The 57,671-nt window shown below is 53.0% G+C and carries 44 protein-coding genes and 1 pseudogene (2 of these 45 cut by a window edge); 29 read left to right on the top strand and 16 right to left on the bottom strand.

The window, feature by feature from the left end; genetic code table 11:
* The 10 genes from msbA to BTM36_RS19445 all read left to right on the top strand — a co-directional run.
* A protein-coding gene (msbA, locus tag BTM36_RS19495; protein WP_077237594.1) for a lipid A export permease/ATP-binding protein MsbA crosses the window boundary here: on the top strand, positions 1-459 show its 3' end. It extends 1,326 nt beyond the left edge of the window; the window shows 459 of its 1,785 coding nt (coding positions 1,327-1,785); the start codon falls outside the window, past its left edge; it ends in the stop codon at positions 457-459.
* A gap of 12 nt (positions 460-471) precedes the next feature.
* Positions 472-1,674 (top strand): glycosyltransferase family 9 protein, encoded by a 1,203-nt coding sequence (locus BTM36_RS19490; RefSeq protein ID WP_254427043.1) that lies wholly within the window; start codon positions 472-474, stop codon positions 1,672-1,674.
* 1 nt (position 1,675) lies between these two features.
* Positions 1,676-2,782, top strand: a complete 1,107-nt coding sequence (locus BTM36_RS19485) for a glycosyltransferase family 9 protein (RefSeq protein ID WP_077237593.1) — start codon at positions 1,676-1,678, stop codon at positions 2,780-2,782.
* A gap of 2 nt (positions 2,783-2,784) precedes the next feature.
* On the top strand, positions 2,785-3,774 hold the full coding sequence (locus BTM36_RS19480; protein ID WP_077237592.1) for a glycosyltransferase family 8 protein: 990 nt from the start codon (positions 2,785-2,787) through the stop codon (positions 3,772-3,774).
* A gap of 69 nt (positions 3,775-3,843) precedes the next feature.
* Complete coding sequence (locus tag BTM36_RS19475) at positions 3,844-4,971, top strand: glycosyltransferase family 9 protein (RefSeq protein ID WP_077237591.1); 1,128 nt, start codon at positions 3,844-3,846, stop codon at positions 4,969-4,971.
* A gap of 333 nt (positions 4,972-5,304) precedes the next feature.
* Positions 5,305-6,591: an O-antigen ligase gene (locus BTM36_RS19470; RefSeq protein WP_168189806.1), complete on the top strand. Its 1,287-nt coding sequence runs from the start codon at positions 5,305-5,307 to the stop codon at positions 6,589-6,591.
* 130 nt (positions 6,592-6,721) lie between these two features.
* Positions 6,722-8,038: a glycosyltransferase family 9 protein gene (locus BTM36_RS19465; protein WP_077237589.1), complete on the top strand. Its 1,317-nt coding sequence runs from the start codon at positions 6,722-6,724 to the stop codon at positions 8,036-8,038.
* Positions 8,039-8,582: 544 nt separating this feature from the next.
* Entirely contained in the window at positions 8,583-10,127 is a 1,545-nt protein-coding gene (locus BTM36_RS19460; RefSeq protein ID WP_077237588.1) for a VPA1262 family N-terminal domain-containing protein, read from the top strand.
* Entirely contained in the window at positions 10,124-10,819 is a 696-nt protein-coding gene (locus BTM36_RS27950) for a hypothetical protein (protein ID WP_139347205.1), read from the top strand. Before BTM36_RS19460 ends, BTM36_RS27950 begins: the two co-directional genes overlap by 4 nt.
* Complete coding sequence (locus BTM36_RS19445) at positions 10,816-12,804, top strand: hypothetical protein (RefSeq protein WP_139347204.1); 1,989 nt, start codon at positions 10,816-10,818, stop codon at positions 12,802-12,804. The genes BTM36_RS27950 and BTM36_RS19445 overlap by 4 nt, the downstream gene beginning before the upstream one ends.
* A 278-nt stretch (positions 12,805-13,082) precedes the next feature.
* Here BTM36_RS19445 and BTM36_RS27945 read toward each other — a convergent pair whose 3' ends face one another.
* The gene (locus BTM36_RS27945) at positions 13,083-13,298 is read right to left on the bottom strand and encodes a hypothetical protein (RefSeq protein ID WP_139347203.1); all 216 of its coding nucleotides are present in this window, start codon (positions 13,296-13,298) and stop codon (positions 13,083-13,085) included.
* Positions 13,299-15,303: 2,005 nt separating this feature from the next.
* On the opposite strand from BTM36_RS27945, the gene BTM36_RS27940 reads away from it, so the two are divergent.
* From BTM36_RS27940 to BTM36_RS19415, 5 genes are all read left to right on the top strand, one after another.
* Positions 15,304-16,131 (top strand): hypothetical protein, encoded by an 828-nt coding sequence (locus BTM36_RS27940; protein WP_217349598.1) that lies wholly within the window; start codon positions 15,304-15,306, stop codon positions 16,129-16,131.
* 63 nt (positions 16,132-16,194) lie between these two features.
* Positions 16,195-17,607: a toll/interleukin-1 receptor domain-containing protein gene (locus BTM36_RS19430; RefSeq protein WP_077237582.1), complete on the top strand. Its 1,413-nt coding sequence runs from the start codon at positions 16,195-16,197 to the stop codon at positions 17,605-17,607.
* Positions 17,604-18,317, top strand: coding sequence for a hypothetical protein (locus tag BTM36_RS19425; RefSeq protein WP_077237581.1), 714 nt, complete (start codon positions 17,604-17,606; stop codon positions 18,315-18,317). Before BTM36_RS19430 ends, BTM36_RS19425 begins: the two co-directional genes overlap by 4 nt.
* On the top strand, positions 18,314-18,895 hold the full coding sequence (locus BTM36_RS19420; protein ID WP_077237580.1) for a 7-cyano-7-deazaguanine synthase: 582 nt from the start codon (positions 18,314-18,316) through the stop codon (positions 18,893-18,895). The genes BTM36_RS19425 and BTM36_RS19420 overlap by 4 nt, the downstream gene beginning before the upstream one ends.
* A 9-nt stretch (positions 18,896-18,904) precedes the next feature.
* Entirely contained in the window at positions 18,905-19,369 is a 465-nt protein-coding gene (locus BTM36_RS19415; protein ID WP_077237579.1) for a TIR domain-containing protein, read from the top strand.
* Between the two features lie 3 nt (positions 19,370-19,372).
* On the opposite strand, the gene BTM36_RS19410 is transcribed toward BTM36_RS19415, so the two are convergent.
* Together BTM36_RS19410 and BTM36_RS19405 are read right to left on the bottom strand one after the other, a co-directional pair.
* On the bottom strand, positions 19,373-20,599 hold the full coding sequence (locus BTM36_RS19410; protein ID WP_077237578.1) for a TRAFs-binding domain-containing protein: 1,227 nt from the start codon (positions 20,597-20,599) through the stop codon (positions 19,373-19,375).
* 91 nt (positions 20,600-20,690) lie between these two features.
* A complete protein-coding gene (locus BTM36_RS19405; protein ID WP_168189804.1) occupies positions 20,691-23,000 on the bottom strand; it encodes a DUF4062 domain-containing protein in 2,310 nt (769 codons plus the stop codon).
* 602 nt (positions 23,001-23,602) lie between these two features.
* Here BTM36_RS19405 and BTM36_RS19400 point away from each other — a divergent pair.
* Together BTM36_RS19400 and BTM36_RS27935 are read left to right on the top strand one after the other, a co-directional pair.
* Positions 23,603-25,156, top strand: coding sequence for an ATP-dependent endonuclease (locus tag BTM36_RS19400; RefSeq protein WP_077237576.1), 1,554 nt, complete (start codon positions 23,603-23,605; stop codon positions 25,154-25,156).
* Positions 25,157-25,158: 2 nt separating this feature from the next.
* Positions 25,159-26,016, top strand: coding sequence for an HNH endonuclease (locus tag BTM36_RS27935; RefSeq protein ID WP_217349597.1), 858 nt, complete (start codon positions 25,159-25,161; stop codon positions 26,014-26,016).
* Positions 26,017-26,596: 580 nt separating this feature from the next.
* Here the strand turns inward: BTM36_RS27935 and BTM36_RS29775 are convergent.
* Both BTM36_RS29775 and BTM36_RS28770 read right to left on the bottom strand, forming a co-directional pair.
* Positions 26,597-26,869 (bottom strand): annotated as a pseudogene (locus BTM36_RS29775) (hypothetical protein); the annotation flags it as partial.
* A gap of 32 nt (positions 26,870-26,901) precedes the next feature.
* Positions 26,902-28,623 (bottom strand): DUF4236 domain-containing protein, encoded by a 1,722-nt coding sequence (locus BTM36_RS28770; protein WP_217349596.1) that lies wholly within the window; start codon positions 28,621-28,623, stop codon positions 26,902-26,904.
* Positions 28,624-28,646: 23 nt separating this feature from the next.
* Between BTM36_RS28770 and BTM36_RS27925 the strand changes: the two genes are divergently transcribed.
* The 6 genes from BTM36_RS27925 (at position 28,647) to BTM36_RS19360 (ending at position 37,804) form a co-directional block, all read left to right on the top strand.
* Entirely contained in the window at positions 28,647-29,105 is a 459-nt protein-coding gene (locus tag BTM36_RS27925; RefSeq protein ID WP_139347200.1) for a hypothetical protein, read from the top strand.
* Between the two features lie 693 nt (positions 29,106-29,798).
* Positions 29,799-30,017, top strand: coding sequence for an AlpA family transcriptional regulator (locus BTM36_RS19385; protein WP_077237573.1), 219 nt, complete (start codon positions 29,799-29,801; stop codon positions 30,015-30,017).
* Positions 30,018-30,100: 83 nt separating this feature from the next.
* Positions 30,101-31,633 (top strand): YfjI family protein, encoded by a 1,533-nt coding sequence (locus tag BTM36_RS19380; RefSeq protein WP_077237572.1) that lies wholly within the window; start codon positions 30,101-30,103, stop codon positions 31,631-31,633.
* Between the two features lie 944 nt (positions 31,634-32,577).
* Entirely contained in the window at positions 32,578-33,699 is a 1,122-nt protein-coding gene (locus BTM36_RS28400) for an inovirus-type Gp2 protein (protein ID WP_083747992.1), read from the top strand.
* A 458-nt stretch (positions 33,700-34,157) separates the two neighbouring features.
* Complete coding sequence (gene gap, locus BTM36_RS19370) at positions 34,158-35,177, top strand: type I glyceraldehyde-3-phosphate dehydrogenase (RefSeq protein ID WP_077237617.1); 1,020 nt, start codon at positions 34,158-34,160, stop codon at positions 35,175-35,177.
* A gap of 818 nt (positions 35,178-35,995) precedes the next feature.
* Entirely contained in the window at positions 35,996-37,804 is a 1,809-nt protein-coding gene (locus BTM36_RS19360; protein WP_077237570.1) for an AIPR family protein, read from the top strand.
* A gap of 568 nt (positions 37,805-38,372) precedes the next feature.
* On the opposite strand, the gene BTM36_RS19355 is transcribed toward BTM36_RS19360, so the two are convergent.
* The 6 genes from BTM36_RS19355 to BTM36_RS28765 form a co-directional block, all read right to left on the bottom strand.
* The gene (locus tag BTM36_RS19355; protein WP_077237569.1) at positions 38,373-39,371 is read right to left on the bottom strand and encodes an NAD(P)-dependent oxidoreductase; all 999 of its coding nucleotides are present in this window, start codon (positions 39,369-39,371) and stop codon (positions 38,373-38,375) included.
* Positions 39,368-39,952, bottom strand: a complete 585-nt coding sequence (locus BTM36_RS19350; protein ID WP_077237568.1) for a TetR/AcrR family transcriptional regulator — start codon at positions 39,950-39,952, stop codon at positions 39,368-39,370. Before BTM36_RS19350 ends, BTM36_RS19355 begins: the two co-directional genes overlap by 4 nt.
* Positions 39,953-40,236: 284 nt before the next feature.
* A complete protein-coding gene (locus BTM36_RS19345) occupies positions 40,237-40,575 on the bottom strand; it encodes a hypothetical protein (RefSeq protein ID WP_077237567.1) in 339 nt (112 codons plus the stop codon).
* Positions 40,576-40,606: 31 nt separating this feature from the next.
* Entirely contained in the window at positions 40,607-40,939 is a 333-nt protein-coding gene (locus tag BTM36_RS19340) for a lysozyme inhibitor LprI family protein (protein WP_077237566.1), read from the bottom strand.
* Between the two features lie 11 nt (positions 40,940-40,950).
* A complete protein-coding gene (locus BTM36_RS19335) occupies positions 40,951-41,265 on the bottom strand; it encodes a hypothetical protein (protein ID WP_077237565.1) in 315 nt (104 codons plus the stop codon).
* 27 nt (positions 41,266-41,292) lie between these two features.
* Positions 41,293-41,628, bottom strand: coding sequence for a hypothetical protein (locus tag BTM36_RS28765; RefSeq protein ID WP_077237564.1), 336 nt, complete (start codon positions 41,626-41,628; stop codon positions 41,293-41,295).
* A 127-nt stretch (positions 41,629-41,755) separates the two neighbouring features.
* On the opposite strand from BTM36_RS28765, the gene BTM36_RS19325 reads away from it, so the two are divergent.
* Complete coding sequence (locus BTM36_RS19325) at positions 41,756-42,103, top strand: helix-turn-helix domain-containing protein (RefSeq protein ID WP_077237563.1); 348 nt, start codon at positions 41,756-41,758, stop codon at positions 42,101-42,103.
* Between the two features lie 2 nt (positions 42,104-42,105).
* Here the strand turns inward: BTM36_RS19325 and BTM36_RS19320 are convergent, their stop codons facing one another.
* The 3 genes from BTM36_RS19320 to BTM36_RS19310 all read right to left on the bottom strand — a co-directional run bounded on the left by BTM36_RS19320 (position 42,106) and on the right by BTM36_RS19310 (position 45,020).
* Positions 42,106-42,960, bottom strand: a complete 855-nt coding sequence (locus BTM36_RS19320; protein ID WP_077237562.1) for a hydrolase or metal-binding protein — start codon at positions 42,958-42,960, stop codon at positions 42,106-42,108.
* Between the two features lie 44 nt (positions 42,961-43,004).
* Positions 43,005-44,012, bottom strand: a complete 1,008-nt coding sequence (locus tag BTM36_RS19315; protein WP_077237561.1) for a YqaJ viral recombinase family protein — start codon at positions 44,010-44,012, stop codon at positions 43,005-43,007.
* Between the two features lie 66 nt (positions 44,013-44,078).
* Entirely contained in the window at positions 44,079-45,020 is a 942-nt protein-coding gene (locus BTM36_RS19310) for a DUF932 domain-containing protein (protein WP_077237560.1), read from the bottom strand.
* A gap of 980 nt (positions 45,021-46,000) precedes the next feature.
* Between BTM36_RS19310 and zorA the strand changes: the two genes are divergently transcribed.
* Genes zorA through BTM36_RS19285 form a run of 4 tightly spaced genes read left to right on the top strand, consistent with a single transcriptional unit; the run spans position 46,001 to position 54,168 of the window.
* A complete protein-coding gene (zorA, locus tag BTM36_RS19300; protein WP_077237558.1) occupies positions 46,001-48,025 on the top strand; it encodes an anti-phage ZorAB system protein ZorA in 2,025 nt (674 codons plus the stop codon).
* A gap of 3 nt (positions 48,026-48,028) precedes the next feature.
* A complete protein-coding gene (locus BTM36_RS19295) occupies positions 48,029-48,739 on the top strand; it encodes a flagellar motor protein MotB (RefSeq protein WP_077237557.1) in 711 nt (236 codons plus the stop codon).
* The gene (locus BTM36_RS19290; protein WP_077237556.1) at positions 48,736-50,385 is read left to right on the top strand and encodes an EH signature domain-containing protein; all 1,650 of its coding nucleotides are present in this window, start codon (positions 48,736-48,738) and stop codon (positions 50,383-50,385) included. The genes BTM36_RS19295 and BTM36_RS19290 overlap by 4 nt, the downstream gene beginning before the upstream one ends.
* A 9-nt stretch (positions 50,386-50,394) precedes the next feature.
* Complete coding sequence (locus BTM36_RS19285; protein ID WP_077237555.1) at positions 50,395-54,168, top strand: SNF2-related protein; 3,774 nt, start codon at positions 50,395-50,397, stop codon at positions 54,166-54,168.
* 782 nt (positions 54,169-54,950) lie between these two features.
* Here BTM36_RS19285 and BTM36_RS19280 read toward each other — a convergent pair.
* Complete coding sequence (locus tag BTM36_RS19280; protein WP_077237554.1) at positions 54,951-55,727, bottom strand: IS3 family transposase; 777 nt, start codon at positions 55,725-55,727, stop codon at positions 54,951-54,953.
* Positions 55,728-55,768: 41 nt separating this feature from the next.
* Positions 55,769-56,083: a transposase gene (locus BTM36_RS19275; protein ID WP_077237553.1), complete on the bottom strand. Its 315-nt coding sequence runs from the start codon at positions 56,081-56,083 to the stop codon at positions 55,769-55,771.
* 512 nt (positions 56,084-56,595) lie between these two features.
* On the opposite strand from BTM36_RS19275, the gene BTM36_RS19270 reads away from it, so the two are divergent.
* Positions 56,596-57,671 carry the 5' portion of a M20 family metallopeptidase gene (locus BTM36_RS19270; RefSeq protein WP_077237552.1) on the top strand. It continues 88 nt past the right edge of the window, so only the first 1,076 of its 1,164 coding nucleotides appear in the window; its start codon is at positions 56,596-56,598; the stop codon falls past the right edge of the window.

Raw genomic sequence — 57,671 nt, 5'->3', positions numbered from 1 at the left:
GCCCGCGTGGAGGCCGCCCTGGAAGCCGCTCACCTGAGCGCGTTGATGAAGGAGTTGCAGGACGGCATCCACACCGTGGTGGGCGACAACGGCTCGCGCCTGTCTGGCGGCCAGCGCCAGCGCCTGGCAATTGCCCGAGCGATCTACAAGAACGCCCCCATCCTGATCCTGGACGAGGCCACCTCCGCGCTGGACACCGAATCCGAGCGCGCCGTCCAGGCTGCGCTGGACTGGCTCATGGAAGGCCGTACCACTTTCGTCATCGCCCATCGCCTGTCGACGGTGGAGCGTGCCGACCGTATCGTAGTGCTGTCGGCCGGCCAGATCGTGGAAGTCGGTTCACACCAGGAACTACTGGCCCGCAATGGCGCCTATGCCAAGCTGTACCACCTGCAGTTCTCCGGCGAGGGTGCCGAGCAGGATGAAGCCAAGCTGCAGCAACTGAAGAAACTGCTCTGACAAAGAAGTCGTATGACCCAACCAGACCAAAACAGCGCAGCGGCCATGCTGCCACAAACCATTCCCGCCGAAATCTTGCAGAAGGCGGACAAGATACTGTTCGTCGCGCACCTGGCGCTGGGAGATTTCACCTACATGCAGGCCTGCTTCAAGGCCTTCGCCGAGGCCTATCCCCACATCAAGATCCACCTGTGGGTCGATGAAGTCCGTCGGACCTGGGACTTCCGCCAATGGAAGCACCTGCAGAAATACGTGGTATTCGACTGGCTGCAGACCTGCCCCATGTTCGACAAGCTCTACACCCGCACCTACAGCCCCCTGGTGCTGCGCGAGACGATGCGTGAGGCGCGTGCAGAGAACTACCCCATCGTTGTGTCCTTCGGCCTGGCGCGCCGGCCGATGTACGCCAAGATGGTGCGCAGGATCAGCCCAAAGGGCTTCGTGGTGGCCATGACCAAGCGCGTGCGCTTCTATGATTTCCGCAAGCACCTGATCTACGGTGCGCTGGACGCTGCCATTCCGGTGTATTCGCAGGACCGCACCTTGCATGTCAGCGATGTCTACGCCAACTGGTTCAAGGGCCTGTTCGGCATCGAGGTACCCAAGGATCAGCGTGTGCCCACCATGGATGTGCCGCAGCAGTGGCAGGACGGCGCCGTGCAGCAGCTGCAGCAGTGGGGTGTCGCACCCAAGGCGGCGCGCTCGCGTCCGCTGGTGTTCCTCAATGCCTTTGCCAAGCCACCCGAGCGCTCCTGGCCAGTGGTCAACGTGACCGACCTGATCAAGCGCATGCAGGCCGACCCCAAGTGGGCCGAGGCCGACTTCATCGTCAACAGCTTGCCCGAGCTGTGGGAGAGTACACAAAGCCAAATCCAGGCCGCAGCGCTGCCGCGGACCCGGCTGTTCAGCGCGCATGACCACTTCTTCCAGTTGCCGGCCATGCTGCAGCAGTCCGACCTGATCATCACGGTGGAAACCTCGATCATGCACCTGGCCAATGCGGTACGCGTGCCGGTGGTGGCGATGATGCGCCAGATCAATCCGGAATGGGCGCCAATCGATGCGGCCAATACCAATATCGTCTATACGCCCGAACACGACGACTGGATCAACAAGATCAGTGTCGATACGGTGATGGAGTTCCTGCAGCTGCCCATGGGAGCGGCGCCTCGCTTCACGTCCCTCCAGTTGCAACGCATGAAGATGGCCGGCTGACATGCAGCTCATTCCCGCATCGCGCCTGGCCAAGGCTGATAAGATCCTCTTCATCGCGCACCTGGCCATTGGTGATTTCACTTACCTGCAGAACTTCTTCCAGGCGTTCTCGCAGGCGCATCCGCATGTGCAGGTGCATATCTGGATAGACGAAGTGCGTCGTACCTCCGATGAGGCCAAGTGGGGCTACCTGAAGAACTACGCCTTGTATGACTGGGCCGAGCAATGTCCCTTCTTCGCCAAGGTCTATCGTCGCACCTATAGTCCGCAGCTGCTGGCCGAGTCGATTGCCGAGGCCCGCTCGGAACACTATCCGCTGGTAGTCTCGCTGGCGACCTTGCGCCCGCCCCAGTATGCACGCCTGGCACGCCAGGTCGGGCCGGATGCATGGGTCGTGGGCATGCGCCGCAAGCCGCGCTGGTACGCACCGTCCGACTGGCTGGCCTATCGCGGGCTGGATGCCTCGTTTGCGCGTTTCTCGCCCTTCGACGGTTATCACATCACGGATGAATATGCGCACTGGTTCAGGCAGCTCAGTGGCCTGGAAGTCAATGGCGAGCAGCGCCTGCCCTTTGTCGATATTCCAGACCAATGGCAGCAATGCGCGCAGTCGCAACTGCTGGAATGGGGCGTGGAAAATCCGACCACCGCCAGCGGCAAGCCGGCACTGGTGTTCATCAACCCCTTTGCCAAGACCAAGAAGCGTTGCTGGCCGGTGGCCCGCGTGGCCGACCTGATCCAGGCCCTGCAAGCGCGGCCGGAGTGGGCACAGACGCGCTTCGTCATCAACGCCACGCCGCAGGAAATCGAGCAGGCCAAGGCGCAGATCGCTGATCGCCTGCCGCCCAATACCTACTGGTTCAGCGCGCAGCAGAGTTTCTTCCAGCTGCCGGCGATCCTGCAGCGATGCGGCCTGATCATCTCGGTGGAAACGGCCGTGATGCACCTAGCCAACGCCGTGCATGTACCGGTGGTGGCGCTGATGCGTCGCAAGAACCCCGAGTGGGCACCCATCGACCGCGCACGCAGCACCGTGGTCATGGCCGCACGTCGTAGCGACTGGGTCGATGCGATTCCGATGGAGCAGGTACTGGAGGTGCTGTCGTGAACATGTCTCACGCGACGTCGCAAGAAGCGATGCCACAAGGCAGCAAGGATGATGTGTTCCACGTCGTGTTCTGCGTAGATGACCGCTATTTCCGCTGCATGGGCGCGACCATCTCCTCGCTGATCGACAACAATCGCCAGCGTCGTTTCGCCTTCCACGTGCTGGCCACCAAGGTCAACGACGACAACCGTCGCCGCTTTGCCAGCCTGGGTGAACAGCCCGGCATCAGCACCCATCTGCATCTGCTGGATGCGTCGCTGTTCGAGCGCTTCGAGCAGTACACCAGGTCGTCCTATTATTCCTCGTCCATCTTTGCACGGCTGGTGATTCCGGACATCCTCAAGTCCGTCACCGACCGCGTGCTCTACCTGGATGCCGACATCCTCTGCGTGGGCAGCATCGATGCGCTGGCGCAGATGGACCTGGGCCAGGACATCGCCGCCGTGGTGCCCGATGCCGAAGCCACCACGCGGCGCCGGGTGGAGGCGCTCAAGCTGAAGCACCCGTGTTACTTCAACTCGGGCATGTTGTACATCAACATTCCGAACTGGATCGCTGCCGGCATCACGCAGCAGACTATCGATGCCATCCTCAAGGATGGTGAGCACTACCGCTTCCCCGACCAGGATGCACTGAACGTGGTGCTGGATGGTCGCGCACGCTTCGTCGATATCCGCTGGAATTACCTCTACGGCCTGGTCGGTGACTTGGAAAACAATCGCCCGGCGCTGGCCATTGCCGAGGGGGCCGCGAGCTTCATCCACTTCGCCGGCTCGGTCAAGCCCTGGGGTGTCTGGAGCGGCCACGATTCGGTGCGCCTGTTCCAGCGTTACCATGCGCTATCGGCCTGGTCGGATCAGCCACTGGACCTGGAGCCGCAGAACTACAAGGAATTGCGCATGCACTCGCGCTTCCAGTGGGCACGTGGCCGCTACCTGGACAGCTTGCGCTGGTACTGGCGTTACCTGCTGGTGCGGCGCGCCCGTCGCTGAGGCCATGGCCCGCATCCACAATGACATTCCCGCAGGCCTGCCCCAAACGGCAGGCGCAGAAAGCTGAACATGGCCGAACAACTGGTACCTGCTGAGTTGCTCCGTAAGGCGGACAAGATCCTTTTCGTCGCCCACCTGGCGCTGGGCGACTTCACCTACATGCAGAACTGCTTCAGAGCGTTCAGGCAGGCATATCCGCATATCCGCATGGACCTGTGGGTCGATGAAGTGCGTCGTACGTCCGATGCCAGCCAGTGGGAGCACTTGAGCAAGTATGCGCTCTACGACTGGGTGAGGGCCTGCGGCATGTTCGGGCGCATCTACGACCAGACCTACAGCCCCAAGGGCTATGCCAGTTCGATCGAGCAGGCGCGCGCCGAGGACTATCCTATCGTGGTGTCCTTCGCCGTGCTGCGACGCCATCTCTATGCCGAGCTGATACGCAAGCTCTCACCGCGCGGTTTCGTGGTGGGCCAGAAGAAGCGCGTGCGCCTGCTCGATATCCGCAAGCACCTGGCCTATCGCAAGCTGGATGCCTTCATACCGGCGTATGTCGCCAAGGGCCAGGACCAGCACATCAGTGCCATCTATGCCGGCTGGTTCGAGAGCCTGTTCGGCCTGCAGATGGCTGCCGGAGAACGCTTCCCCTACATCGACATGCCGTCGCAGTGGTTGCAGCGTGCGCGTGCCGACCTGGAAGCCCAGGGCATCGCGGCCGATGCGCCGCTGGTGTTCCTCAATGCCTTTTCCAAGTCGGAGGAGCGCAGCTGGCCCTTGCAGCGGATGGTGGAGCTGGCTGGCCGCATGCGGGCGCTACCCCAGTGGCAGGATGCGCACTTCATTCTCAACGTGGTACCGGAAAAGCTGGAGCAGGCGCGCGCCGTGATTGCCGCTGACCAGAGCGGCCGCCTGCACCTGTTCAGCGCCCAGGAGAACTTCTTCCAGTTACCGGCGGTCTTGAGCCTGTGCCGCTTGATCATCTCGGTGGAAACCGCCGTGATGCACCTGGCCAATGCCGTGCGGGTGCCGGTCATCGCACTGATGCGCCAGACCAGCCCGGAGTGGACACCGATCGATGCCGCCAGCAGCACCATATTGACTGTGAAGACACGCAAGGGATGGTTGACCGAGATCACCACCGACGAGGTGATCGACCTGCTGCAAAGGACGACGGTATCTACCGTCAGGGAGTTTTGATTTGTATTGAAAACAGATTACGTCAATATCAAGTAATAAGCGGTATTCGTAGATATGACCAAAAATGCCGATACGCATTGCGAAATGCAAGCATGGCTCGAGTCATCGCCGGTATACTTGGTCGGCCCTCAGATTGGCTTTTTCCGCACAAGACAGTATCGGTCAGGCGACGAGGCAAGAAATTGATAGCCGGTTGGCAGCAATGCCAGAACTGGTATGGATGTATCAGGGAAAGAAGATGAAAATTTGGGAAATCGACAGCCAGAGATTGTCGATAAAAGAGGTTTCAGGGGAAATGACGTTCATACCGACTGTCATTTGGGAGACCTGCTAATGGATGAGAAGCCGATGTTGCCAAAGCTCATGCATTGGTTGTTGTTTGTCGCTGCGGCGGTCTTCGTGGTCTTGGGGATGTCCGTTGATCGTGTGGCCGGAATCAGCTACCACCTGCTGTTGTTGCTTGCGGTCGTTGCCATTTTCATGCGCGGACGGCGTTCGCTCGTCAGCTATGGCGCTTCCTGGAAGACGCTTTGGCCTCTCTACCTGGCTGTTTCGGGATTCACAATCTGTCTTCTCCTGAGCCAGACAATGATTGGCAACGGGTCGGTCAAGGATTTCAATATTGCCTTGCGCTTCCAGGGCTTCATGGTCTTGTGCTGGGCGTTTTCCCAGATGCCACAACGATTCTTCCGCTGGTTGGGCACGGCATTCGCGCTGGCCACCCTGGTGGCCACAGTGAAGATCTACTGGCTGACAGGCGGCGGCGTGTCGCGGGAACATGTCAACTTCATGCCCATCCTTGCCTACTCCGAGCTGGCAGCTATTCTTGGGACCTTGGCGGTGTTCAGCATCAAATGGGATACCGAGCTCCCTGAGTCAATGCGAAAGGCCCTGATGGCGCTGAAACTGCTTGCAGGGCTCTGCGGTATCTATTGCATCTACCTTTACCAGTCACGCGGCGCTTGGCTGGCCATACCGATCTTCGTCATTGTCGGGTGTGTTGTGTTTGTTCCTGGTAGAAATCGGCTGTTCAAGATTAGCGCAGCGCTCTTGGTGATGATCGCCATCGCTACTCTATACAGTTCGAGCGAGAACATCAGACAGCGTCTGATGAGTGTCCAGAGCGATCTGGTTTCTTTCGAAAGCAGGTCGGACCTGAACACCTCCGTCGGGACGCGCCTGCAGTTGTGGAACGGTTCGCTGCGACTTTATCGAGAGCATCCATTCATCGGTGTCGGCGTCAATGGCTATTCCAATGCGCTGGGTAAGCTGGCCAAGGAAGGTATCATCAGCCCAGAGGCTGCCTATTATCCACACTCCCATAACGAATTCCTGTTTATCGCAGTCGTTTTCGGCACTTGTGGTGTAGTGGCACTATTGGCCCTGTATCTTGTGCCTGTCGTCTTCTTCTGCTGCTATGGTGCCAGACAATCAGAGACTGCACGGGTGACCGCAATGATGGGCTTGGTGTTGTGCCTCGCTTTCGTTTCCGACGGCTTGGTGGACGTGATGTTCATCTGGCGTGAGTGCAGCCTGTTCTACACGGTCCTGCTGTCATTGCTGATGGCGGCGCTTTTGCGCTGGCGCAAGCCTGCTCCCGAGTATCTCGGCACCTCCTGAAGCGAAGCCGTAACGCAGGGCTTCAATCTGGGGGAGTCTGCCCACTGCCTTGACTTTTCCCCGCGGGAAATCAGTGCTTCTCCGGTGGTACCGATTGCTTGGTCTAATAGAGCAGACATTTTGGTGAAAAATGGGAAAAACGTTTAAGCAGAGCTTGCGCGAATACAATTGGGAAAAGAACTTCCTGATCAGACGCTGGAAATTGCGCATGCGCTTTGCGTTGATGGGCATGGTCAAATGGATCATGCGGCCGAGAAGGAAAAACCCTGACCTGTCAGCGGCCAGGAAAATCCTGATCGTCCGCAATGATCGCATCGGCGACATGATTGCGACGACGGCCTTGATTCGCAACCTGGCCAGGTGCGGTTATGTGGTCTACGTGTCTTCCAGGAAGCCCGCACTGGACATCATCAAGCATCATCCGCATGTCAGCGGTACCTTCGTCTATGACGACAGCAGCATGGGGGCATGGCTGCAGAGCATGCGGGCCGCCCGGCGGGAGAAGTTCGACCTGGCCGTTGATGTACGCTGCAATCGCTTCGTCGACCTGAAGAACCTGCTCTTCTGTTCCTACCTCCGGACACCGATCTTGGCCGGCTTCAACAAGAGCAGCCTGCCCACGTTCAACCGCCCGATTCCCTACTACTCACCCGAAAGTCACGTCACCGTACAGTTGCGCACACTGCTGGAGCAACTGCAGGTGAGGGCAGACGACCTGCACTACGAGCTTTTCGTCAGCGACGAGATCAGGGCAAGGGCAGGTTCTTTCCTGCAGACCCTGCGTCATGGTGGACAGAAGAAGATTGTCGTCTTCAACCCTTTTGGCAGCGTCCCGGCACGGTTCCTGTCTGATGAACAGATCGGCATCGTGTGCCAGCAGCTCGGCAGTCAATACCATGTCGTGCTGATCGGAGAGAAGGACCTTGTCCAACGCCTGAATGCGTTGGAACAGGTGTCGATCTTTGATTCGCAAAGCGTGCTGGATGTCATTCCGCTCATTGAGCAGGCTGATCTCGTGGTCACGGTCGATACCGCCATTGTTCATATCGCGACCTGCTATCAAAAGAACACAATCGCTTTCTACATCAATACGGTTCCCGTCGCGCCGGTCAGCACGGATCTCAAGATCGTGCGCTCCCATGAGATATTCCTGTTGAACAGCAAGCTGCAGGATTTCTACCAGGACAGTCGGTACCTCATCAAGAATGCTCCGGACAGGACGATCCCGGTCAATCATCTTGTCTGGGCGCCCAATAATCCACGTGCACAGCAGATCGTGTTCGACAGCGATCCGATTCGCAACGTGGAGGGGGCATTGTTCCAGGCACAGTTCGCTCGGTCCCTCGCAGCAATCCATGAAGCATGCGAGGACATGGCACAGCAAGCCGACAAGAGCAAGGAGCAGTCCCTGGAGGTGTCGTCAATGAACGGTGGCGCCAGCATGTGAAAACACCGGGCATGCGATTGGCGGCACAAGTCAGCTGTTCTCCGCCGCAGAGGCGGTTCATGTCGCGCCTCGGTCTGCAGGGCGGTGTGACCTACATCAGGATGATGTCGTATGAACCTAAAATTTTAGAAATTACCTTTTTAATCAATAGATTAGGTAATCAAAAATCAGATTTTTCGGTTTCAGCTACCCACCGAGCTACCCGGTTGCCAAGTGGCACTCAATGATACCTTGGCGCAAGTGCTTCAGCTATTCTTTCGCAAGAATTGTTGCCATACATTTCAGCTTATCCATGCGTAAGGCTAAGTGATGATGCCCATGATGGCGCAACGGTGAGAAAACCCATCTAGTACCATTAAAAATAGTCTTTGTCTTGAAGAACCCTTCCAGGGCCGAATCTATGCGTCATCAACGCACCAGTATTGGTTAGGAGTGATTGGTTCATGGGCCCGGTTGACAGCGAATGTGTTGCCGTCTATGCGTCGCTCGCTCTTAGTGGTTTTGCACTTTATACTGGATCGTAAACTCGGGGGAAATAATAAAGATGCAAGTCACGTCGATTGTCGAGAGCGACTATCAGCATGCGGTAGTCCAGGTCATCTGCCTGCTATACGAGGAGAAGTACCATCTGGTTTTTGCATCGGCCGAACTATGGCCAACCGAACTTCCCCCACCTGCTCACGAACAAGGGCTCACGGAGCCTGCGAAACGCCTCGGAGGTAAGGGGCGCATCTTTTATTCACGATATGTATTGAGCGCACAGGAGGCGCTGGCCTGGTACGAGCGTTGCAGGCAAGGAAAATTCGAGCTTCTGGAGGCCCAGGCAAGCTATCCAACCGCGCACGAGCCGTACCTTGAGGAGCCTTCGTGGCCGCAACTAGTGGTTGGGACAAAATTCCCTGTCTCAGGTGACGTGCCGTCCTCGGTACGTGCACATCACCTCTATCCCGAACGGGTGCCTCCTTTGATTCAAAGGTTGTTCGAACTACATCCGGAGCTTCGTGACTGGGCTTCAGACCGTATTCTCACGAGCTTTGAACGTTACCCCGAGTTGGCTGGCTCAGTTCACTTGCTTGCACCGAATCCAGTGTTTCGCAGTCTCCACGTGCGACTGCACGTCGCTGAAGACGGTAGTGAAAATACTGCTATTGAGATCACTCCCAGGGCGGGCATGACTTCCGAAGGACTACAGGTTACGGTCATAGAGCATCGTCCGACAGGCATTAGTGCCTATACGACCATAGCCTTCACAGCAACTCCTTACGTGCTTGTTAAGCATGTTGGTGCTGTCGAGGAGGTCGAGTTGTACATTAACTGCCCTCGCCGCGGCCTTTTGGAGTGGCAAGCTCCTTCCAGCTACATACGGCAGGCAACTATAGGGCTAAGCATCGTAAGTGCGCGTAAGAGAGTTCAAGTTCCACAGCCTTCTGGCGCGCACCCTGAAGAGTACGAGGTTCCGCTTTCTGAGGTGGCATCGACGAGCACACATCGTGAATCAGGCGGCCCTACGGTATTGCCTGCCGTATTGCGGAAACGAGAGTTCGAGAGAAAACGTTTAGACGAGGCAGAAAGATTAGGGCAGAAGTGGTTTCACCGCTCAAGAACCGAGGCCACTGAGTTTGTTCGCGCTCTCGTCGGGATAGCGCGCGAGCGAGTTTGGATTGTGGATCCCTACTTCGCGACTCCCGAGCTGTTTAGCTTTGCGCTTGCCACTAGCCATGCCGCTGCGAAGGTCGTGATCCTTACCGGCGCGAGCACCGCCATGCAAGCGCCCGATTCCATCGACGGCACCTTAGAGGCGGGTGAGCTGCTGCTACGCACACTCTCACGAACAGAGATGGCTCATATCGAAGTCAAGGTGATGACCGGCGACATGCCTACGGTGCACGACCGCTTTCTTGTCATCGACGACGCTGTCTGGTTCACGGGAAATTCACTCAATAGCCTAGGCGAGCGAGCAGGGATGATGATTAGCGCTCCCGCTCCCGATGTGGTGATCGCGAAACTTCAGGACATTCTGAATGATCCTGTGCGAACCAAGACGCTTGCCGATTGGGTCGCAGCTCGGAAGGCGAATAAAACAACATGAGCGGCGGAAACAAGAGTAGAGCTCGAGTCAAAGAGCTTCCAGCGGACGATTATGAGACCGTTCTTGCTCCCGTAATTGACTGGCGTCCACTTCAAAACTTCAGTGGCACGGCACAACCTGCTTTGCTGTGGGCAACGGTACCCCATGCCGAGCAGCTTTTAGAGGCAGACAGTCCACGCATTCCTGGCTTTGAAGCCATCGGAGCTCGGCACGCTGAAAATCGCAAGCGCAAGGAACGTGGGCTGCTCTTGGGCAGTAAGGTGTTCTGGGACGCTTTTCGCCGTTCTCGTCTTGTCATCCTCTTCGACCGCCACTCGGACCGTAAGCTCCTGCATCGGTTGCGTGATGAACTTGAGCCTGGTCGTGCGCGCAGTCTCCAAACACTTATAGTGCTGGCAGGCAAGGACGACAAGGCCTACTGTGCGCCCCTTGCCAAAAATATTCAGGAAGTACTTCTGAAGGGAAGTCCTCTGAAGTTTCACTACATCGAGGGTATGGAGTCATCCAAGTCCCCGTTTCCGCATGACCGGTTTGCCGTCACCGATGGCGAATTCTGGCACTTCGGGGGCTCGGTGGGCAGTGTCGAGCAGTGTCTTACAGGGTTCAGTCGGGGCTGGAAAGCCAAGGACTTGGGCGTCAAAGAGTTCATTGAAGCGACTCTAGCGGTCGCGGAGCAGTGGAGCAACATATGATTGATAAGCGACTTCTCCAGCTTCATAGCTGGATTTCCACGGAGGAGGAGCAGGTGAGCAGTGGGCGACTGGGGGCTGGTGCCTCCTGGGCCGCTCCAGCGAGAGCTGCCCTTACTGACTACTTCAAAAATCTGCTCGCACAGCTACCGAAAATTCCTCTGGAGGATGGCATATTGGCCTATGTCCAGCAATTTTCGCCGACGTTGGTAATTTCATCTCCCGCTGGTTCCGTCAATCCATGGCCAGCCGTAATCATGGACGAGATTGAGGCTTCTCTACTCAATCCACGTGACCACGACCATCCTATTGGCGATTGGCTTATCGCTGGCGCTCTCTTCGATTCGTTGGTGTCGCGCGGGCAGCCGTCCGACGATGGCGGAAACGTGGCTCGGCTGTTATCGGAAAATAGCACGCGAGTGCGGGCGTTTGCTGAGATTGTAGGAGCGTCCAGCAAAACTGAACGTGGAGTTGTCGTCGCTGCCATGCGCTCATTTATTCAAGAAGAGTGCTCTCGCCCTGAAAGCCATCTTCTACCAGGTCGTCATTGTGCGATTGGACCTGCACTCGATGCGTGGGCAGCCGAGGAAGACCTCGGTGCAGTTTGGGACACACGAGTATGGGTAGGACTCGATATGCTGTCCGAGCGTCTTGGAATGCTTACACCGTTGGCTGCGGTGAAGCCGGACGAATTTCTACCTTTGATTGAAGAGATCACTCCGTTTCCTTTGCAAGAGAGCTGCTTCTCCTGGCGTTCGATTACATTTGACCTCGACAAGGTCTTGGGAATGCTTGAGCGAGCACCGACGGTCATTGATGAGCAGAATGGGCTTTGGAATCGGAAGGTGTGCGCGCCCTTGCTGTTGCAAGCTGCCTTTGGCGTTATTGGCGAGCTCTCTACCCATAGGCAACGCGACGGAGCCCCACTCGCAGAGAGCGATGAACTGGTCGGCATCGCTCAAACGATTATTAAAAAGGCGCTCCAGCGTTCTGATGGTGTGCAGCTTGTGTCCCGATGGATGCGGTATCAAGTGCATGCAGCGACTTCTCGCATTTCAGACCCGACGTTTGAAGCGGTATTTAGCGCATCCTTGGTAGCGTTCGCTGAGTCAAAAGTTACTGCTGCCGACATATACCCATTGTTGTCTCAGGAATACCCAAAAGGTGGACCTTTCCCCGTTCAAGTTGCCGACGACGAAGCGCACTCTGCGTATGAGCAACTGATGCTTGCGACCATGCTCACGCAAGAGCGAGAAAGTTATCAAGAGGCATCCTTGCGTCCTTCCTTCGTAGCACTCCTGCGAAATGCAAGAACTCCGTTCTCGGTGCGCTATAACGAGAAGATACCTTCTTGGCGCCACCGTGTCTTCGCCAACGTCTACATAGCCGGCGCGGAAGCCGCGAAGTCCTGGCGCGAGGACTTCGAGTTCTTCGCTCCTGAACGGCGGGCTGCACTGCATTACTTATACTCCAACGACTCCTCTTTGATGGCGCCCAGTCTTTTTCTTGCTGGTGTGGGTCTGAGCCTGATTGACCTTTGTCTTGAAGCCGATGATACGTCGTCGCTTCCTTGCCAAGGCTTAGTCGTTTGGAGAGCGGTGTTCGAAGCAACCCAGATGCTATTTACTCACTGGAGTTTGTCTGACGAGACATGGCGTAACGTGGCCGCATCGCTATTCGCCCGCTACCCAGGTTGTTTGCGAGCACTCAACCCGTCTGACTCATCTGAGGAACTGCCTGTTCAATGGCTTTCTCAACTCGGCCGTGATGAAGGATTGGTAGCAAATGCTTTAGCGAATTTGCTCCATAACGGAATGGATGCGAGCACAATTTGTGGTTCTGTGCCAGCGCTGGAGGAAATGAGGCGTCGGATGCAGAGCTACCTCGAATGGGAGAGCGGCGCCGGCAGTCGCGCGCTCAACCGAGGGGTGAGGACTTATTTGGCCAAGAATTTTGTTGGCAGAACTGCTCAGATTGGGGAAAAGTAGGATGCGCGAGAGTGAAGGCAAAGTACGGGGTCATGGATGCCTAGCGCCACGCTGGGCTGAGAAAATGCGCCCAATGCTCTGTTGGATAGTGGCATGGACGTCTCCCCACAGCTTTTCATTGTGCACGCCACACGGTTGATAGGGTTTTCCCTCTCTCGTAGCGATCTCAGCACGACTTAGATTGCTTGTAATATTCAGTAGACGGTCCTACTACGGTTTCTGAATGGATCGCTGCAACTGTGGATCGCCAATTACTTCATGAATAATTGGAGGGGTATCTATCGCGCGACGGCTTTACGCAACGCCATCACAATGCCTACGATCTTCTCCAAAACCTCTTCTTGACTGTGTAAGCCAAAGTCTTCCTTTAATTGCGCTAAATTGTCTCGGGTCGTAGCGCTGACACGAGCGTTGATCCGGCCAGCTGGCTCTGAAATAAATCCAGAAACGTTCGGTTGTTTCGGCTTATTTTTCGATCCTTTGGGTCTTCCCATTTTTGTCTCCATGTCGGCAGAGCGCCGATCACCAATGCTATCGATTCTTAAAGCCACTCTTTGTTCAACGTGGAACGTGCATTGTATTATGACCTGAGACGACCTTTGTGGCCAGTAAGGAAGTGAATCCTTTCTCTTCAGAACCAATTTTTACGCGCAGTTTTGCCGTCTACGAGCCGCCCTAAAAAACGATGCAGGCTGTCCCCGTTCGTGCTGAAGAAATCCAGAAGCCGTCGAGAAAAAGTCACGCAATGATTGCGCATAACAATCGTCATTCGAAACTCGAAGGAGCGACGTGCCGATCGGTATTGCTTCGAAACATTGGAGCATGCCCGATACATCATTGGCGACTGGATTGGCTTATATATCCGTCGGCGGTCGCACTAGGCGAGTGGAATGAAGTCGACGTCTGAGGCGAACAGGTTTCGTTGGGCCATTACACACCTCTCTCCAGTAACTGCTGATGCCGACAAGCTAGTTGACATTTCGCGCACTTCTCAATTTTGCAACATGCTATTCTTGACCTTGGCCAAGTTCGGGCGGGCAGGTTTAGCATACCGCGAGAAAAGCCATCTGTTGCTATGAATGGAAGAGACGAAGTTGGATGAATTGAGATTGGCAATCCGTGGGTTCGGGCCAGGCTTGTCGAGGGGGCATAAACTCGGCTTGTAACCAATCATCGGTGAGAATCTCGAATATTCCCAACGAAGCTTCTCCGAACCCGTGTTGTGTTAGTTGCGTCTCCCTTCACCCTCTTCAGTGTTTTCGCTTTGGCGTAGTTGGAATTAACTTTATTGGAGACTATATGGATGATGCAGATAAATTTAATCACGCGCTAACGGCCGTGTTGTATGCCTTAAAGGCGGCAGGAAGTAATTTGGACGATATTTTGCTTTCGGCTAAGCAAGGCATGATCCACAATGCGATAAGACCTTTACCCCAAGACCAGGAGATTGTTGCTGAGGCTATAGCCCAGGTAATTCGGGAAATTGATCCGTCGCGTCGACCTACTTTCTTGCGTCGGCAAGAAGACATTCCGCCGGCACGGAGGCGGCCTGGGCCAGCCCTAGGAGGCGATAATATGCTGTGCCCTGACTGTAACGGCAGAGGGATAAACCATCATGGAGAAGATTGCGAGTTGTGCCAAGGGACAGGTGCAACCACACGTTATGAGTGAAGAGCAATCAAATGTATTCCTGCATTATCGGTGCCGAATTACCTAAACTGGGCGTTTCCATACGGGCAGTGAATAGGCGGAATCCGCGATGAGCATTGTCCGCGCTGGTGTGGGTTAGCACAGGAAAATCTTTAAGGTGCAGGGGAAGGGAAGGCCATCTGTCGTGCGCGCATCACACTACATGGCATCCCGCTGAAATGCAGGGATTCCAATGCGCAACGACAAAAAGACATCTGCGCAATTGCCAAAACGCGTACTCCTCATGATTCGCAAAAATTTAAGGGCACTGCTGAATGCTGTATGACTGCCTCATCAACTCTTGCTTAAACCGCATGGTATTGCGACGCCTCATCGGAAGTCGAAGATGATCGATCCGATATAGTAGCCAGTGCCTGCATGATAGTCGCCTGTCTAACGGACACCATCACTGACTGGGAGGAATTAGAATAGTCCGTGGTGAGCTAAGCAATTTTTTATTGTGCGTATTATCCAAAAGAGGAATTTGTGGATATCGTCGGCGGAGTCTATTCGGAGTCATGCGAAGTCCCCTTTTGGAACGCCGAATTAGGATCGGGTGGAAGAGCTGCGGCTGCCATCAGCAAATTATCGCCTCATAGCACGCTCCATACTTATGCGAAAAACTTCTCTAGTAGGGGCCTCACACAGTTAAAGGAGATGGGCATCGCCTTGGATCTCCATAGGTCGGATGCCGAAATTGCTTTTGCCTATTTCCATCCGTTGTCGAGGCCTCACATTGAGCCTCGTCGATCTGAAATATCTCGCAATAGATCGATTCAAGTATCAGCGCGCACAGTCCTCCGATTCGGCATGCTCGAAGGAGATGCTATCGTCGATGCTGAATATGCTGTATATGACCCGCAAACTCTCTATTTTCCTGAACCATACCGTGACAACGGCTCCAAGGCGAGGCAACTAGCAATATTACTGAACCGAGCCGAGCTGCGTGCAATTACTCGAAAATCTAATATCGGGCACGGGGCTAGAGAAGTTCAACGCACTCAAGGCGCGCAAGTTGTCGTCGTGAAGGACGGCCCCTATGGAGCATGGGTTGTCGAGGGGAAAATGCCGCCTCACTTTATCCCTGCCTATTACTCATCCAAGGTATTCAAAATCGGGTCAGGTGATGTGTTCAGTGCGATATTTTCGTTCTATTGGGGTGAAGAAAACCGATGTGCTCTTGAGGCTGCAGACCTCGCATCGCGCACGGTCTCGCAATACAGTACAAAGCCTATGTTGCCTGTGGACTCGTCCTTAGAGGGATGCACGCCAGTATTTCCTCGAACCACCAAGCATATTTTTTTAAATGGATATGCCAACACACTCGGTCGACGTTATAGCTTAGAAGAGGCAAGACATCGCTTAGAGGAGTTAGGGGCGGTTGTTAGCTGTCCTGTTTTAGATAGGCACAATCACGACATCTCACTGCCAGGTGAAGTATCGGAACTGCTCATTGCCGATGGTTTTCCGGACGACGCGCTTCAAGACAGAATGACTGCGGTGCCAGGCCGTCAGAATGCTCTTATAATACTTGCTGAAGATAGAGCGCCCAGCCTGCAGGAGGCTGCCGATAATCGCCTCGTCATAACAGACGATTTTTCCTCTGCGATATATTTGGCGATTTGGGGGAAATGTTAATTTTAATTTGTATAAATAGATTCGCTGCTTGCATTATCCGCGACACGGGGAGTTCGATCGGAAATGTCAGATGTCTACATTATTTATTCGAAAAAAAATAGGCGCGTTGTCAAAAGAATCGTTGACCTTCTCGCTGAGCAATGGGAAGTCTGGTGGGATCGAAACATTACGGGTGATTTTGTTACCGCCATTGAAGAAGAACTTCCCAAAGCAAAATGTGCCGTTGTACTGTGGTCGAATCAGTCGCGCAATAGTCAAAATGTGCGCGAAGAAGTCACACTCGCAAACCAACTTGGTGTGAAAGTTGTTCATGTCCGTCTTGATGACTGCTCTTTGCCTTACGGATTCTTGAGTAACAACACAACGGAGATGAAAGATTGGGACGGAGAGCCTGATCACGACGATTTCCAAGAACTCCTCGAGCGTATTGAGCTGATCGTCCCGCCTGAAATCGTGCTGAATTCAAAGAGCGTCGGGCCAGATAGCACGCGTCTCGTTGCGCCGCTCCCTATCATTTTTTTATCCGTCTCCTCGCACGAAACGCAACTACTTCCTCTGGAAGCTGTTAAGGCACTTCGTGTATTTGCGGCACCGGCGATTTTGGTCTCTGCCTATGATTTGCTTGATCAGCGTTGTCCCAAGGGCATCGTTAAGCAACTTGAGCAATATCGTGAACAAAAAGGGGCGGTGCTACTGGATTCGGGAAATTATGAGTCCTCGCGCTTAGGCGACGTTTCTTGGACACCGGCATTATTTCATTCCACCCTTGCCAATATTCCTCACGACTTCGCGTTCTGCTTTGATGTGATGGAGCCTGCGGCCGATGCAAGGAAGGCAGTGAAGGAAGTGGTCTCGGCTGTGGAAAGGGATTCGGCCTTCACCGATCGCCCTGTTTTGCCTATCGTCCATGCCCGTTCTGTAAAAGGGAAGGGTCATGACACGCAGAGCTTTCCTGGTGTGATTTACGACGTCGCGAAGGCACTTGAACCTCAAGTGATTGCCATTCCGGAGAGGGAGCTAGGGCGAGGGCTGATTGCCCGTGCCAGAACCGTCTTGAACATCAGAAGGAAGCTCAATAGACTTCCGTTTTATCAACCTCTGCATATTCTTGGTACGGGTAATCCGTGGAGCCTTGCGCTGCTTCTGGCGGCAGGTGCTGATAGCTTCGATGGTTTGGAATGGTGTCGAATGGTGGTAGACCGCCAATCTGATCGGCTCCATCATTTCCAGCACTTCGATTTCTTCTCTTACCAGGCATTAGTTGCCGATTCACCTGTGACACTAGCGTCTCAATCAAGCGATGAGGTGGATTTTGCTGGAAAGGTGGCTTTCCACAATCTGGATTACTACAGGAGCTTCCAGCAGCGAATTGAGGATGCGGTATTAACTGGCGGTGTTGAAATGCTACTGACTGGTTTGTTCGGGCGCGACAATGCCTTGCAGATTCGACGGGAATTGCCTGAGCTCTTCTCATGATATTTGCATCGCCTCAACAATTAATTGATGCCGTCGCCACGTTATGTCCAGACATTGCGCAAAGGGTGGCGTCTCACTCGGAATCTTTTTCTGAAGAAAGGCTCTGGTGGGAATTATCTGTATGTGTACTGAGCAGCCAAGTTTCGTTCCAAGTAGCGATAGCCGCCGCCGACGCCATCAGTGAATCTGCGCTTTTGCACGATAAGGACGTCCCGTTGATCGGGCTCGCGGACAAATTGGAGAATGTGTTGTCGCATGTAGTACGCGTTAGGGGTAAACATAAAACGTATCGGTTTCCGAATGCCCGTGCCAAGCAATTGGCGGAGACGCGACGCGTAGTAATAGCGGCAACTGACGGTTCTTTAGGGGATCTGCTGGCAAGATTTGCTGATGCCCATTCGGCGCGTGAGTGGTTGGTTGAGCATGCCTGCGGGTTGGGACCTAAACAGGCAAGTATGTTCTTACGCAATGTTGGGGTAAGTTACGATTTGGCAATTCTTGATCGACACGTATTGAATTACATGGCGGAAATCGGTATTGCGAAGAACACCCGCGGGGTGATTTCGATGCTCAATCGATATTTAGTGTTCGAGGCAGCACTTTCCGATCACGCTAAAACCTTGGGGCATTCAGTAGGGATATTGGACTGGGCGATATGGATCGTGATGCGTCAGGCCCGCAAACCTAATTTGGAGTTCATATTCGAATGAGCATTGTGACTTTGGTATCTGGAGGTCTTGATTCCACCTTGGTGGCGTGCTTGGCACAGGAGGAGGGCGTTGACCAATTTCCCCTGTTTGTCAATTACGGCCAACGCGCGCTGACAAGGGAGTTGGCGTCTTGTCGCGAGGCTATGAAATATCTTGGTTTACGAGAGCCCCGGGTCGCCGAACTTTCTGGCTATGGTGGTCTGATTCGATCAGGCTTAACAGACAAGGGATTGCGAGTACTTGAGGATGCCTTTACCCCAGGTCGAAACATGCTTTTTCTTTTGACCGCGGCGGCTTATGCATACCAAGTCAACGCAGATGCAATCTCAATAGGTCTCTTGAACGAAGACGTTAGCATTTTCCCGGATCAAACTTCAGCATTTGTAACGAATGCTGAGCAGCTGTTGGTGGCCAGTATGGGACGCCCGCTGAAAGTACTTACGCCGCTAGCAGAATTTCATAAGAACGATGTGGTGGCACTGGCGCAGCTCAAGGGTATTCGCGGGACCTATTCTTGCCACAAAGGCGATGAAACGCCATGCGGCGCCTGTATCGCCTGCAATGAGTTCAAGTTTTAGGAGGGGAAAATGGGTGGAGGTAGTAACGGTCGATGGAGCACACTCGGGGATATCAGTGCTCTAGAGAAAAAAGCCAAAGAAACGCTTCAAAGCGGAAAGCGTAATGTTTTTATTAGCTTTGCGACGGAAGACATTAATGAGGTTAATTTGCTGCGCGCTCAAGCAAAGAACGAGAAGAGCGATATTGAATTTAACGACCATTCGGTACGTGAACCATATAACAGCGAGCGGGCCGAATACATTAAACAAAAAATTGCCGAGCGCATTGCACGCACTTCGGTATGTGTCGTGTATTTGTCCGACAATACCGCGCAAAGTGATTGGGTACGCTGGGAAGTTGATAAGAGCGTGGAGTTAGGGAAAAAGGTGATAGCCGTCCACGCTAAGGATGGCTATCATGGCCCACGTCCGGAATGGATCACCCGGCACAATATTAAAATTGTGCCGTGGGCAGGGTTATCATCTGAGCTGTGAGACTCATGCAGTAGCCGCCGCGAGGGCTGCGGCTTTTCCATCGCGGTATGTTTTCATCTCCCACTCTGCTGGCTGTTCAGCCAGGAAAGCCAGTTCATTGGTCTCTGCATCGGCCGTTTGACCGAGCGCGTAGAGGCAGTTAGCGAACGTAGCATAGATCCACTTTCTGTCAGAACGATCGTTAAATGTCTGCGACGTGGAGATTTCACGGAGAATCTTGATGATCTCTAGCCGGGTTTTCTTCGCGAGCATCTGATCAAAAGACCTTTCATGGTCATCGGTTTGCAAATTGGCCCGATGGCTGTAGCAGGTCGCCAGATTTTCGCCGGTATAGTAGTCGCGCCGCAGGATAAATCCACGAGAATATAAACCAATTGCGAGCTCGAGCTGAGACCTATCTCCCGTTTGCATCCAGAGCCTTTTGTGAATTGCGCCTGAAATGCCGAGTGTTTCAGGATCATTGGATTGCTCCGGTTCCAGAACCTTTAAAATATCTAGTCCCTTAAGCAGGGCCTCTAACGGTGATGGTTGTTCAGACTTGTACGTTGACAGTGCGTACTGCTGAATGATAAATGGTTCATCCGGCTTCATCGCAGCCGCCGCTCCAAATGCTCTTGCTGCATCAGCATGCCGACTTTCCCTAAGGGCTTGCTCGCCAATGCGTATGTATGCACTGAGCTTTTCTTCTTTCGCTTCTGCTTCATCGAGCAGCTTGGCAAATTCAGTATTATCCAATCGCGGATGCTGAAGCTTAGGGAGATATGTATAGACAGGGCTATCGATTGATGACTCTCCCATTACTCGCTGGATAAGTTGAGTGAGTTGATGGCGAGCTCGAGTAGCCTCTCTCACCCCAATGTCTTCGCCCAGATGCTTGTACTGGAAGGTGTTAATGTGGTTCAGATCGAAGTGCAGTTTCCCCGTCTCTTCTTTCATAATAATTGTTGAGAAAGGGCGCAAAGCGTGACGTACGCCTAGCTCGTAGATCGCATTGACATTGCCGGTCGAAATATCAGCAATCACCAGGTCTGCGCGCAAGAGCATTTCATACATGGGGGTGTCGATAATTCCTGAGTGCATCACGTCATCAGCTCGCACGCACCGTAGGCCCAAATTTGAAACGGTTGGCTCGATAATTGCTGCGTAGGTTGCGTCGAGATCCAGAGTTCGTCCTGATTCATAGTCAGTTTTCTTTCCAAAGCCCATCACAACAAAACATACCTTTTGCATTGTAGTCGCCACAGTCGTACCCCTTTCATTGTTATCGTTGGCACTAGTGCTTTATCGATAGAACGCCGAAGCGTCGGCGCTTTCTTTTTTCTTACATAGGAAAATAGGCTTTGCGTTGATCTAAATGCATTATGTTTTCATAGCGGCGGACCACGCGATATAACGCCAGCGAGTTAGATGCATTCTTGGGTGGTTCATTTTCGAAAGTCACATTCAGGCCGATGGTCTTGCCGTAGCGTTCCACAGAGTCTCTTGCGACGACTACCCAGTCTCCGGTCTTCGCTGCACGCAGCCCAGGAAAAGGCATCGAAACAGACGTCATCGATAGTGCCTTTTCGTACTCGTCGATGGCCCGATTGAGATCATTTTCTGCTGCCACGAGCAGTCTTTGAATGCCTGCGATCAAGGATTCCAAGTTTGCGATGACCGACGACGCCCCTTCAATTTCATTATTCAGATTCGTCTGGCGATCCTCTAATTTTGATAGCAATTTCGACCTCGATACCGCTGCATAGAGAAGGTAGATCGCTCCTCCAACTTCGGCAAAGCGGATTACATCGTGAGTATGCGAAAGCCATGCGTACATCCCTAGCCCAACCGCCGCTGCAATATGGCCAATACGTATGGCGCGACCTCTTTTCTGGTGCCTCTGAACTGTATTTTTGACTGTTTCGAGTTCGGTGAGCTGCTTTCGTCGCGCATCCAATTGAGCTTCTAGCTCCTGTCGTCCCGGTTGGCTCGGCGCGGGGATCCAGATCAATACGGATTCACGACCTTTTAAGGATTGTCTCTTCTTGGGAACTGCTACGATGTGCATGTCAATCGGCGCCACCAGGGTTTGCTCTTGGTGAGAACCAGAAACGGCGTATGACAGCAAAGTTTGTCCTCGACGGACACTCTGCCCCTCTTCCACGTTCAACTTGGCGATCTCAATCGAGCGACTCGCGCTCAACGCGACCCACGCTGCATCCCAGGTATAAGTTGTGGTTAAGGGCGAGCTCTGATTTAATCTGTTTGCCTCGAGCAATTTATCGGCCTGGATTTGAATACGACGCAGCAGTTTGATCATGGCGAACCGCCCTGAGTAAACGAGTCGAGACAGGCTCCCATTTGTCAGCGGTGAAGTTTCAATGGTACTGGTGCCAAGCGCTTTGGCCACGCCACTATCGGCTTGGATAATGCTGTTGTTAATGGCGAGGATTCGCTGATGCCACTTTCCGAAGTGCTCTTGCAATTCCTTTTTTTGATGTGAGAAGGCTGGATCGATGAGAATATCGTCAACGCTAGACGGATAGCATCGAAACGCGTTGTCCAACGCGGCTAGAACGTCCTTGATAGAGGAGAATGGTGCAAGTTGTCTCGCTAGTTCAAGGTGTGCTTGGCTAAACCAACTCGCATCGATGACTGCCATGTTGGCGTATGCCACACCGCGCGTCTGGTCAAATTGACCGGCGGCGCGCGCCGCAAGAATGGAGGCTACCGAGGCACGAAGGTCTTGATTAGACTTGCGATAGATGCGTGCAGATCTATCAGCGATGATCATGGCTTCTCGAGTGGCTTTAAGACGCCGCTTGGAGAGGAGCACTCTGGCAAGCCACTCGTTACCGACAGGGTCGAGAGGGCGAATCGAGACGGCATTGCGCAGATGCTGTTCTGCGATACCTGTCTCGTTTATGTAAAGCGCTGTGCGAGCCTCGCGCAACTGTTCCGCGGCCTCAATTGCTCTTGGCTGATAGATGGCCTCAATACCCCCATCAAGGGAAGACGCATCAAGTAGAAGTTCCAAATTGGGTGAATTCTCTGATCGGAACGAGTTGATCCTCTCAATCTCGGTATCCGAGATGCCTGCAGGATCGAGCAATCCTGTGTTATCTAGGTCAATTTCTTGGTTGAGGTCTCGAAATTGAATTTCATGGATAGTGTGGATAATGCAGTTGCAGATGGTCTCGGCTAATGCCAGCCATCCCTCGCCGCTTTGTGGCCGCGCATAAGTGGCAACGGTTTGATCTTCCATTACCTCCCGTTGGAACGCCGCCAAGCGCTCATCCTGCACGAGGTGATTCTGATCGTCTAATTCGTCCCGAATAATGAACGGCAGAATACGCGTATTGCTTTCGTCCGCCACGGCAGCACGATATTCTACGTGCGTATGGCTGATTCCATCAGTCTTGACGCTAGGTCCGTATGTGTCGCCCAGGAAGAGAACAAGAAGCTCCGAGCGGCGAACCATGTCGACACTAACTACCTCAGGGGGGGATATACTGGCCCCATTATTATCAAGATTTATCGCATGTAAGGGAGGGTAATTGCATGCATTGATTTTGTGTGCGAGCAAGGCTCTTAGCTCGCGAAATTCTTCGAATCTCGATGAAATGAAAACAGCAGTCTTGTTGACTGACAAAATATCCCCCCCAGAATGAGTGTCAAGCAACTGGACGGCATAGGGCCCCTGTCGATGCCGTCGCTTAACGTAAATAATTCTACTAGCTTATACCTTATGGCCTCAATAGTTGAGATCCTTGGAGGGCGGACGTGAGAAGAATTCAGAGCTTTCGGTAAGTAGGAGGGACGATGCTCGATACGGCATCGGCCTCCAGCCATATGTTCTTGCGTCGATGAACGGACACCTATTTATCGATACTGTCGAGCAAATTGAGATGCCGTCTAGTCTTGGGGCGCGTGAAGCCGGAGAGCGCAGAATGGAGCAGAAGAATCGCACCGCTTGCACGGTGTCAGCTCCATAGTAGGATGGTGCAGGATCGGTGCGCAAGATAGGCGCCATAGGTGGACGGGGGCTGAGTGGCGCACAACTTTAAGATGACTAAAAATATATCCCGAATTCGGGAAAGGTTCTGGCGACCGCGCATCCAGAATGTCTGAAATGTGATTGAAGAATGTCGTAAATTGAAGGGATGGGGCTATTGTTTTAGATTGTTCGAGCATTTATGCTCCAACCGGGGAAAGTGGTGGGTATAGATCTTTATTCTTCAATTTATATAAAAAATGGCAGTCACTATTCAGAAAGTAATCTACGGCTTTACCGCACGTAGAACGGCTCCAGGTATTATGGTTTATCTCACCACAAATACTTGGGATGATTTCGGATTCAAGACTCTCTTTTCTTTGAGCGTCGAGAACGAGGAGGGACAACTCTTTCGAATCGGCGATCTAAAAATTGGTTACGTGGGACAGCCTGAAGATAGTGCAACTCGAAACGCGATTAACGACGGCATCGCAGAATTGCCGCCTGGTTTCTTCTCGTTAGGACAAGATCCCGACTACTACAAAAGACTGAGTGAACTGCCCGAGAGCCTCCGCGTTGTTCTACTAATGTCGCTGAAGGATGCTGTACACGATCCGAGTTTGCTTGGAACTGCGCAACAGCAGAAAGTCTTTGGTACTTCTTTATTGCGGAGCTTGACCTTAAACACAGTGCAGCAGCAATTTGCTCGTGTGCTAAGAGGAGGTGCCTTATTAACCCCTTTCCATTTCTCCTATAGCCTCGCGCAAACGGACGAGATTGCTGGAATTGAATTGGAGTTCAACGTACGGCCTAGTTCTAAGCCGCCGACCAATATCCATGTGCTCATTGGCCGCAACGGAATCGGTAAGACCACTTTGTTGAACAATATGATTTCGTGTCTTGTAGATGAAAATGCCGATCATGAAAAGGTGGGAAATTTTTATGATCTAAAGCAAGACGGAGCTGCGATTAACAATGGCTATTTCTCGAATGTCATTTCTACTTCATTCAGCGCCTTCGACCCATTTACTCCTCCTGCTGATCGAGTCGATCTCAGTGATTCGATTCGATATACCTATATCGGCTTAAAAGAGCTGCTGGATTCTGGCAATGCCCGACACAAGGATATTCGCGATCTGACCGAGGAATTCTCGCGTAGTTTTTCTGCATGTATGGGGCTCGAGAAAAAGCGCGAACGCTGGGTTGAAGCAATAAAGTGCCTGGCATCGGATCCAAATTTTGCGGAGATGCAGCTAGACTCTCTGCCCTTGGTAACAGACCCGTCTGAGCGCGAAGGAATTGCCCGTCACTTCTTTGCGAGAAAAATGAGCTCGGGCCACGCGGTTGTCCTGCTGATTCTGACGAAGCTTGTTGAACGTACTGAAGAAAAAACTTTGTTGCTCATGGATGAGCCGGAAAGCCACCTGCATCCTCCGTTACTTTCGGCGTTTATTCGGGCGCTTTCCCTTTTACTAAATGATCGAAACGCGGTAGCCATTATTGCGACGCATTCGCCCGTGATTTTGCAAGAGGTAACCAAGAGCTGTGTTTGGAAGTTGCGAAGAACCAGGCTAGAGCTGCGCGCAGATCGGCCAGATGAGGAGACTTTTGGGGAGAATGTGGGAATCTTGACCAGAGATGTTTTTGGACTTGAGGTCACCAAATCAGGGTTTCACGGTTTGCTGGATAAAGAAGTGCAGGCTGGAAAGACTTACGATCAGATAGTCTCTGAGTTTGCCGGGCAAATTGGCTTTGAGGGTAAGGCAGTCTTAAGGGCGCTCCTGCGTAACCGCGATGGCATGGGGCTCTCATGAGGATGATGACTAATCCCGCTCAGGGAGCGGCCTCGGTCTATGTCACTTGTGTCAATTCGGTTGGAGACGTTGATCTTAGAAACAATCTAAGCAGTGTATTGCCGCAGATTAATGCCGGCTATACGGATTTCGATGCTAAGGCGATTGCAGGCGAACTTTATCAAATTCCGCCAGATGAACGTGCACCGACGGCCACTTTCCTCAACGTCGCCTCGAAACAGGACTTCAAGAATTTGTACACGCAGCAGATGGCTACGTTGGGGAAGCCGGCTAGAACCGACTATGACCGTCTGATCGCCTCGGCACCCAAAGGGAAATGTCCATTATGCGGTTACGGGCAGGCCAAGACGCTAGATCACTATTTGCCAAAGTCGAAATATCCCCAGTTCTCGGTATATCCCCCCAATTTGGTGCCCGCTTGTACGGATTGTAATTTCGGAAAGCGAAGCTCTATTGCAAGAACGAAGGATCAACAGGGTATTCACCCTTACTTCGATTCTCATCTAATGGGCGACCAATGGTTATTTGCTGAGGTCGTCCCTGGGTCGCCGGCTACCTTGCGATATTTTGTTGAGCCACCCTCAAATTGGGATCCATCTGATAAGGCTCGTGTGAGATCACATTTTGATTCGTTGAAATTGAGTGCGCGATTGGCCGTGGAGGCAGCTGACGAACTTTCCAATGTACGCGATACAATCCGCCGGCATTCTGCGGGTGGTGGTGCTGCACAAATTAGAGCGGATCTCTTGGCAGGGGCGGAAGATAGATATGCCATTCAAAAAAATTCATGGCAGACGGCTCTTTATCAAGCTTTGGCTGTAAGTGTCTGGTATTGCAACGGAGGTTATGAGGAAGTGTAGAAGTGGCTTGGCCGGTGTACTAGTTTGGTCAAGACAGGTAACTAAATGCATTAGAGATACCAGGACCTGCCTTACCTCAATTTCATTCAGTAGGTAACTACGCTGGAACCGGCCACCAGAGTCTGCTATCGATGAGCCTCAAGCTAATCGCTCGGGTGATTTTCCATCCTAAATTGCCCCCATGTTTAAATCTCACTTCTGCCTATTGGCTTGAAATACTTAGTCAACATTTCCTTCAGGAAGTCCTGTGTGTGCGGGGAATTGCGAAAAGCTATTCGGTAGTAGCTATTCCTGTAGCCTGCTGAAGGCGGTACGCTGGTGTCCCAGCGCTGGTGAGGCGATCTATTCATCCAGCGGTGAGTGCGTCGTCAGTCCTTTATAGAATAACGCTCCTCTCTGTCCTTGAACGCCTTCTTCCCGCCTTCCAGAAGGGTACAGATGGCTTGCCTGATTCCCGGAGCACTTTCCTTGCTGGCGTGCTCAATGGAGCCGCTATGGTACCGAATACTAGGGTAGGCTTGAGTTGTAGGCCGATCCGCCACTGCCACAATAATTTGCTCTGCATCGGTAGCAACGACCAGATTCGGGTTAGCCCCTCGAACGTGGGATCAGCCTTGATCCAGCAGTATCGGTCTTGGTCCGGAGCAAAGAGGTCATCAAGGGAATGCGCATCGGAACCATGAATGCATGGTTTCAACGAGCCATATTGCCGGACGATCTCGGATTCTGGGGTTCCTTCCTTCTGGCCAAGATAATGCTCGCGGTCTTTTGGGTTACCTGAAAACACAAAGTCAGCGGATCGGAGCAGCTTATCTCGGGTGGCGGAAAAACCGTTAATGGGAAGCCCGCTTACGGGCGCGTGGTTGTTAGAGGAAAAGTGATCGCTCATTGAAACTCTTTTAAAGCAATCTTCTCGTCCACATACCATCGGATGAGGCACTCTCGATCGCGACAGGCAGTTTCACGGTAGTTCCAGGCCTGCCGAGCATGTGCCTTTAAGGCCGTTTGATCATTGGCCGCAAACTTGGCTTTGGCGAATTCATCGGCCAGTTCCCGGTCATACTGTGCAAGTTCGGGATCCTGGCATATCAGCTTCTCCGCATAAGAACGCGCTTTGTTGCAGTCGAAGCTGGTCTTCTGCACGGGCGGTGCCTCTGCGGCCTTCGGTTGATCTTTGCTGACGCTCATGCCATTTGAGGCTAGCCACGCGACGATCGGGGAACCTTCTAAAGAGGCGTTTGGCCATCCAAATCCCTTTGCGATGGCCTTGTTCGCTGTGTAATCGGTTGTTTCCTTGTAGACGATTGTTCCTTTTCCAGTGGTTTCATCAATCGAAAACGCGGCGATGTCCGAACCACAGAAATGCGCTTTACACCCCTCGGCAAAATAGTGACCGTTCTTGCGCTGAATTCCATCTTTATCGCTGACATAAAGACGTTCAGCGATTTTCTTCCAGTCGCTTGCTGACACTCCATAGAAGGCAGCTTTGAAGCGTGCGTCGTTGATGACGTCGGCTGGGTGTTTGCTCTGTAGCCAACTGTAGTCTGGAATCCTCTTGCTATTCTCGTTGTTCTTCGCGCCCTGATTACTATTGGTTCGCTTATCGGTGGTATTTGGCGCTGAAATATTCTGAGCTTTGGCAGGGCTATCGACGCTCGATGCGACTTCTGTCTTTCCTGCCTCGTTGGACCGAACCAAAGCGGACAAGACTAATAGGGCGACAATAAAGCCAAGGGTCCATGCTTTCGCTTGCGTGGGGTCTGCGGGCACAGCAAACGCGGGTCTAGGGGTGACTTCGGTGAGGACCCTCAGAGAAAATTGACGGTCTGCCTCGTCAATTTCTGCTTTAGATTGGGATTTTTGTCTGGAGAAGGTCCGGATTTTGAAGAAAGCGTAGAGGAGGGTCCCAGCGACGAGGGCGCCACCAAGCGACAGATTGCCGGAACTCATGATCAGCCATCCGACGACGCAGATGACGAACGGCCAGAGGAGGGCAGGTCGAGTCGGCCATTGAGCGATAGCTGTGCTTAAAGTATTCGCTGCAGCATCCAGACCTTCATGGTCTCCGGCGTGCTCGCTACATTGTTTTTCGACGTCATACAGAGCACGCATCGCCTTTTCTTTTTCGGCGAGCGAAATAGTGCCGATATCGACGGCGAGGCGAATGGCGCGAGAGGTAACCTCAAGGTCGCCGGCGATGCCGTTCAAGAACTCTTGATGATCATCTAGCGTGGCAGCTTCAGCGACATCTTCGTGAGCAACGTAGATGCCGTGGGAGAGAAAATACCGTCGGAGGGTATCGATGAGGCGGTTCTGGAGCAGCTCTACAAAATCCTTTGTGGCTTGTTCTCGCTTGGACAGGCGAGCGGCACTGTTCGAGTCTATCGATGTGGCTCCTGTGAGGCGCGGATCCAGACGTCCAGATGATCTTCTGCTATTCAAATTTTGAGTGTAGCGAATTCCGGTACCTGGGATGCTTGCGGTGACACGTCCGCGCGTGTTGTAGGTGAATCCCTTTGTACCAAGCGAGGCACTTACACCTTTCTTACTCAAATTGATGCGCACCCCTGGAGCAATTTTTATGCTCTTTCTGAAACCCCATCCCATACCCATCCCCTAAATGTTTGGTCTTGTTCGATTTGATCGTCCAGCTTGGACAAGGAGAATTACGTCTTGCAGTTTATCAACTTGCCTGTGCCATTCGCGCGGTGCACATATCTAACCAATATTATCCCGATATTGTTCGTTGGCGTCAGCGCTGGCTAAAGTCGAAATTTAAATCAAATTTCCTTGCAGGAAGCGTTGAGCTTCTTACGAGGCGGGCCACGACTCGAAACATGCTTGGTATGTTCCGGTCACGTCCCGTTTTACTACGACCGACCAGCCACAGCCGTCCTCTCTTTGGCTGTTTTCCGGCACTTCTCAATTTCCTTTTGTTCGGGTTCATGGCGCTTGTGCTGCTGTCCCTTGCTGCGACATGTATGACCCAGGCTCAGCTGATGGGGATCGTTACTGACGAAGGCAAAATCCCAGCCGATCCAGACTATGGGGCCGAACGTGTGCACCTTGTTCTTAGGATTCGGCTTTGATTGGCCGATTTTCCTGCAACTGCTCGGAGCGGGTTTCCCATTGGCGTGCGGGATCGTGGCCACGGTCGAGATCGTCTTTGCGGTGCTGGTACCGATCCAATTTCGACGAGAAAACATTCTAAATGATGCAATACCCTTCGCCTTTCGGTCAGATCCGTGGCGGGAAACCTGCGTCAGATATAAATTTAGGTGGGGACGATGCGGGAATGCCAGCCCATATTGAATTTCTGGGTAAAAGGACTACGAGCCGGCGTCTGGACGCTATCACAACCTTTGCTCGACACCGTTTGCGGCGCGCCCATCCTCTTTGCCAGGCGATTGGTTTCGGGGCGGATGCAGGAGTTATTCCTTGTATGCGCCAACGGTGTAGCCAACGTCTAGCATATGTCTGGCTGGTGGCGATCCCCTATCGCCCTTAGGCCCGTTCATCGATTTGAGCGAGCTGCTGATGGGGAGCTTTGAATGGAAAGGCTACGCGGGACGGGCCATCGGTCTCGACTTCCCCTTATTGTCTTTTGGAAACTCATGAAGCTCCAGCTGAGTCATGGGTGCTTGGCCGTGCGGCCGAAATTTTCCGGAAAAGTTGCGCGGTCGCGCGGTGTTTTTTGGTCCCAATTTGGTTCTAGCCCATGCAGAAAGGCGTGGCTATAGTTTGCACCACACCAACTGATCAATCCAGCCGAAAGGAGCGAAATGTCAACACACGAAATTGTTGCCTTTGATCAATTGCCTAACGCCGCCTATGTTGGCGTCAATACTGTAGCCATGCTGTTTGGCTGCAAGCCGGTGACAGTATGGCTGCGAGTTCGAAAGAATAAACTGCCTCGCCCAAAGAAATTTGGTGCACACACTCGCTGGAATGTCGGCGAACTTCGCAAAGCATTGGAGGTGCCGGCGCAATCTATTTGCTGATAACCGGAGAGCTTGCGTCCGCAAAATGCGGAAAAGGAGGTGATCAAGTCAGCGTGCGTGCAACATTTATCGATAGGTGAAGTATGACATTTTTAAACGAAAGTCGTAAAAAATATCCTTGGCGAAAGGAGCCAATTCCCCCTTATTTTGCTTTGGACACGAGAAAACTCTCTACCAAGGTGCAATCTGCCCTCTCGGGCATACAGAAGAATTCATTGACCCCAATTGAGATCGCCTATCCCGCGTTTGCTACGTCGGTCGGTCTTGCAGTGCAACCCTATGTAAGCATGAGTCCTCGTCCAGGTTACTCATTTCATATAAGTCAATACTACTTCCTGGTTGCGGAATCGGGAGATGGAAAGTCTCCGGCTGTGAAAAGTGCGTTGGCTCCGCACATCGCGCACGATAAACAACTTCGGGAACTCTATAAACAAGAGGAAGTGCGGTTTCTCGCACAGGAGCAAATTCACAAGGAGAAGGTAAAAAGGCTGAAGGCGAAAATTCGAAAGAATCAAAATGATGCCAGCCTGGCTCAGGGGTTGGAAGAGGAATTCCTTGAGCTCAATGCGGCTAAGCCGGTGCCACCGCGGGATCGCAGCCTCATTATGAATAACGTTACTCCGGAGGCCTTGTTACATGCGCTCAAGGAGCCTAATAGTTCAGTCGCGTTACTCTCAGATGAGGCGGGAAACTTGCTTAACAGTCGCCTGTTTTCAAATTTCGCGGCCCTTAATTCCTTGTGGAGTGCAGGTTTGCCGCAAGTTGTAGATCGTAAGACAAGCGAGAGCTATTCGATCGGGCAGGCGAAGGTGGCCCTGTTTGTCAGCGTTCAATATGGGCCATTCAAGAACTATTGTGATCATGCCGGAACTCTTGCCCGGGATAGTGGATTGTTTGCCCGATGTTGGATGAGTTCCGCGCACGTGCATCACCGACAGCCGCTGGTGCTTTTTGAAAATCAAGATGACGGAAAACTTGAGCTAGAAGCATTTCACACAAGGGTAAATCAGCTTCGGGAAAGGGGGGCGGTTCCAGGGCATAAAAGAGACCTGGCATTTTCTGCCAGCGCAAGGAAATTGTGGATTGAGCGCTTTAATGCGTTTCAACTTCTCATTCAGCCTGGCGAGAAATACTTCGAGATCCGCGATTTCATCAAGAAGCATATGGAGAACGTGTCGCGCCATGCAGCGATGCTTCACGTGTTTGAATACGACCACACAGATGAGGTGTCCGTAGATACTCTTGAACAAGCTCTTGTTGTTGGAGAGTGGTATATCCAGCACTTTATCGAGCTCATGGTGCCCAAACCTGGTCCTCCCCAAGAACTGCTTGATGGTGAAGTGTTGATCGAGTGGCTATATGAGTATTGTCATACTGAAGGGAACGACCGTATCAGCAAAAGTAAGCTGGAGGGTTTCGGACCATCAGCCCTTCGCCGACGCTCTCGTTTAAATCCGGCGTTGATATTTTTAGAGGCCCACGGAATGATACGGTTTGAGGATAATTTTCATATCGGTGCCCGCAATCCGACCCGTTATATCGTTGTTACTTCGAGTGAGCAACATCAATCCAGGCGTTTTGCCTCCGCCTTGAGAAATATGGGGAAAAGCAGATAGAAAAACCGCCCGAGATTGTATCGGGCGGTTTTCCATTTTCATATGTAAGAGAGAGCGTTCTGGCGATGTGCGGGGTGGCGGGATGTGGCGATTGTCGTCTCGGTTCTGCCTGGCGCGCTTCATTTCTGGCCTGGTGGAGTACATCTCAAGCTGAATTCATGCATCAATTCTCGCGTCAAAAGTAGGTCTTTCATGAATTTGAGGCGAGGAGAGATAGGGGGTTTTCTGTCCTCCGGCGCGTTTGGCAACGTGAACGCGTTGCCAGTCCCCGCGACTAGCTGGCGTCTGCGCTAGCAAAGATGCTGAGCCGGATCGCAGCCCGGCGACGGCGCTATCGCGGCTGATCTGGGGTGTGTTTGCACCACGATGCGTGGATACGCTATCTGTCGTCAAGCGCGCAACCAAGTCAGGGAAGCCAAGCGCACTATTTGGCGTGGTTAAGCTCAGGTTGTCGACGAGGAATGGAGCTCAAAGAGATAAAAAAATGAGGCTGTCGTGAGAAACGGCTAATCCTGCCAGTCATTAGCAGGATTAGCCGCTCCTTGAGCTAATGAGTGCAGAAAAGTGCGTCTAGCCCATCCAATCGCCCTGTTCATCTATTGATGTCGGTGACCTGCATTGGCGCTTCTGGTACCCATTGCATTGGCGCGCGAGTTAATCGCGTAAATTTTTACTGCGTGCGTAAGTATGTATATGAGGAATGGCTATCAAAAATAGCCTATTCAAGCAATGTGGCATTCGAAAATCTGATCTTGGATTGGATGCGGATGTTGATGAATTCTGCTTCTTTATGGAATACGTAGCGAGAATGTATCCCATATCAGTTCAGATAACTGCGTGAGCGTTAGCTAATAGCAATTCAATTTTGCAAGGGCTGGCTGTCTGGCAGCAGCTCAATCTCCAACAGAACTCGCTTCGCTGGCGAGGCGAACTCAATCAAGATCATGAACGATATAGACAAAATTCAGAGAGGGCTGAAGGGATTCGTTCGGCCCAGAAATGGTGTGGGAATATCGGGCAGCATGGCTGTCACAAGATGCGATGCCTGGTCGAACAGTCAGCTCTATATGATCGAGCAGTTTGTTACGGATATAGAAAAGGGATGGGCGGGGGGATTCACTGAAGAGTGCGCCAAGTATAGCGGCATCAAAACGTACCGCCAGCTCTTCCTGGGAAAAAGGTACTACCATCTTCTGAATAGCTGGATTCGCGCTTATTCCGGTCTGTATAGATATTCAGCTCGTGTTCAGCTGTTCTACGAGGTGATCGAAGCGATGAATTTGTTCGATTGCATGGGGAAGATCCCCTTTCGATTTGGAGATCCTGGCCAGACTGATGCCTATCAAGGCATTCGCTATATGGATTGGTTCCACGCGCTGATCGAGAATATACGTATACGCTGCCGTTCCCGTGAATTTAAGGAGCGAGAACGGCTACGACGTGTCAATGCAAAACGTAACGAAAAGACTGTGCTAGCAATGGAAGAGAAGATGTTTTCGGAGAGGGGGAGATCTCGCTGGCTTATTCTATCTTTGACATTGCAATATAAAGCGGCATATCGCAACCAGATTACTCCCAGTATTGTCCAGAGGCATAGAGAAAAATTCTTCTCGTCCCGTCGCTCTAACAAGCTGATCCGGGGAATCAAGAGCTATGTCTGCAGGATGGAGCAGGGTAGCGATACTGGCCTACACTTGCATATGATCTTGTTTTATTCATCGGACAGCAATCGTGACGAAAGGATTGCAAAGAAGATCGGAGAATACTGGAAGGAGGAAGTGACCCAAGGCATGGGCGAATATTGGAACAGTAATGCTGGATGGCTCAAACACGGTTATACAAAGCACGGCCATGGCGTTGGGGTCGGGCAGATCAACTGGAACGACCATGAAAAGCGTGAAGCGTTGCGAAGAAACCTGATATATCTCACTAAGCCCGAGCAAGATCTTATGGTCAAAGCCGATGAAGGGATACGCACATTCACAATGGGGCATATGCCGATAAAGGCCAGCTCCGGACGGCCTCGCGGTAAGGGAGCCGCATTAGGGAAGGAAGTTTACAGCTGAATTCAGGATCTGGTGCACAGGAAAAGGAAGTGAAATCCAGCCTCCTTCAACATAAGGGCCAATGTGAATCATGAATGCCGCCCAAGCAGTCCTTCCAATGGTCGCAGACTCTGGATTCAGAATTCAAGAGAGGGTACTTGACTCTCTGCCTAACGAAGCTGTCCCGCGAGCATTTGAATGGTCCTTATTTTAAGCATCTGGTTACGTTCCCGGCAGCGGCTGTCATGTTTCCTTGCATGAGCCAGACTCGGCTCGGGGCCGAACTGCTAGTTGGCGTTAGTCGTCAATGACTATTCATGAACGCTGGCGCGGTCAATGCTCTCAGTACCTAACGTCACTTTGACGCCATCGGTACCAAGTTTCCTTTAGCCCGCTGGATGGCTAGAAATGAGGGAAATACGTCATTTCTCGAAATTGCGGTATGGATCATGATTGTCAATTTCAGGAAGGAGCTTGTAATGTCGATCAGAGTTGCCATCAACGGCTATGGGCGGATTGGTCGTAATGCGCTGCGCGCGGCCTACGAAAGCGGCAGGCGCGATGACCTCGAAATCGTCGCAATCAACGACCTGGGCAGTGCAGAGATCAACGCCCATTTGACGCGATTCGATACCACCCACGGAAAATTCAGTGGACGCGTGGACGTCGATGGAAACACGATGGTCGTGGAGGACGATCGCATTGCCGTGCTATCGGAGCGGGATCCCACCCGTCTGCCGTGGGCGGCAATGGAGGTCGACGTCGTGCTCGAGTGTACGGGGCGCTTCGCTAACAGGCAGCTGGCGTCGGCTCATCTCACAGCAGGCGCACGGCGTGTTTTGATCTCGGCCCCCGCAGGGAAAGATGTAGATGCGACCATTGTGTACGGTGTCAATCACGATACGTTGAAGCCGCAAGACCGCGTCGTTGCTATCGGTTCGTGCACAACTAACTGTCTCGGCGTGGTCGCCAAACCGCTACACGACCACATTGGTATTGTTGCAGGGAGTATGACAACGATTCATGCGGTCACTAATGACCAGGTTCTCACTGATGTTTACCATGAGGATATGCGACGTGCCCGGTCGGCGCTCACTTCGATGATTCCTACGAAGACAGGGGCCGCCTCGACTATTGGTCTAGTATTGCCAGAATTGGACGGTCGATTGGACGGATTCTCGATCCGGGTTCCAACACTGGATGTGTGTTTGCTAGTTCTAAGTTTCTCGGCGGCTCGTGAAACCTCCGTCCAGGAGGTCAACGCTGTGATGAGAGACGCCGCGTCTATGGGACCGCTTGCGGGGATTTTGAAGACCAACGTTTTGCCTCTGGTATCGACAGACTTCTTACATGATGACGCCTCGGCGACCCTCGATTTAAGCTTGACCAAAGTGGTCGGAGGTACCCATGTGACCGTTCATGCTTGGTACGACAATGAATGGGGGTTCGCGAACCGTCTTTTGGATAACGCAATCGCCTTTGGTGCGCTTCCGTATTAATTCTGCTAAACATTAAATTAGGCGCGGCCTCTACGCTGGCTTATTTAGACGAGCGGCCGCGTTCAATACACCTGTGGAAATTATCGATACAACTCAGCATAGCGTTTAAAAATTATCTGTCATTGGATCTAGAACAATTTGATCCAATAAACACCATAGCTGTTTACTGAAAACGGTATTGTGGTCAGGCACGATAGACTCGTGGCTTGCGACGTTCCAAAACGGCTCATGCGCGGGGCCCAGCGTACTATAGGACTTCTGCCGAGGTGGCCCGTCTTTTGCATTTCTCAGTTTATGTCGGAAGGGAGTGTGTTGGAGAATTGCGTCGCAGAACAAACGGGAGCGTATTACATCGACCTTGTTGAGGATGCGGCAGACGCCACTTTTACCTTCAGGCCATTCAGAAAAGAGCCGGAAGACTACAGCTGCTGGTCCCTGACGGTAGCCAACTTCCAGACCAAATATGGAGAAATGGACCATCTTGAACGCTGTAGGTGCCAGTTGTGAGCCGTGCAGAAATGGCACGAGATATTGCGCTTCCTCCATCACAGGCCACAATCTTCTTCATCGAGCAATTACGCGCGTAGCTTTTGCCGTTGCAGAGGCATTAGATCGATGTTCTTGTACAGATTAATTGCTGGAGACGGCCATAGATCACTCGTCACGGAGAACGTGGGTTCCAGATTTGAGATTTGGACGATGCCGACATTTACAATGGTTAGTTATCCTCAGTATTTTCGAGCGATCAAGGAACATGAAATTTAGCTGTACAGGTTCTAACTGTTGTTGTGGTGAATAACTAATTTCGAGAAAAACCAATGCAATATCAAACCTTTATTAAGATTTTGGACGCAATCTGCGCTGAGGCACCCGCGGAAAACAAGCGCTATCACCCGGAGCGCGGAGACGACGAAAAGATTAACCAGGCGAGAGCCCGTGCTTTTATTCACTTGTATTTGAAGGTGATGTTTGGAGAAACTCAGTTTGTTAAGCGCGAACGAACCATTACGGATGCATCTGGCGATGGTGGAATTGACGGATATTTTATTGATGAAGAGACCAAGACAATTCATCTGATCCAGTCCAAATTCAGGACGACGAAGGAAAACTTCGAGGGGAAAGAGATTTCTCTCGAGGAGCTCCTCTTGATGGACATTGATCGCATCTTACAGGGCGAAAAAAACGACGAGAACGGCCAGCCTTACAACGGTAAGATTTACCAACTCCAGCGCGAGATAGCAGAAATCCCAGATGTCGCACGCTACAGCTATCGAATAGTGATATTGGCAAATCTGCGCAATATTCCGACATCAAAATTACGGGTACTTGCCGGAGGGTTGCCACCGGTAGTCTTTGACTTCGAGCGCACATATCGAGAGTTAGTGTTTCCGGTATTGACCGGTACCTACTTCACTGCTTCCGACATCGTTATACCTTTCGACCTCTCCAATAAGAACGCCGGCAGCAAAATTAGCTATAACGTTTCCACTAAATATGGAAACTGCGAAATTACCGCTTTGTTTGTTCCGACAATTGAGATTGCCCAGGTCATGGATAAGTATCGCAACTCGATACTGCAATATAACCCGCGGAGCTATCTTGATTTGGAAGGGCACAGCGTGAATGAGGCAATTCGAAAGACGATCATTGAGTCTAAGACTAATGAATTTGCTCTCTTTAATAACGGCATTACGATGCTGTCTGAAGAGACGAACATAAACGAGAAGATTGGTCAGAAGAATAAAGCGCAGCTGAGAATCAAAAACCCGCAAATCATCAACGGGGGGCAAACGTCTTTCACTTTGAGCAGAATTTATCGAGATAACTTGGAAAATGCAGAGCAAATATTCCAGGACAAGGAGGTTCTGTTAAAGATCATCACGCTTCTGGAGCCAGAGTCTGATAAAGCGAAGCTGGAGCTCATTGATGAAATTTCGAATGCGACGAACAAGCAAACTCCGGTGATTACAGCAGACCGCTTCGCCAAAGAGACCATTCACATCCAACTGCAACAAATCGTTTTTGATAAGTATGGTCTTCTCTACGAACGTAAGAGAGGCGAATTCTCGGATGGCGTGCGCGACGGCTATATTTCGGCGAGTTCGGTCATAGAGCGCAATCACTTTTGGCGTCTTTTCTATGCTGCGAATGGGCGGGTGAACCGAGGATTCCAGAAAAGGCTTTTCCAACGGAATGACTTCAGCGACATTCTTCCAATTCAGGATAGTGCGTTGGATAGGCTGTACTTGGGTGTAAATGTCTTCCAACAACTACGAAGCGGAATGGCGTCAAATGCCCGGGTCGAAAAGGATATATATGGGAAGGTATACGCATACATTCAATTATTCCTTGAGCATGGACTCTCAACCGATAGCGCCGTCATCGAAAAAAATCTGGTGATTCTCGAGGAAAAGTGGCGGGAATTCATTTCGTCAGCGGAGGCAAGGCAAAATACCAGTGGGCACAAGGCATACATTGACAGAAAAACTGGGGCGCCTTTGGTTCAATTTAGCGAGATTCGATATATTCGCGGAACATCCTTGGAGCGCGATTTAGTTTCCTATTTCCGGCCTAAGGCAAAAATTTCCGCCGAAATAGTGCCTAATATGTCGGAAAAAACTGACTAAAAATACAATATCGGTGCTTGGCGGCGAACCGTGTTTCGAGAGATGTCCAGAGGAGCCGTAGCGAGCAATGAGCGCTTGCTCCACTGCTGATTCTGCCGTCTTCGGTTTGTCAGGGAGCGACAGAGGCCAGCCCGTAATTCCCGCGGGTGACTGTTATGCTTAACGTGCTAGCTGCGCCAGGCTTTTCATTTGGTAGCTGTTCGCCTTCAAGAGTTGAAGAATTGACGAGCAGTACGTGGCTATCTGAGCCGAAAATGCCACACTGTACGCGTTGATTGGGCCTCAATCGCATGTCTATCGATACCCGTGATCTTGGGAGACCGAGAATTGAATAAAGTCGAAATTATCGACTGGGTCGCTGGCGAATAGGAGCTACGCAAGGCTCAGGCTAAGGAATCTTGCCAATAGGTGTTAGCGGCGCTGACTTTTACCGCCTGCCATAGATTGACGCAGATGGGGGAAGTTTGGGCGGACATCTGAGGAAGGAGCCCGGTGCCATATAGGGTATGTCCGGACCTGGGCGGGAGGAGAGGCGAGCAATCGGCATTCCTACTGCAATCCGCGACACTCAAGAAGATCTTGATGTCGACACCGAAGGCTTTGTGACCCCATAGCTACGCAATCCTTCGTCCCGCGAAGTCAGTCCAATATAGCCAAGTTCCCGGCGTGCTGCACCATCATTCACAGTGAACTCCCGCCCGATCATGCGCACCATCGAACGCGACAGAGGCGGGTCGCTGTCTTTGCGCAGAAGAGCCCAGACGGCATCCATCACCTGCCCTGCGAATGACGCCAGCCAGTAAGGCATTGAACGCATTCCCTCGACGGAAATGCCCTGCACGCCAGAAATAGCAGCTACAAACTCACGAAATGTGGTCGGCTCCTGATCGGCAATGAAATTGGCGCGGCCACCTTCGCCGCGCGTCAGCGCGCACTGAATTGCTTCAACGACATTGTCCACGTGGCATGTGGAGAACGCATAGTCGCCACGGTCGATGAATGCGAACTGTCCCGACTCTACTGCGCGAGGAAGTTCGCGACTTAGCGGGTCTCCCGGCCCCCAAATAATCGGAGGGCGCAATGCAATGGTGCGAAAACCTCGCGCCACGGCGGCGAGCACGATTCGCTCAGCTTGGGCTTTGCTTGCCAGATATGCTGAAAAGTGGTCCGCATAGGTCGGGGCGTTCTCGACTGCATTCCGTGTGGGCGTGCCACAGTCGTCCATGATGATGCCTGCGGCGCTGATATAAACGAAGTTCGCGACCCCTACACGCTTTGCTGCCGCAAGCAATTTGGCTGTGCCATCCACGTTTGCGTGAAAGAATGGCGATCGCGGTCCGGAGAAGCGGAACATCGCGGCGGCATGAACTACAGCATCGAGTTCGGGCAGTACCAGCGGAGCATTGCTTTCCAGATCACCATCGATAGGATATGCGCCTAGTTCCCGAACCCGATCGCTAGACGACGCCGAGCGCACTAGCGCAAATACCTGATGGCCGGCCGCAACGAGGGTTGGAAGTAAGCGACTACCTAGAAGGCCGGTGCCTCCAGTGATGAGGATCTTCATGGCTCACGGGCCTTTTCTATGTGATGCGATGTTGTCAAAATTGAATGTATGGCATTCTCGCGGATTTCGATGAGAACTTCCGCCGCGGGTGTCGCCGTACGGCGCAATTGCGCTGTGACGTAAAGTTGAGAGGCGGCGTTAGCCGACGCCCACATGAGATCTGCTGCGACGTCCACCGTGAGTGCAAGCAGTCCTTCGGCCTTGATGGCGGAAATGCGCTCAATGAGTATTTCGAACGCTTGCTGAGCGGCTGGGATCTGCGCGCCCTGAAGAACACGCCCCAACATCGCGGCATATAGCCTTGGCCGCGCCGCCGCAAAACGGACGTAATCGTCCCAGCCATCGCGAAGAACGGCGACCGGATCGGACGATTGCGAGGCAGCCTCTTTGCTTTTCAAAAATTGCGCGAACCCCTCCTCTAACGCTGCACTCAGCAGTCCATCGGCGCTGCCAAAGTGGTGATAGAGCGTCGGAGCAGTCACTCCGACTAGGGCGCATACGGCGCGAGTTGAAAACTGTGCCTCGCCTTCTTCCTCAAGAACTTTTAGAGCTCCAACAAGTAGCGCGGTGCGTGTATTCATGGCGCCAGTATAGCGCTGCTATAGTGGTCTGTATAGCGGTGCTATATAAATATGCGGAGCACACAATCTGTTGTGACCCTCCTGAGGTCCCCCTAGGGGCTCAGCTTCAACGGCCTGTTGATTTAATCGCGGATCTAACTCTCTCCATTTGACCTATTTCTATTGCCTGCTGAAGGCAGTTCCCTGGTCATTGGACCGCTGGTCTCATTCGAACCAAAAAATAAATAGCAAGTGCGACGCTAAAAAAGGGAGAGCCGCGGTAGCGGCTCTCCCTTTTGTGGGGCTCAATTGCAGTTGCGCAGCTCCTGGAAGTCGAAGTCGGAGATCTTCGCCCATCCAATAGGTTTGCCAGCATTTGGATTGCTACCATCCGCGCCTGGCACTTCTGCCAGTTGCACCAAGCCATTAGCTTGCTTGATCACCTTGAAGCCATCGAGCTTCGTTAGGGGGCTGCTGGCGCTTTTGACGTCAGCGGCGCTAAAGATAGGGATGGGTTTCTTGAGCTTCATATTCCCATTCTTTTGAATCTCATACTTGGGAAATACGCATTGACCAACGCTATTGGCAGCGAAGGAATTCAACGAGAGCAGCGTCAGGGCCGCAGTTGCGAACAGCTTTTTCATAAAGATCTTTCTTATCGATGAGAAAAGGGGGTTACTTGCGGCTCGCCATACCGGCGAGATACATGTAGCGAGAGGCGGTGGATTCGTAGAGGCACATCAGGTTGCCATTGCAGTAACCGTCAACCTTGTTCCCCCAAGCAGCTTGGTCATTTTGGAGCTGCTGCTTTTGTTGCTGAGTGAGCTTGGGCGAAGCCATGAGGAACTGATAGTTCTGTTTGATGAGACTGACATTGGATTCAATCGCGTTCTGATAGCAGTCTTGTTGCTCCCGACGCGATGGCCGGCTATCACAATAGCCATTGCCGGCAAGTGCTAGCGAGGACACTATGGACAGGACTGTTAGCACGACTAATGAATTCTTCATTCTGGAGCTCCTTAACTCATCGTACGAATGGCGACCAAGATCAAGAAGATTCCCAGTAGCACATACTTGGACTGTTTCGGAACGGTCTGCAACTGGCCGTCTTTCTCAAAGTAGATATCACCGGTGAAGGCGATCAGGAGCGTGATAGGCATGAAGATGACGGCTGACAGGATGACTATCCAGCGCTTGCGATACCAGGGCACTTGGTCGTAAGAGTTGTAGGCCCCGGCAGCGGTAGTGTTGTTGGGCGCACCGCATTTCGGGCATGCAGGTGCGGTTTCGTGCAATTGTTGCTGGCAGTGCGGGCAATTCACAAAGTTGGACATAGTTTCCCCTTATTGGATGAGATGGCCTTATGAACCGATCAGGATGAGAAAGGAGACGGCGGCTACAACGATTGCCGTCACAGAAATCCCTTTGCCGGGCTTCTTTTGCTGCAAATTGATGGCGCCTGCGGCCAAGGCCACGAGCGCAATGGCGGAGCCTCCGACGAGTTGATCGTGATCGAAGCTGTTTACTTGGACGGCACAGATGGCAGCGAAGATGGCCAAGACGATGCCGGTGATGGCCAGCCAAAGTGAGCCGCTGGCGGCACTGCTCGCCTGGCTTTGAGGAGCTCCGCAATGTGGGCAGAGTGGGGCGGAGTTGTGGATTTCCTTGCCGCAGCCGCGGCAAAAGACCATGGACATTGCTTCTCCATTAAAAATGGCAAAAATGCCAATTAAAGTGATGTTTAGCGTTACGTCGTAACTTTTAAGTTCCTATTTTAATCCGAAATATGCGTTGATCATTACGCAGGTGCGTAAAAGGTCACATATGGACGAGATTGAAAGAGCTGCGCTTGTTAAAGCCGTGGGAAAAGCAATTGCAGCGAAGCGAGGTGAGAACGGCCTCTCACAAGAGAACGTCGCCGAGATTTTGGGAATTAGCCGCGAGGCTGTATCCCGAATGGAAACAGGTGTTGCGATTCCATCTGTCGTGAGGCTTGCTGAGCTCGCTGAGATTTTTGGATGTGCGATAGAGGAGTTGTTGACAGAGGCTTCGAATCGCAAGCTTGATCAAGCCAAGCACATCACAGAGTTGTTAGCGGATCTGAATCAAGAAAAGCGGGATCTACTGCTTAGTGTCATTAAGCAGCTTATTTCCGGTTTCTCACAAAAGTAAGCTCATGAAGATTGGGATATCTTTGCTTTAATTTTTTGATTTAGTCCCGTTGCTTCTGTACCTGAGAAAAATTCCTCCTTCACCTCGGAAAACTCCTCTTCAGACTCCTCAAAGAGCCCATTGGCCAATCCCGCCTTTGCAGCTATGTCCAGTGCCATCTGCTCAAAGCCGGCTTCCATTCGCCGCTGATGCAGCTCCCGCGCTTGCTGAATAGCCCCTTCCAAAGCAATTCCTTCCCGAATCGTCAAATCCACGTAGTAGATCGGCGTCCGATGCGACTGCGCGGTACTCTTTCCGCGTAGCCGCAGTTCCAATGGCAATGAGGCCAGTAGGCCACCCGAGACCGCCTGGTAGTACTGCAGCCTGGCGGTCAGGGTACGGATACTGTTGTAACCGGTCGTGCGGAAAATGAAGGTGCCCAGTTCATCGGCAGCGTCGATTTGCACGTTCAAGCGACCATAGGGTTTGCATTGACCCTGACCAAACTCACAAGTATCTGGGCCGGGGCAGGGAAGGGAGCTTATGCCCTCCGAAGTCTGACGCCGGCAGTGCATGCCATTGCCGCTGCACAGCGGTCGGCCGGCATGCCGATCAAAGAAGCAATAAGAGGCGCGCAGGTTGAGATCGGGCTCGCTGAACATGACGGAGACCGGAATGGTGCGCAGCTTCTCCGAAGGTGATGCCTTGCGATAGATAGCATCCAGCGGGTGCGGTGCCCAGCCTTCATGCGTTTGTACCTGGCTCGTGATGGTGAATTGATCGTCTTTCTCAGGTAGGCGGCGTCCGCTTTTCTCGACCATCTTGCCGATAGAGATTCGCCCCAAGACGGGCGGCGTGATGCAGAGACCTTTGATCATAAATGCTCCATAAACAAAGCCAGGCATCCGAGGATGCCTGGCTACTAGGGTTGAATAAGAAACCGGCGGCTGCCGGACTTGGGCGAGAGATAACACTTGACCAGCTCAGGGTGATCCGCTTGTAGCCGGTCGGTATCGAGCTGGGTACCATCCTTGCTGCGCTTCCAGCTCACCGAACCGGTTTCGAAAAGCGCTCGGCTGGAGCTGCCCATCATTTGCTGGATGGTTTGTTTCAGCTGCTGTTCCATCTTGTCGCGGGTCGCAATTTCTTCCCGGATGGCCTGCAGGTCCGCAAACACGGCCGACATAGGTCGGTTGTCGCGGAAGTCAGCCACATCCCCGTAGTCGCGTGGATAAAGAGATCGCAAGGCACGGTCAGCTGATTCCGAGCCATCAGCCGGCGGTTGGGTATCGGTTTCCACGTAGTGCCAGAATTCCCGCTCGAGCTTGATGAGGCCATCAATCAGTTCCTCATCGCGCTCGATGCGGTGAATTCGGATCTCCTGCCCACAGATCAGAACACAAACGTCTGCAGCAGCTTTACCGGTGACGGCTAGCTGATGCTGTACTTGGCATTGCACGTATTCCGGGACACCTTCGCGCCAAGCTCGGGCGCCGTACTCGCCAGCGGTCTTGCATTCGAGGATATGAACATCGGGGGCACCTAGAATCTCGCGGTCGATATTGGCCAGCATCCATGCCTTATCTGGATCCGGGTGTTGGAGGACGGCGTTGATTTTGCGGACCTTGTTCCCGGTTTCGTGGGTGTAGTGGGCGGCCACGATGGGCTCCAACAGGCTTCCCCAATAAGTGGGACTGGTCCGATCACCCGGATCCTGCTGTGGCAGCATATGTGACCGGCCGGTCTTGATCATCCACAGCTCTAGCATGGATTGATGAGGATTTAATCCGATGGCCGCCGCGGCATCTGAACTGCCAATCCCGCGACGGCGTATCGAGAGCCATTCTTCCCGTGAGAGATCGTGCGTTTTAACCAGGCGTAAGGCGGCCCGCCCGGGTCGCCGTGTCGACGAGACGGTGGTAAAAGACATGGAATTCCTTTCGAGAAAAGAAAAGCCCGGGCATGAGGCCCGGGCGTTATGTCGCAGAGAAGCTGGTCAGCTAAGCAGGGAAATTGCCTGATCGAAGGCCTCGTTCTTGAGATTGGCGCCCATACCGAACCAAGCTGAATCGAGCCGGTAGTCGGTACTCCTTGCGCGCCGCTCGTGGTCAACAAACTCTGTAACCGCATTTAACAGCCCGAAAGCGGTCCCTTTGGAGGAGGCCAACTCAGCGCCGCGACCATGGCCTGAGTAGAGCTCAAGGACCTTCTTCACGGCGCGCTCATTGGTGAACTTGGCGGCTGGATCGGTCAGTAGCGCTGAGACAAATGCCTCGGCCTCAGTGCTTTTGACCTTGCGCTCTGAGAGCTTCTTCATCTGATAGATGAAGTCGTCCCAAGAAGCCGACGATAGACCAAGCTGGCTTTTGACCGCCTTCGGATCGAAGGTGGTGGAGTGGGGCACTTTGACTGCTGCGTTACCGCCTCTGAGCGCGATGGCCAGGGTGTTGTTGCACACCACTCGGATGCTGGTGAACTGGGCGGTGGTCGCGAGCGTGCCGTCGCATCCGGTCGCCAAGAGCAGGTAGCCGTTCATGGTGTCATTGCCCTTGATGTTGGCCGACATGTTTGTCTTGGCTAAAGCCCAGACTTTTCTACCACCTTTCAAGACGCCAGCAGTTTCCAACGTGAAGCCATGGGCCTTGGTCAGATCCCGATAGAACTCCAGCACATCGCGAGGTTGGACAACCTGGAAACGTTGAGAAACGACGGACAGAGCGGCGCCGGTATCTGAGCGATAGAGCACCTTCTGCTCGTCGAACGGCACATGGGCTGCGCCTTCACTTGGCATGAAGTAGACAGGCGACTCCTGGATTTGCCACTCCATGCCGGCTTGTTTGGCCCAGACGGAAATGGGGGACTTGGCAGACAGCTGGTTACCCAGGCCGTGCCAGGGTGTTTCATTGGCATAGGCCATGGTTTCGATCAGATGAGCCATGAGTTTCTCCTTGTAGACGTGTTGATGCCTGCCGTGAGGCATAGTGAAAAAGGGGAATGCAAGAATTAGAGAGGTTCGGCTTCGTCAGAGAACGAATGCGCGCAGTCGGCGCATTGATACGTACCGAGTATGGTGCGGTCTACCATTTGGCCTAGCTTGGCCCCTGCAATGCAGCCAGCGGTCCCGCCGGCCAAGGCACCGATGATGGCCCCTGCAACGCTACCGACTGGCCCAACGATGGCTCCGACCACTGCGCCTGCCTCGGCACCTGCCCAGGCATTGGATAGCCCAGCGACGGCGCCCGCAGTCGTACCGATGATGCTGCCGACGCGTTCACCCGCGCGTTGGAGATGAATGTTGGGAGATCGGCAGCGAGGACATGTAGGGCTCATGGATCATCCTTGCGCTGCCAGGATGATTGTCATGAAGAGGGCGTTACCGAGCAGGCTAAGAATGAGGATGATACGAAGAATTGGCATATAGGCTCCAGATGAAATGGCGATAGAGTCGGCAATAATGTTCCGATCTCACTGGAAGAATATGAGGTTGAGATTTTTTATAATCCAATCAAAGCCGTTCGCGTCAGCAGACAGTGGAGGGGGGCTCAGGTAGCAAGGGAGAAGTCTGGTAGCAAATCAATTCCCGTCGTGCTTTCTATCTGCTAGCGCCAAGTTGCACAAAAAACCCGATCAATCGGAGGTCGGAAGGAAGTATGGGACTTGACGTGACAGCAACTTACCGTTTCATGTATCGTAGAGCTCCAAAGATAGTTGTGCCAGTGCTATGTTTTTTGACTTAAGCGCTAGCATCCGGGGGATGCATTGCTCAAAATTCCTAAGTCATAGGACCCCATTACGCATATTGGCCACCGTCTATTTTCCGGATATTTTGGGTTTCGGCAGCCACGCTTGTGGGGGACGGTGCGGGCTGCCAATAGAACTGTATTAATAGAATTCACCCTCTGGGGGAGAGGATCATAAATGAATAGTCAATCGCTGCTGGACGGCGTGCCGGGATCCGTCATTGCGACCGGCACTTTCCTGACGTTATTAGTAATAGCTTTCGTTCTTATCTTCTTGGTGCCCGGAATCCAGCACTGGCGTCGACTGAAGGGCGTCTTGAAAAGGCTCTCTCAACTGGGAAATGATGCAGCACTTCCAGAACTGCGGAAAGTATTTGATCAGGACAAGGCCTTGGCGCACCTCTGGAGTGAATACCAAGAATCATTGCACCTTCAGCAAGAAGAGCGCGATGGTCAACTTGTCGTCAGGGCCGCACGAGCTACGCTTCCGGCTGAGATGTTCTTCAATGCCCAGATCGTCGTCGATAGCCGTTTGCGGACAGAGTTTTTCAAACACCTTCCGGGTTTATTCACCGGTATTGGAATTATTGGTACGTTCAGCGGCCTTATCGATGGTCTGCGTGCTTTCAAGGTCAGTGAAAATGCTGCCATGGTACGGACCAGCCTCGAATCGCTCATGCACTCGGTCGGCGAAGCTTTCCTCGTCTCTGCAGCCGCTATTTGCGCAGCCATGATCGTGACCTTTATCGAAAAGCTGCTGCTGGCGTCGCTCTATCGATATACCGACGAAATTGCCCATGACATCGATGCACGATTCGAGTCCGGTGCGGGAGAGGAGTATCTCTCGCGCTTGGTCAAGGCCTCAGAGGAATCCGCCAGTCAGTCCAAGATCTTGAAAGATGCGGTCGTACAGGAATTGGGCGAGCTGTTGCGTGAACTGACGTCCGCGCAGATCGCGGCGAGTGCGAAGTCGGCTCAGGAGCAAGTAGAGGCCACACGACTTGATAATCAGGAGCTAGGAAAAACTATCGCCGACAGCATTCAGCAGAGCCTGAAGGCTCCCTTAGAGGAGATCGCCAATACAGTCAAGACCGCAAGCGGTGATCAGAGTGCTTCTGCCGTCAGCATGCTGCAGGATGTGATGGTGAGCTTCAGCCAGCGGCTCAATGATCTTTTCGGCGGACAGATCTCCGGTCTAAGTGATTTGAATCAGCAGACGGCGCGAAGCATTCAGGATGCGGTAGGGACGCTGCAGGCACTCGTTTCTAACATGGAGGCGTCCAGTCAGCGTTCGGCTGACGCGATGGCAGAACGGATGGCCCAGGCAGTCGAAAAGATGGAGATGCGGCAAGAGGCAATGAATGCGCAGTCCGCTGCTTTCGTGGAGCAGATACGTCAACTTGTGGCCAGCTCCCAGTCGGAAACGGATCAGCGTCTTCACACCACGTTAGAATCGATCGGCACACAAATGGCCGGCATGATAGCCCGCCTCAACGAATCGCAGACCCAAGTCTTCGAAAGCAATCGAGCACGCGAGCAAGCGATGTCCGACCGGGCAAGCGAGGCTGTGTCCGTTATGTCCCACTCTGTTGATTCGGTGGTCAAGGAGCTGGGGGCCGCGATCGCGGAAATGACGCAGAGCGTTGCTACCTTGGGCAATGCTACCTCAACGTCGATCGACAAGCTCAATATGGGCGCTGAGATGTTGGGGACAGCATCGCGCAACTTTGCGGCTGCAGGCGAGCGCGTGTCCGGTGTGTTGGACCAGACCGCCACTGTCTCCGGAAAACTGGTCGAGACCTCCGGCGCGTTGACAAGTGGGTCGTCAGCGCTACAGGAGGTCTTGAGGGACTATCGTCTCCAGCGTGATGCAGTAGGCCATCTGGTGACCGAACTCCGCAGTGTCGTTGATTCCGCTCACCGGGAGGCCTCGCTGACTGCCGACGTGCTCTCACGTATTGAGGGCGCGGCAACGCGCCTAGGCAATGCGCAAAAGATGGCGGATGAGTATCTGGACGGCGTCAGCAAAGTGCTGGGCGAGGCGCACAACTCATTTGCTACGGAAGTGACTAGGACCTTGAACAGGGCAAACACCGAGTTTCATTCGAAACTCACGCAGGCTGTCGGCTTGCTGCATTCTGCCGTTGGGGAGCTTGAAATTACGCTGGCGTCCATGGGCAATCTGACTCCGGCGCGAGGTTAAGCGATGATGGGGCCGAAAGTTGTCATTAAGCGAGGCAGCCGTGATGAAGCGGAAAAGCCTTTCTGGATTTCCTTTGCCGACTTGATGACGGCACTGATGGTGTTGTTTCTCGTGGTCATGGGCGTTGCTTTGTTGGCGGTAACTAAGAACGTGACAGAGCGTGAAAAGAAAGAAGAAAAGCATCGCCAAGACATTGAGCGCATTCTGGATCGCTTTGAACAAGCGGCCAAGCGCCATCAGGGCATCAAGATCGACCGAGGTCGTAGTGTGATCGATTTCGGCGAGCGGGCCCGTTTTGCCAAGGCACGATATAACCTCACTGCCGAACAAGAGGCGGTGCTCCGCCAGTTCGTTCCGGAAATTCTGAGTCTGGCGAATGACGACTTGGGACAACGCGTGCTAAAACGGGTGGTCGTCGAGGGCTACACTGACAAAACCGGTAGCTACCTGAGCAATTTGAATCTGAGCCTTCAACGCAGTCAGCGAGTGCTCTGCACGATGTTTGCAACGACCGGTCCAAGCCCGCTTTCCGAGGAGCAGAAGGAGAGCGTACGCAGGCTGTTTCTTGTAGGAGGTTATTCGTTCAATGCCGCAAAGGATACGGACGACGAGAGTCGTCGTGTGGAAATGCGTATTGAGTTTCTCGGGCTAGATGAGGCGCGTCCGGAGTCTCCACGGCAAGTAGCCAATTTCGGTGAGTGTGCTTTGCAATGAGTGCACTGGCCCATCTCGCTGCGTTATTGCATCCAGCTCTGGAAAAAGGGGGCCGGTTAATGAGCGTGGACTCTGGCATCGACGACATCATTGCCCAGATGACGACGAAATCAAAATCACGTAAATCCGGCCATGTCGTGGACGACCATTTGCTCCACACCGTCAAGCAATTCTGGGATAGTCAAGAGATGAGGTCTTTCCGGGATGCGTACTTGTTGTCGTGGGGACTTTGTCTTCCTCACCGGCCTCAGGGCGCATGCCTCCTGGAGGATCAACCTCGCTTGCAAAAGGTCCTGGACGGCATTGATGCGTGGCGAGAAAATCCGCGTGCGTATCGGCGTTGTTACCAAGGATTGGTCAAGAGCTACTTCACTTATGATGCGCTGGCAGAAAATACACCGGCCACGGGACTCGGGAATTGGCAGAAACTGCGGGATTACTTGCTGGAGCGAAACAGTCTCGTCAAGGACAAGTCCCTCAATCCAGAATGGGTCGATGCCGCCCTGGGTAATAAACAGTTGTTCAGTGATCGACCGTGCGAACCTTATATTGAGGCTCTGTTGCGCGGCGATAGCGGGGCGATCGATCACTTGTGCGAGCAACTTGGGATCAACAAAGCCTCGTGGTTTCTTCGTGAGCTGGTCCTGGCTCAGGTTCAGGCCGCCACCAAGCTCGGACATGCGGAGTTCCAGGCCTTGCTGCCTCGTCTATTGGAGCTGCTCGGCACAAATCAGGTCTTGCGTGACCGAGGCATGGTCATGGTGTTGGATCGGTACGTCGAAGTTCCAGGGACGGTGTTGCATCAGGGTCTTAGGGACCAGGCTGTCGCCTGGTGGGGTAATCCATGGCTGCCATCTCATGAGACCGAGTGGGGTGGTGTGACCCCGGCTGCGCGCGCCATGGTTGTTGACTGGCTCAAGATCGATCTTATCGAGACCTTCTTTACGAAGTTGGCGGAAGACGGTTTTGCCGATCCTCGGCGGATGAATTTCTGGAAGCGCTACGTTAAGGCGATTGATAATATTGAGTTCGCTTTAGGTTCGACAGCTCGGAATTCGAGGGAGCGCGACATGGTTCTGTTGCGCCACAAGATGAAAGGACTGTTGTGTGCCCTGGATGCCAATGGTACGAACAATGCGTTCATTATGCGAATGGGGCCGTTAGTCGCCGTTGAATTCAGCGGACTGGGGAATGCATTTTATGGATACGATGCGCGTAAGTCGGTGCCCTTCGATACCTCCGAGTTTCTTAGGCTGGATGTCAACGGGCAGAACTCACTCAAGCACAGGGGAAAGAGTCTTCTGCGGATGAGCCATAAGGATGGCATTCACAACTGGAGTAAATGGGAGGAGATGTTTGCCGCGACTCTCCGTGCGGAATTCGGGATCGACCCTTCTGCGCCGGCTGTGAGCGGAGGTCACACTGCGCGCAGCTCTACTCGCGTAGAAGAACTCGACCACTTGAAGCAGGACTATTCATCGTCCGCCCTCCAACGTTTGAAAAATAGGTACGGATTCCAGATTGAAGACAAGACATCTCGTGGCGGAAATCTTTGGGTCTTGACTGATACGGCCAATGAGAAGGTCAACGCCACGTTGACGCACTGGGGATTCCACCACAAGCCTGGAAAAGGCTGGTGGAAGTAAGGGAGAAACATGTTCAAGCTGTTCAAGCAGGCAAAGGCCCAACCTTCCAGCGACGCGCGTTGGGCGCGGAAACTGTCAGCGGTCGGCGTGATGTTGACTTCGGGTTCGTCGAGCAATGATGGCCTCTCTTTTGAGAGTCCCGTATTGTCGGGCTTTCTGACGCAGCTCGTGGATGATGGCTTTGCGATCGAGAATACGGACGGTTTCTTGCTGGGTTGGGACGAATTGTATGCGGCGATGAGTCAGTCCAACTACAGAGACTTGCAATCGTTGCTTCAACTTCCGGCCTTCGCCAAGGTTCGGCCATCTCTGCGCAGCAGCCATTCCTTCACGGATCGTCATTTCTCCATTGCGTTGGCGGGGTGGTCCCGTGAAGATGGAGCCCAAGTTCGCTTCGAACTCACGGGGCCCCTATTGGACGATGGTCGAACGCAGTCACTCATGTCGCCAGCGCAGTGGCTGTTATTCAAGGAGATCGTTACCTTCGCCCGGCGCGCCGATGCAGAGCGAAATGAGCTGGTCCACCGTCAGACATGGGGACGCATCCGCCAATTGGCGATCAATGCCAATGCGATGTTGGACGATTTTCTCTATCGCTGCGTAGTCTTGACACCAGAGAAACTCCACATTGGATTGCGTCGCTCAGACACGGTGGCCGACGACAGTGTCATCGAGATTGAGCCTGGCTTTGACGGAGTTCCTCCCAACTGGCTTGACATGTTTGATCGGGCGCGTGAGGTCAAGGATCGATATGACATCAACACCGCAGAGGGCATCCTCCAGGTGTTGGTCACTCCCACGGTGCGCACAGTGCTGCAGGAGATAAAGCGGCTACCGGGGCGACGTGTGGCAGGAAGCCGTGCACAGGCTTTTATACTGAATCCCTATGCGGCGCTTGGGCAGGACGCCGTGGATGTCATCGAAGAAGCACAATTCGAGAAGGCAAGGGAAGACGCCGGTATCAGCTATGAACGATTCACTCCGGTATTTGAGCGCGATGGAACCGGCTATCCCCTGAAGGTGGGTTTGCTCATTGAGACTGCGGATCGCGGAGGCCCGATATCGTCCGAGACTCAATGGCTGACCGATCAGCAGCTCGCCGAGTTTGGGGCCGCCCTCCATAGGGCGATGACATTGGATTTCCAACTCCTCGCTTGGGATGGCTATGACTTGGTCGTGGATGGAAATGCAGAACAGCACTACCGAGATCTGAAAGAGGCGTTGGAGCGCCGGCAAGTCTCTTCGACCTTGGTGTCTTATTCTCAAGTATATGACTTGAGCGGCTATTCCGCCCGTATTGAGGGTATCGGTGTAGAGAAGCCTTATTATTCGCCTTACATTGCCAAGAGGCAAGATGAAAACGAATGGTTCCCCCAGAATGTAAAGCCGATGATTGTCGTCACTCCGAAAGACGGCGGGGATCCTGTCGCTGTTCCGACCAGCAAGTCCGAGATTGAGAAGCTTAAGAAGGACCTGCAGACAGCGCACGCAGCAGGTTCTTCTGAAATCTCCGTGTCGTGGGGTAGTGAACTGCTGTCACGGGATGAAGCGCAAAGGATCGTCGACATCTTCGACGCACTGTTCAAGGATATTGAGGCCGGCAAACCTATCGATACAGGCACGGCGGCCGGATCAAAAGGAAGCAAGCCGCTTGTCAAGAAGCAGCTCATGCTGCGAGCGAATATTCAGTCTCTCGACTACGAGGAAATGCGGCGAGAGGCGCTGCAGGCGGTCCCCAAGGAACCGCGATTGCCGAATGGCATTCGGCCGGAATATTCTCTGCTGCCGCACCAACGGGCCGGATTGGCCTGGCTGCAGCATCTGTTCGGCTTGCAGTCGGAGTATCAGGTCCGTGGTGCCGTGCTGGCCGACGACATGGGATTGGGCAAGACATTTCAGTTGCTGGCCTTGATGGCATGGCTGCTGGAACGCGACCCGAACATGCCGCCCATGCTGGTAGTGGCACCGGTATCCCTGCTGGAGAACTGGGCTGAGGAGGCCGATAAATTCTTCGTGCCTGGCGCGTTGCCGCTGCTGACTGCGTATGGTAGTAGCCTGAGTGAACTGCGTGTACCACGTTCGCAGATCGACCAGCGCTTGCTTGCGGAAGATGGGTTGGTGAAGTTTCTGCGTCCAGACTGGATCGGGCAGGCCAAGGTCGTATTGACTACTTATGAGACCTTGCGCGATCTGGAATTTTCGTTTGCAGCACAGAAGTGGTCACTGATGGTGTGTGATGAAGCGCAACGCATCAAGAATCCCGCCGCCATGGTAACGCGGGCTGCCAAGAAGCAGAATGTCGCATTTAAGATCGCATGTACGGGCACCCCTGTCGAAAATACATTGGCCGACATGTGGTGTCTTTTCGATTACGTGCAGCCCGGATTGTTGGGAGCGCTGAATGATTTTGGTCAACGCTACCGAAAGCCAATCGAAGCGAAGACGGACGATGAGAAAGCGCGAGTGGAAGAACTGCGATCCAAGATCGAGCATCAGATTCTGCGACGTCTCAAGGCCGACGTCGTCTCGGACTTACCGCCCAAGATCATCGTTGAAGAATGTCGCAGACTTCAACTATCGACCGTCCAACGCAATCTCTATGCAAAAGCCATCGATGGGTTCAAGAGGCGGGCGGAACCTGGTGCTGTCACCGCTTTCAAAAATCATCTTGGCCTGTTGCACTACCTTCGCTTGATTTGCACGGATCCTCGTCCTCATGGACTTAGTGTTTTCAAGCCGGAACCAATCCTGGACTACAGGACGAAGGCGCCAAAACTGGATTGGCTCGTCAAGCAGCTGAAGACTATCGAAAGCAAGGCGGAAAAAGTCATCGTCTTTTGTGAATTCAGAGAAATACAACGTCTCCTGCAGCACTATATCGACGTCGAATTTGGCTTCCGTGCTGACATCATCAACGGCGACACTAGCGCCTCCGCAAGTCATGTCGACAGTCGTCAAAAGCGCATCAAGGCGTTTCGGGACAGGAGAGGTTTTGGCGTTCTGATTCTGTCTCCTGTGGCTGTCGGATTTGGTGTAAACATTCAGGCGGCAAATCACGTCGTGCATTACACCCGTACTTGGAATCCCGCCAAGGAGGATCAGGCGACTGACCGCGCATATCGCATTGGCCAGACCAAGCCGGTCTACGTCTACTACCCGGTGGTTCAGGCAGACGACTTCGTTACGTTCGACGTCAAGCTTGACCATCTGCTGACTTGCAAGCGAGAGCTAGCGGGAGACATGCTCAATGGCGCAGGGGATGTAAAGCCTGGTGATTTCAATATCGCGGATGTTGTGTCCAAAGCGGACGCTGTGGACATCGATGAGCGCGTCACGCTGGACATGGCGCTGCGGATGAGTTGGCAGCACTTCGAGTGTTTGACGGGCGCTTTGTGGCAAAAAAAAGGATATGACTGCTATCGCACTCCTGGAACCAGTGATAACGGCGTGGATGTCGTTGCGCTTCTAGGAAGCAAAGGACAATTGCTTCAGGCTAAGACCAGCGGGACGGATGGCGCGGCACTTGGATGGGATGCAGTCAAGGAGGTTGTTGCAGGGGAAGCCTTCTATAGGCGTCGACATCCCGACGTCGACTTTGAAAAGTTGTGTATTACCAATCAATTCTTCAACCGCTTAGCACATGAGAACGCCATGCTAAATGGCGTGGAATTGCTGGAGCAGCCGCAGCTCGCGCAATTGCTGGACGCATACACTGTCACGTTGCTTGAGGTCGAACGGATGCTGTACACCGAATGGCAGACATCAGAGGATCATGCATACTAAGCTCGGTGACGATGGGTGATTGAATCCGTCGAACCTCAATGAATAAGAGAATAAACCTTTGCGCAGACAAGGACAACGCCATTATCTATTGGCCAGTTCCACCTATGAGAGCTGCTGACCTATCGCGGTAATTTTTGCCAGTTAGCCAGTGAGTGGATTTTCGATCAAAATCGATTCCCGCCATACTCAACGGAGCTATACCGGAGACTGGTAATGATACGCGCTACGTTGCCTGTGCTTGTCGTAGCGCTGATGTTGTCGTTCGATCAGCACTCTTCTTCGACCCAGCTAGGGAACCAATCCCGGCTATATATTCCCTCAAGCAGATCCAGATTAAAGATTTTTACGAAGCACTTCTGCAGTGCACTGCCTTGTTTAACGTAGTTGCGACCAACCGAACTATGCCGCGGCCATCGTATGGTCTCGACTGCTTATAACACGGTATTGATTTCGACCGTACGTATCCTGGCTTGGCCAGCGCTGATTCGTCCGTTAGTGGCAGTCGGCTACGATGGTCTCTTCTTGTGAAATCTCAAAAGACGTTTCTTGGACCTCAAGCCACTAAGCCGGGAATCTAGGGAAATGCCACGCCGGAGGTGTGCGGTGGAAAAATTGGAATCTCTACAGAGCGACGGAAAAAGGTACGGTAGATGATTCGAGAAAAATCCAAAAACGAAGGTTTCGATTCGACCGTTAGCAAGATTTGCGGGCGGTTGTGTTTTGCTACGCGTACCGTTTTCTACAAGTCAGCAATTGTAATGACCCAGCGAAACCTGCTCACTTTATGCAGCTAAAGCAAACGCCTCAGCCGGTGTCTTCATCCCCAGCGCCTGATGCGGCCGGCGGTGGTTATAGAAGCCGATCCAGTCACCAATGATGCGACTGGCGTGTTGCAATGTTTCGAAGCGATGCCGATGAGCACACTGCTCCTTCAGGGTTCGGATGACGCGTTCGACCATGCCATTCTGCTGCGGGCAATGCGGCGTGATGAACTCCTGCTGCAGCCCGTAACTGCGGACCAACGCGGTGTAACTACGGCTGGTGAACACTAGCCCATTGTCGGACCTCAACAAGAACGGCGCCGTCACGCGACCCAGCGAGCCATAACGCGCGATCAGCGCTTGCTCCAAGGCTGACTCTGCCGTCTTCGACTTGCCCGAACGCGACAAATGCCAGCCCAGTAATTCCCGCGTGTGGCAATCAATCACCAGTGCCAGCACCGCCCTGCCATCGCGCCCTGTCCAGATGCGACACAAATCCGTGGCCCAGCGCTGGTCTGGTCCTGTAGCTACCGACGGCAAGGCCTCCACCCTGGGACGGAAACCAATGGGACGCTTCTTGACCTGCCAACCTTTGATCTGGAAGATTCGCTGCACCGTGTTCTTGTTGAACCCGAGCAGGCCAGCCACCGTGCGATAGCCGAAGGACGGCTCTTCCAGAATCATCTTGCGAATCGGTTCGGCAAAGCGCTCCTGCACCTTGGGCTCGGCCTTCACAGGCTTGTAGTAAGCACTGCGCCTGGCAATCCCGAACCACGCGCAGATCTTACTGACAGCCACATCGAAACCGTCTTGTTTGAGTCCCTGGCGGATGGTCTCGATTACTTGTCTTCCTCGCCCAACAGGGACGCCAATTTTTTTCTGGCGCGCAGCTCCAGCATGGCTTCTCCGTAGGCTTCCTGGAGCTCCTTGAGTTGCCGCTCGTACTGTTCTCTCACATCCAGCGGCTTGGCACGCAGGGCGTTCTCCATCCCTTTACGACCTTCGTCGACCCATTCTTCGATCTCTGAAGGCGGGATATCAAACGACCGGCTAGCCTCAGCTACCGTCGTCTTTCCCTGGATGATCTCCATCACCAGCGCCGCTTTGCGCTTGGCTGTCCAACGCTTGAATTCTTCTTCCATGACCTTGCCCATTTTGATTTCCTTTTAGGATTATCTACTGAGCAGGTTTTCAGTGGGTCATTACACAATTGCGTTTTCGTAAAAGCTTTAGGAGCACTTCGTAGAATCATTCGCGAGATGCTACTGCCCGAAACGCCCAATGTCTCCATTACATCGGCAGGCCCTATTCAGGTCTCAACTTAGTGCTTAGCGTCTTCCTAGATCTATTTGATCCGCATTCGTACTGCTTACGACAATCCGACGGAATAACATCAAATTTGGTCGCCGCCTTCATGTTCCTATCTAGATGATGTGTATGAGCTATTTCGGTGAGTCGGCGCGATTCTGAAGTGGAAATTGCACCGCTTTTGATCGTCCTTTGGGTGCGCCGCACCATTCCAGGCCATCAGAAAATTCACAGAAAATTTACTCCGAAAATCAGAGCATCAAGCGATTGACACGCGTAAGTTTTGAGCTAATATGTGCCAGGACATAATTATGCAATGTACTGGTACAAAAATTCAAAATTCAGAATAGGAGGAGTAATGAGCGGAGCACTGTCATCCCTGCTTGATCCAGTGAGTTTGCTAAGAAGCCTGCTTGCTATCGATACCGTAAATCCTCCAGGCAACGAGAGTCGAATATGCGACATCCTTGAAGCGCCTTTACGGGAGTGCGGCTTTCATGTGGAGCGAAGTCCGTTGGCGGATGGGCGCGACAATCTCATTGCTTATCCGAAAAATGTAGCCGCCCAGCTAGCCCTGGCAGGCGGTCAGTCCCATGTCCCGCTGCTTTGCTTTACCGGACATATGGACGTAGTTCCGGTTGGTACAGCACCCTGGAAACATCATCCTTTCGCTGCTGACATGGTGGATGGTCGAGTGTATGGACGTGGTTCCAGCGACATGAAAGGTGGGATTGCGGCATTTCTCTGTGCGACGGCCCGATTTTTTCAGGAAAGGAAGATTGCACCTAATGTGCTGATCATTCTTACTTCAGGTGAGGAGACCGGATGCGAAGGGGCCCGTTCGTTGTCATATCTGGGAGAGTTGGAGCTGCCAGTGAGTGCAATGGTAGTTGGAGAGCCTACTGCCAACGAAGTGGTGGTGGGACACAAAGGTGCGTTGTGGCTTAGGGCGGAGGTGCGAGGCATCACAGCGCATGGATCAATGCCAGAACTGGGGGAGAACGCTATCTACAAAGCGACGGATGCTATTGCTAAGTTGCGTCACTACACAGTCCTTCCCGAGCACAACGCATTGCTTGGAAATTCTAGCCTGAACGTGGGTACGATAGCCGGTGGTTTGAATGTCAATTCTGTGCCCGATCACACAAGGTTTGAGATCGATATTCGTACAGTAGGAGATCATCCTGAAGGTGCGTTGATTGACCATGTGCAAGATTATCTAGGGAACCAGGTGCGGGTTCACGCATGTGTTGATGCTGCGAGCCTGCAAACCGATCCTCATCATCCGTGGGTGAGATCAGTAGTCCAGATTGTTGAGGAGGTAACCGGTGTTTCACAACAACCGAAAACGGTTTCCTTTTTCAGTGATGGTCCTGCTTTACAAAACATTTTAGGTTCAATGCCTACAGTGGTACTAGGCCCAGGAGAACCTTC

Source organism: Herbaspirillum sp. VT-16-41, from assembly GCF_001994935.1.
GTDB lineage: Bacteria > Pseudomonadota > Gammaproteobacteria > Burkholderiales > Burkholderiaceae_D > Herbaspirillum > Herbaspirillum frisingense.
The sequence above is the reverse complement of the archived record's forward strand: the minus strand, read 5'-3'. Positions and strand labels throughout refer to the sequence as shown.

Coding starts and splice junctions, on each gene's coding strand:
- BTM36_RS19490 (WP_254427043.1), top strand. CDS start 472: ATGACCCAACCAGACCAAAACAGCGCAGCGGCCATGCTGCCACAAACC.
- BTM36_RS19485 (WP_077237593.1), top strand. CDS start 1,676: ATGCAGCTCATTCCCGCATCGCGCCTGGCCAAGGCTGATAAGATCCTC.
- BTM36_RS19480 (WP_077237592.1), top strand. CDS start 2,785: ATGTCTCACGCGACGTCGCAAGAAGCGATGCCACAAGGCAGCAAGGAT.
- BTM36_RS19475 (WP_077237591.1), top strand. CDS start 3,844: ATGGCCGAACAACTGGTACCTGCTGAGTTGCTCCGTAAGGCGGACAAG.
- BTM36_RS19470 (WP_168189806.1), top strand. CDS start 5,305: ATGGATGAGAAGCCGATGTTGCCAAAGCTCATGCATTGGTTGTTGTTT.
- BTM36_RS19465 (WP_077237589.1), top strand. CDS start 6,722: ATGGGAAAAACGTTTAAGCAGAGCTTGCGCGAATACAATTGGGAAAAG.
- BTM36_RS19460 (WP_077237588.1), top strand. CDS start 8,583: ATGCAAGTCACGTCGATTGTCGAGAGCGACTATCAGCATGCGGTAGTC.
- BTM36_RS27950 (WP_139347205.1), top strand. CDS start 10,124: ATGAGCGGCGGAAACAAGAGTAGAGCTCGAGTCAAAGAGCTTCCAGCG.
- BTM36_RS19445 (WP_139347204.1), top strand. CDS start 10,816: ATGATTGATAAGCGACTTCTCCAGCTTCATAGCTGGATTTCCACGGAG.
- BTM36_RS27945 (WP_139347203.1), bottom strand. CDS start 13,298: ATGGGAAGACCCAAAGGATCGAAAAATAAGCCGAAACAACCGAACGTT.
- BTM36_RS27940 (WP_217349598.1), top strand. CDS start 15,304: ATGCTCGAAGGAGATGCTATCGTCGATGCTGAATATGCTGTATATGAC.
- BTM36_RS19430 (WP_077237582.1), top strand. CDS start 16,195: ATGTCAGATGTCTACATTATTTATTCGAAAAAAAATAGGCGCGTTGTC.
- BTM36_RS19425 (WP_077237581.1), top strand. CDS start 17,604: ATGATATTTGCATCGCCTCAACAATTAATTGATGCCGTCGCCACGTTA.
- BTM36_RS19420 (WP_077237580.1), top strand. CDS start 18,314: ATGAGCATTGTGACTTTGGTATCTGGAGGTCTTGATTCCACCTTGGTG.
- BTM36_RS19415 (WP_077237579.1), top strand. CDS start 18,905: ATGGGTGGAGGTAGTAACGGTCGATGGAGCACACTCGGGGATATCAGT.
- BTM36_RS19410 (WP_077237578.1), bottom strand. CDS start 20,599: ATGCAAAAGGTATGTTTTGTTGTGATGGGCTTTGGAAAGAAAACTGAC.
- BTM36_RS19400 (WP_077237576.1), top strand. CDS start 23,603: ATGGCAGTCACTATTCAGAAAGTAATCTACGGCTTTACCGCACGTAGA.
- BTM36_RS27935 (WP_217349597.1), top strand. CDS start 25,159: ATGATGACTAATCCCGCTCAGGGAGCGGCCTCGGTCTATGTCACTTGT.
- BTM36_RS28770 (WP_217349596.1), bottom strand. CDS start 28,623: ATGGGATGGGGTTTCAGAAAGAGCATAAAAATTGCTCCAGGGGTGCGC.
- BTM36_RS19385 (WP_077237573.1), top strand. CDS start 29,799: ATGTCAACACACGAAATTGTTGCCTTTGATCAATTGCCTAACGCCGCC.
- BTM36_RS19380 (WP_077237572.1), top strand. CDS start 30,101: ATGACATTTTTAAACGAAAGTCGTAAAAAATATCCTTGGCGAAAGGAG.
- BTM36_RS28400 (WP_083747992.1), top strand. CDS start 32,578: ATGAACGATATAGACAAAATTCAGAGAGGGCTGAAGGGATTCGTTCGG.
- gap (WP_077237617.1), top strand. CDS start 34,158: ATGTCGATCAGAGTTGCCATCAACGGCTATGGGCGGATTGGTCGTAAT.
- BTM36_RS19360 (WP_077237570.1), top strand. CDS start 35,996: ATGCAATATCAAACCTTTATTAAGATTTTGGACGCAATCTGCGCTGAG.
- BTM36_RS19355 (WP_077237569.1), bottom strand. CDS start 39,371: ATGAAGATCCTCATCACTGGAGGCACCGGCCTTCTAGGTAGTCGCTTA.
- BTM36_RS19350 (WP_077237568.1), bottom strand. CDS start 39,952: ATGAATACACGCACCGCGCTACTTGTTGGAGCTCTAAAAGTTCTTGAG.
- BTM36_RS19345 (WP_077237567.1), bottom strand. CDS start 40,575: ATGAAAAAGCTGTTCGCAACTGCGGCCCTGACGCTGCTCTCGTTGAAT.
- BTM36_RS19340 (WP_077237566.1), bottom strand. CDS start 40,939: ATGAAGAATTCATTAGTCGTGCTAACAGTCCTGTCCATAGTGTCCTCG.
- BTM36_RS19335 (WP_077237565.1), bottom strand. CDS start 41,265: ATGTCCAACTTTGTGAATTGCCCGCACTGCCAGCAACAATTGCACGAA.
- BTM36_RS28765 (WP_077237564.1), bottom strand. CDS start 41,628: ATGTCCATGGTCTTTTGCCGCGGCTGCGGCAAGGAAATCCACAACTCC.
- BTM36_RS19325 (WP_077237563.1), top strand. CDS start 41,756: ATGGACGAGATTGAAAGAGCTGCGCTTGTTAAAGCCGTGGGAAAAGCA.
- BTM36_RS19320 (WP_077237562.1), bottom strand. CDS start 42,960: ATGATCAAAGGTCTCTGCATCACGCCGCCCGTCTTGGGGCGAATCTCT.
- BTM36_RS19315 (WP_077237561.1), bottom strand. CDS start 44,012: ATGTCTTTTACCACCGTCTCGTCGACACGGCGACCCGGGCGGGCCGCC.
- BTM36_RS19310 (WP_077237560.1), bottom strand. CDS start 45,020: ATGGCTCATCTGATCGAAACCATGGCCTATGCCAATGAAACACCCTGG.
- zorA (WP_077237558.1), top strand. CDS start 46,001: ATGAATAGTCAATCGCTGCTGGACGGCGTGCCGGGATCCGTCATTGCG.
- BTM36_RS19295 (WP_077237557.1), top strand. CDS start 48,029: ATGATGGGGCCGAAAGTTGTCATTAAGCGAGGCAGCCGTGATGAAGCG.
- BTM36_RS19290 (WP_077237556.1), top strand. CDS start 48,736: ATGAGTGCACTGGCCCATCTCGCTGCGTTATTGCATCCAGCTCTGGAA.
- BTM36_RS19285 (WP_077237555.1), top strand. CDS start 50,395: ATGTTCAAGCTGTTCAAGCAGGCAAAGGCCCAACCTTCCAGCGACGCG.
- BTM36_RS19275 (WP_077237553.1), bottom strand. CDS start 56,083: ATGGGCAAGGTCATGGAAGAAGAATTCAAGCGTTGGACAGCCAAGCGC.